Raw genomic sequence first — 56,215 nt, forward strand, 5'->3', positions numbered from 1 at the left:
GACGTCGGCGAGGCGCGCGGGCCACGACAGCCCGAGCGCGATCGGCACGAGCATGCGGGGCGGACCCGCCTGCGCGATCGTCGATCCGTCGCGGAACTCCACCATCGAGTGGATCATCTGCTGCGGGTGCACGACGACCTCGATCGCGTCATAGGCCACGTCGAACAGCAGATGCGCCTCGATGACCTCGAGGCCCTTGTTGACGAGGGTCGCGGAGTTCGTCGTGATGACGCGCCCCATGGAGAAGTTCGGGTGCTTCAGCGCATCCGCCGGAGTCACCGAGGCGAGCTCCGCGCGCGAGCGCCCGCGGAACGGACCGCCCGACGCCGTCACGACGAGACGCCGGACCTCTCCGCGCTCGCCCGATCGCAGCGCCTGCGCGATGGCGGAGTGCTCGGAGTCGACCGGCACGATCTGCCCGGGACGCGCGATCCCCTTGACGAGGTCACCGCCGACGATGAGCGACTCCTTGTTGGCGAGCGCGAGCGTGCGCCCCGCGTGGAGCGCGGCGAGCGTCGGGCCCAGCCCGACGGATCCGGTGATCCCGTTGAGGACGACATCGGCCTCGACGTCGCGCACGAGCTGCGCGGATTCCTCCGCGCCGAGCGCCGTGTGCACGACGCCGAACTCCGCGGCCTGCTCGGCGAGGAGCGCGGCATTCGAGCCCGTCGCGAGGCCGACGAGGTCGAACCGGTCGGGGTTGCGCCGGATGACGTCGAGCGCCTGCGTGCCGATGGACCCGCTGGACCCGAGGACGATGACGGAGCGCATGGCGTTACTGCGCCGCGGTTCCCTCAGGCGTGCGCATCGTGCCGAGGATGTCGACGACGAAGATCAGCGTCTCGTCCTGCAGCTCGTGCCCGTCGCTGGCCCCGTAGCCCTCCGAGGGCGGGATGACGGCGACGACCTGCGAGCCGACCTTCTGCCCGACGAGCGCCTTCGTGAAGCCCTCGATCACCCCAGACGTCGGGAACGACGTCGGCGCGCCACGCGACCAGCTCGAGTCGAACTCGGAGCCGTCGGAGGCCTTGACGCCGAGGTACTGCACGAAGACGGTGTCGCCGTCCTGCACCTCGTCGCCGTCGCCGACCATCGAGTCGGCGAGCTCGGTCGTCTCGGGCGTCTCGAAGCCGTCGGGCACGGTGACGGTGGGGGTGCCGTCGTCGGCCGTCTCGAGCGCGGGGAAGCCGTCGGGGAGATCCTGAGGTTCGCCCGTGGCCTGCGTCGGGACCGACTCGAAGAAGTCGAGGACATACACCTGCGATGGGTACGCCGTGCCGTCCTCGGCCGTCTGGCCCGGGAACGTGAACGCCACGCGCGTGCCGGGCGTCGCGCAGCCGAGCGCCTGACCGAAGATGTTGTCGGCCGTCACCGCGGCCGGGAGCGACGACGCCTCGTCGTACCCTTCGGACCCCATCTTCTCGCCGGACTCGCCGTCGTACACGGTCGCGCCGTAGCTGATGTAGTCGCCGGCCTCGAGCGGATCGCCCTCGCCCTCGACGATGACAGTGCGCTCGATCTCCGCCATCTCGAGCGGCGCCTCGAACGTCGCCTCGGCCTCCTCTCCGACCTCGCCCGTGACCTCGATCGACGAGACGGCATCGCCCTCGGGTGCTGCCGCGTCGCACAGGCTCGCGGGAGCCTCGGTCCCGTCCGCCTCGGGATCGCCGGACTGATCGGACGAGCAGCCCGCGAGTGCGAGCGCCGCGACAGCGGCAGTGGACAGGATCGCAAGAGAGCGACGACGCACGGAAGACCTCTATTCCTCGGACGGACCCGCCTATCCTCTCGCATCCGGGCTATGGATGGGCTGACCCGCGCTCATCCGCACGTCGCCACCGGATTCCCGCTCGGGCATGCGCGCGTTCTATCCTGGGATGATGACCGAATCGCCCGAGGCCGCCTCCTCCACACCCAGCTGGGCGTATACCTTCGGGCGCATCGCTCTGGGGCCCATCGCCCGCGCCGTCTATCGTCCGCGCGTCGAGGGCAAGGAGCTGATCCCCGCTGACGGGCCCGTCATCTTCGCGAGCAACCACCTCTCCTTCATCGACTCGATCGCGATCCCGATCGCCGCCGCCCCGCGCGCCGTCCACTTCCTCGCGAAGTCGGAGTACTTCACCGGCACGGGGATCAAGGGCTGGTTCTCGCGCACGTTCTTCACGGCCGTCGGAGCCATGCCCGTCGACCGCGGCGCCGGCCAGGCGGCCATGGAGGCGCTCGACCAGCAGAAGCGGATCCTCGAGTCAGGCGCCGCCGTCGCGCTCCACCCCGAGGGGACGCGCTCCCGCGACGGACGTCTCTACAAGGGCCGCACCGGCGTCGCCTACCTCGCTCTCGAGACGGGTGCTCCCGTCGTGCCGATCGGGCTCATCGGCACCGACAAGGTCATGCCCGTCGGGCAGAAGCTGCCGTCGCTCCGGCAGCGCGTCGACGTCAAGTTCGGCGCACCGCTCGATCTGTCGCACCACGGTCCGGCGAAGTCCGGCCGCGCGCGCCGCGCGGCGACGGACGAGATCATGTCGGCGATCCACGCGCTGTCCGGCCAGGAGCTCGCCGGAACCTACAACGAGCCGCCGGCGCAGGGCGCCGTCGAGAAGATCAAGCAGGTCCTCCCGCACGAGCGCAAGTAGGGGCGTCAGCCGGCGGCGATCTCGGGTTCGACCTCAACGGGGAAGTTCACGCTGTTCGCGATGAAGCACCACGCGTGCGCGTCGTGATGCGCGGCAGACGCCTCGTCGATCATCGACGCCTCCGCGACCGTCACACGCGGACGCAGGATGACCCGCTCGAAGCGTCCCGCGCTGCCCTCGAGCACCATCGAGCCCTCCGCGTCGTCGACGTACCCCGTCACGACGACACCGCGTGTCGTGCAGGCGTGCAGATACGAGAGCAGGTGACATTCGCTGAGCGCCGCGAGAAGCATGTCCTCGGGGTTCCATCGCGCGGGATCACCGCGGAAGGGGCGGTCGGCCGACGCGAGGATCTCGGGCTTCCCCTCGACGCGGATCGTCACATCGCGTCTGTAGTCGCGATAGCCGCTCGTGCCGGATCCGGTGTTTCCCGTCCACGTGGTGGACACGGCGTATCGGTGAGCGCTCATAGTGATGAGAGTACGTGTGCTTAGAGTGGATGAGTGCCTTCCTCCGCAGAGACCTTTCCCGCATCTGCCGCCGCCGAGCTCGCCGTCGTCGAGCGCGGTGGGTTCGTCGAATCCCGCCATGCCGGGTCGGCGATCGTGCTCGACTCCGATGGCTCCGTCGTCGCGTCGCACGGCGACCCGTCGGCGCTCATCCTGCCGAGGTCGTCCCTGAAGCCGCTCCAGGCGATCGCCTCGGTGACGGCGGGGGCCGCGCTCGACGGGGAGCGTCTCGCGATCGCGACCGCCAGCCACAACGGCACCGATCGACACGCCGCGGTCGTGCGCGGCATGCTCGCCGACATCGGCCTCAGCGAGGACGCGCTGCTCTGCCCGCCCTCGTGGCCGGGCGACGCCGACACCCGCCATGAGCTCGTGCGCGATCGGGCCGAGAAGGCCGCCGTGCGCCACAACTGCTCGGGGAAGCACGCCGCGATGCTGACGGCCTGCCGGGTGAACGGCTGGGACGTCGCCACCTACCTCGACCCCGCGCACCCCCTGCAGGTGCACATCCGCGAGGTGATCGAGCGCCTCACGGGCGTCAAGACCGCCGGGTCCGTGATCGATGGCTGCGGCGCCCCGGTGCACGTCATGTCGCTCGAGGCCCTCGCGCGCGGCGTCCACCGCATCGGCGCGTCGTCGGAGAGCTCGCCGTTCGCACTGCACCGCGTCGCGGGCGCCCTCGTGCGCGCGGTCCGTGAGAACCCGTGGGTCATCGAGGGTCCCGGCGGAGACGACACCCTCTCGATCGAGCGCTTCGGCGTCTTCTCGAAGAAGGGCGCTGAGGGCGTGCAGATCGTCATCGCCCCCGACGGCACGACCGTCGCACTCAAGATGCTCGATGGCTCGAACCGCGCCGGCTCGCTCGTCGCGCTCGCGCTGCTCGCGCGCGCGGGGTCCCTCTCGGTGGCGGAGGTCGGCCAGGCGCTCGCCGAGCGCCCCGGCCTGCGCGTCCTCGGCGGTGGATCGCCGGTCGGGATCATCCGCTCGACCGTCTGACGCACCCATACGATCGTCCCCCTATGCCCGGCGCGGGGCGCGTCGTTCGCCGACATGCTCACGGGAGCACCACCCGTACGGGCGCATCGCCCGCTGCGACGAGCCAGGCGCGCGCCGCGCGCGGTCGTGCGTATGGGGGAAGGTCGCGCTCGCCGACGAGCGTGCGCAGATCGCTCGCGCAGTCGGCGCCGACGACCATGTCCCCCGCTGACCGCACGCGCTGCAGCAGGGCGTACTGGCGCTGCCAGGCGTCCGCCTCCCCCGCGAGCACGAGCGGCGCCGCGGATCCGTCGGCCAGCGATTCCGGCGTGGACCCCGGGGGAACATCATCGATCAGAAGCACGTGCGCACGGTCCCCCCAGGCCGCTCGCAGGCCGCTCGCGCGGCGAGCGGCGGCGCGCAGCACCATCCCGGTCACGGGAGCGGTCGGGACCCAGCGCGACGGATCCGTCATCTCGTCGCGTGCGGGCACCCTTTCGGCATGCGCGAGCTGTACCTCCAGGCCGTCGACGACGGCTCGACCGGGTGACCGCTGCGCGTCGAACAGCGCACGGTCGGCACCCGCGGCAGTGTGATCGTGCACCGCGGGAAGAGCGAGGACGACCCGCCGCGGCAGCACATCGGCGATCTTCGAGACCACGCCCGTGAGGCGCGCGACGGTGAGCACGATCGTCGTGCCCGTGGAGCCGGCGTCGCGCACGATCGCCTCGAGCCGCTCCCCCGCCGCCTGCGCGTACTCGGTCGGGAACCGCGCCAGCAGCGCGTCGGCGTCGTCCACGACGAAGACGTCGGGCGGATCCGCGAGCGCCGCGTCGAGTGCATCCCACGCGCCCTCGCTGTCACGGGGGACAGCGATGACCCGGAGCCCTCGGCGGACGGAGCACTCGACGATCCACGCGGCGAGCGACGTCTTTCCCGAGCCCGCACCGCCGATGACGAACAGTCCGCGATCGGCACCCGGCCGCACCGAGACCACGTGCTGGCGCTGCTCCGCGGGGTCGTCGGCGAGGCCGAACACGAGCCCTCCGTCATCTTCCTGCTGCGCATCGGGGCGCCACTCCACGGGAAGCTCTGGCAGGAGCGGCCCCTGCGCGGGCTCGACTCCCGCATAGCGCTCGGCGATCGCCGCGACGTCCTGCGCACGCGTGAGCGAGAAGCGCGCGATGCTCGCCGCCTGGTCGGAGGCCCGTCGGACATATCCCACCCCGCGATGAGCCGCGTCGCCGGGGATCCGCGTGGCGGCGTCCGAGCCGATGATCTGCGTGCTCTCCCGGTCCTCTGCGACCCGAAGACTGACCCGCAGCGGACAGTTCGCGATGAGGGCGTCGCGCAGGACGCCTGCGGCGCGTTGGGTTCCCAGAACCAGATGCATTCCGAGCGCGCGCCCGCGCGCGGCCACGTCGGTGAACACAGCGTGCAGGTCGGGATGCTCCTGCAGCAGCGCCGCGAACTCGTCGACGACGATGACCAGGCGCGCGAGCCCGACCCTCGGGTCGGTGACATCTCTCGCGCCGGCGCCCGCGATCGCGCGCTCCCGACGCCGGATCTCGGCCCGGAGCCCCTCGACCGCGCGTCTGGCTCCGCCGCCGTCGAGGTCGGTCAGCACGCCGGAGACGTGCGGCAGGGCCCGCAGGTGCTCGAACGCCGTGCCGCCCTTGAAATCACCGAGCAGGAAGACGAGCTCGGAGGGTGATGTCGTCGCCGCGAGGGACGCGATCCAGGTGGTGAGGAACTCGCTCTTGCCCGCTCCGGTCGTGCCGACGACGACTGCGTGCGGACCATCCGCGACGAGATCCACCGTGACGATGGGCGGCTGCGCGTCGGATGCGTGAGGGCCGAGGCCGACGGCCGCCCGAAGCCCGGACGGGGCGACGTCAGCATCGTGCTCGTCACGGTCGCGCCGCGCGACGTGATCGAACGGGACAGGACCGTCCGGAAGGACGACGGCCGCGTGCGCATCACGCGCCGCCATCGTCTCGGCCACGGCCGCGGCCTGCGGCACCGAGATCGCCTCGAGCGCGAGGTCGACGTCGCCGCCATCGGCGACGAGGCGCCCGCGCAGCCCGGCGTCGACCTCGAGCAGCGCCGCGCATTCGTGCGGAACCGCCTCCCCCGGAACAGCCAGCGCGATGACCGCATCGATCTGCGCGGGGATCGGCTCTCCCGCGCGCACGACCGCCACCTGAGCGGCGTCGACGGCGACGTCGCTCGCCGCATGCGGAAGACCGTGCGCCCAGTCCTCGCCCAGCGGCTCCCCCACCAGCCGCACCGCAGACGGGGGATTCCGGACGCACAGCTGCAGCGCCAGCGCCCGCACGATCGCGCGCCCGGTGACGTCGTCGCCTCGCACGCAGATTCCGCCCTGCCACGGAACCGTGACAGGGGCGTTCTGCAGGACCGCGGCGTCGGTTCTCAGCTGCTCCGCCGAGGGCCCCTCGCCTCCGCTGACGACCACGACGCTCGGTGCCTCGCCCGTTCCGACCACCAGATCTCCGCGGCGTCGCCACGTCCACCCGTCGCGCCCCGCGGCACGGGCGACATCCGGCGCGGCCGCACACCGCAGGGAGCGCTCCTCGTCGTGTCGGCGGTCGACCTCTTCGCGCAGACGCACGCACGCCTGTTCGAGGTCGCGCTCCGCGCGTCGCCGGTCACGCCGGGCGCCGCGGGCGCCGTCGAGCAGCGACGCCACCGCCATGAACGGTCCGAGCGCCGCGAACCAGAGCATGAACATCGAGCCCGTGACCTGCCACATGACGACGGCGCCGATCACGGGGACGATCGAGGCCACCAGAGGGAAGGGCCGACGCGACGGCGGATCCGGCAGGTCGGGGAGCTCGAGCGGCTCGGCGAGGCGGCGCGTGGCGGGAGCGGCGGTGGTCTCGATGGGCGCAAACGACATGTTCGCCAGACAAGCGGATACGAGCCCGCGCCGCCCGCTGATCAGCGCGATTGTGGAGAGATCGCACTGTTTCGTCGCCTGTGGACACGCTGCCTCGCGGCGACGCGCCGAGACTCAGTCGTCGCGCGGGACGGTGTCACCCGCGGGCGCAGGCTCCAGCTCGGCCATGTCGACGACGATGATCGAGACGTTGTCGCGGCCGCCGTTGTCGAGCGCGGCCTTCATCATCGCGACGACCGCATCGGCGGGGTCGGCGTTCTCGTGCAGGAAGTGCAGGATCCCGTAGTCGGTGAGCTCTTTCGTCAGCCCATCCGAGCAGACGACGTAGCGGTCGCCCTGCTGCACGTCGATGCGCACGTAGTCGGGCGACACCGCCTCGGTCGGGCCGACGGCGCGCGTGATGACATTGCTGTACGGGTGCGTCTCGGCCTCCTCCTCGCTGAGGCGGCCCGCGGTGACGAGCTCCTGCACCAGCGAGTGGTCCGTCGTAACCTGCATCAGCTGGTCGCCGCGCTGCAGGTAGACGCGCGAATCGCCGATGTTCATCGCCACGACCGACGCGCCGTCATCCGTCGGGTCGAGATAGACGCCCGTGAGCGTGGTGCCCGTGCCCTCGTCGGTGGCGTCCGGGTGGTCGGCGATGTCCTGCACGGCGTAGGTGAGCGCCTCATCGATCGCCGCGGGCGTGACGACGCCCTGCTCGGCGACGTGCTCCAGGCGACTGACGACGCTCTGGCTCGCGATCTCGCCTCCGACGTGTCCGCCCATGCCGTCGGCCACGACGAACATCGGGAACACCGTCAGGAAGGAATCCTGGTTGTTGTCGCGCTTGTGGCCCGCATCGGTGCTCCCGGCCCAGCGCAGGGTGAGCGAGGCGCCGTCTGGCAGCGAGAGAGCCTGAGAATGCGTCTCAGGTCGCTGCGGCGCCGCGGGAGTTGTCTCTTCTGGCACAGGCTGCCTTTCCGGGCGATGCGCACCGCCGACTGCGCGGCGCGTGACGTCCAGTCTATGGGGAGAACGGCCGTGAGACGTCAGTGACCCCGCTCGACGAGTCGTCGCGCGGGGTCGCTGACGCCACGGGCCTCCTCGGAAGGAGGATCGCGTCAGGGCTGCTGCGGAGGCCGGGGAGGCGCGGGCGGGCCGTCCTGTGTGCCCGGCTGCTGCGGGGGCTGCTGCTGCGGCGACTGGGGAGGCGCCGGCGGCTGCGGTGCGGCGGGGGGCTGCTGACCGTAGGGCTGCTGTGGCGCAGCCGGCGGCTGCTGGCCGTAGGGCTGCTGCGGGTAGCCCGGCTGCTGACCGTAGGGCTGCTGCGGCTGACCCGGCTGCTGACCGTAGTTCGGCTGCGCGAAGCCGCCGACGACCTGGCTCGGGATGCCGTTCCACTGGGTCCGGTCGCCGAGGAAGCCGTTCCCGGCCCAGCCGGCCGGCTGCACCTGCGTGTTCCAGCGCGACTTGTCGAATGCCATGATTCCGAGCCAGACGATGGCCAGGAAGATGTAGAGCACGACCCATGCGCCCTGCTTCTGCAGCTTCAGACCGATGCGGTAGGCCGCGATGATGAACAGCACCGAGACGAAGAGGCTGCCGATCCATCCGATGAAGTTCACCACCGGGATCGCACCGGCGAACACGAAGAAGATCAGCCACGGATTGATGTCGCCGAGCTTCAGGAAGATCATGCTGTTGTAGAACGGGATCCACGCACGCCACTTGCCCTCGACGCCCGCCTTCTCGAAGAGCTTCATGTAGAAGACCGCCGTGAGGACGTAGCCGCCGATGAGCAGAATCGGGACGATGATCAGCAGGAAGCCGAAGAGCGCGGCGAAGACGCTCTCACCGTAGATGTCATACGAGCTGTAATCGTCGTACATGATGGTCCCCCATTGCTGTGTGATGATGGGCGACGATCGCGCCGCCTGGACTCAGCGTAGCGACCGACCGCGCGGCCCCGCACGCCATTCCGGCGAAGTGGGCAGTTCTCCCCACTCCGACCGCTCAGGTGCGTTCAATGAGGAGGATCTCACCGGGCGTCGCCGCGTCGCGCAGCGAGAAGCCCGCGCCGGAGGCCCAGGTGACGAGGTCGTCAAGACCAGAGATGTCCGGCGCATCCTGTGCGAGGGCGCGGGTGAAGAGACCCTTCGTCTTCTTGTTGAAGTGATTGAGCGCGCGAACTGCACCGTCGCCGCTCTCCGCCACGACGCGTACGTACGCCTGCGCAGGCCCTCCCGGCACGGGTCCGAGCGCGCGATAGGCCTCCGACCGCAGGTCGACGATCGGCCCATCGACACCATCGAGCGCGGCAGTCGTCGAGGACGACCAGTGCCGTTTGAGCGGGGGGAGCCCCGGAAGACGGTGCCCCGCGGAGAGACGGAATGCGGGAAGAGGATCCGTCGCGCCAACCGGGCCGAGAAGGGCCGTCTGGATGAGCGCATGCTCGCTGAGCCACGCCTGAGCACCCTCGTGGAGAGAGGCGGCGTCGAGGGCGTCGTAGAGCACGCCGGTGAATCGGTCGACGGCCCGCAGCGTGGGCGCCGTGCACACCGTGCGGTTGACCGTCACCTCGTCTCGCTGCCGGTCGCTGAGCTTCAGCACCCGGCTCATCTCATCGGCATCCGACGCCAGCTCGAGGAGACCCCGAAGGGCCTCCTGTCGCTGCTCACGCAGTGGCGGTAGGGCGAGCGCATCGAGGTCGAGGGGTGGCCCCTCTCCCCCGGAGCGCTTCGTCTCGGAGGGGGGAAGCAGGAGAAGCACGTCGAAGATCCTTCGTGAAGACAGACGAGACGGGGCGGGGATCCAAAGATCCCCGCCCCGTCGTCGGAGAAGCGTCAGGCCGCGAGCTTCGCGTGGCCCGCCACGATGTTGAGGTCGTCGCCGACCTCCATCGAGACGAAGCCGTCGCGCGCATCGGCGATCACCTTCGTGCCGTCGGCCTGCGTGATGCGGACCTGGCCGTCGGCGAGGATCGCGAGCGTCGGCTCGTGACCGGCCATGAAGCCGATCTCGCCCTCGACGGTCTTCGCGACGACGAGAGTGGCCTCACCCGACCAGATCTGCGCCTCGGCCGACACCAGGTTCACGTGCAGAGCCATGATCAGCCGTTCTCCTTCTGGATCTTCGCCCAGTTCGCCTCGACGTCGCCGATGCCGCCGACGTTGTAGAACGCCTGCTCGGCGACATGGTCGAACTCGCCCTTGACGATGGCGTCGAACGACTCGATGGTCTCCTTGAGCGGAACCGTCGACCCGTCGACACCCGTGAACTTCTTCGCCATGTAGGTGTTCTGCGAGAGGAACTGCTGGATGCGGCGCGCGCGGGAGACGACGATCTTGTCTTCCTCCGAGAGCTCGTCGACACCGAGGATCGCGATGATCTCCTGCAGCTCCTTGTTCTTCTGCAGGATCTGCTTCACGCTCGTCGCGACGCGGTAGTGGTCCGCGCCGAGGTAGCGCGGGTCCATGATGCGGCTCGTGGAGGTGAGCGGGTCGATCGCGGGGTACAGACCCTTCGACGCCATCTCACGCGACAGCTCGGTCGTCGCGTCGAGGTGGGCGAACGTCGTCGCCGGAGCGGGGTCGGTGTAGTCGTCCGCGGGGACGTAAATCGCCTGCATCGAGGTGATCGAGTGACCGCGCGTCGACGTGATGCGCTCCTGGAGCACACCCATCTCGTCCGCCAGGTTGGGCTGGTAGCCCACGGCCGACGGCATGCGGCCCAGAAGGGTCGACACCTCGGAACCGGCCTGCGTGAAGCGGAAGATGTTGTCGATGAAGAGGAGCACGTCCTGCTTCTGCACATCGCGGAAGTACTCGGCCATCGTCAGAGCCGAGAGCGCGACGCGAAGACGCGTCCCGGGCGGCTCGTCCATCTGGCCGAAGACCAGGGCGGTCTTGTCGAAGACGCCCGCCTCGTCCATCTCGTCGATGAGGTCGTTGCCTTCACGCGTGCGCTCGCCGACGCCGGCGAACACCGACACGCCGCCGTGGTCCTGCGCGACGCGCTGGATCATCTCCTGGATGAGGACGGTCTTGCCGACGCCCGCACCGCCGAACAGGCCGATCTTTCCACCCTGCACGTAGGGCGTGAGGAGGTCGATCGACTTGATGCCCGTCTCGAACATCGCCGTCTTCGACTCGAGCTGATCGAAGTTCGGCGCCTTGCGGTGGATGGGCCAGCGCTCGGTGACCTCGAACGTCTCGCCCTCCTCGAGGTTGAGGGGGGTGCCGGTGACGTCGAACACCTTGCCCTTGGTGATGTCGCCGACGGGGACCGAGATCGGCTCGCCCGTGTCGCGCACCTCCTGGCCGCGGACCATGCCGTCGGTGGGCTTGAGCGAGATGGCGCGAACCTTGTCGTCACCCAGGTGCTGAGCGACCTCGAGCGTGATCTCCGTGGACTGCTCGCCCATCGTGATCGTCGTCTTCAGCGCGTTGTAGATGCCAGGCAGCGAGTCGTGGGGGAACTCGATGTCGACAACGGGGCCCGTGACGCGGGCAACGCGCCCGACGACCGCGGTGGCTGTGTCAACCGTGGTGGTCATGAATTTCGTCTCTTTCCTGGGTTCCTAGGACGCCAGTGCGTCCGCGCCGCCGACGATCTCGGCGATCTGCTGCGTGATCTCGGCCTGACGCGCGTTGTTGCGCAGGCGGGTGTAGTCGGTGATGAGCTTGTCGGCGTTGTCGGAAGCCGACTTCATCGCCTTCTGCGTGGCCGCCTGCTTCGCAGCGGCGGACTGCAGGAGAGCGTTGAAGATGCGGCTCTGGATGTACACCGGCAGAAGCGCATCGAGAACCTCGGTGGCCTCCGGTTCGAACTCGTACAGCGGGAAGGTCTCGGCGACGACAGGGCCTGCGGCCTCATCGGCGTCGACGACCTCGAGTGGCAGCAGGCGAACCGACTCGGGCTCCTGCACCATCATGCTGACGAAGCGGTTGTAGACGACGTGGATCTCGTCGACCCCGCCCTCTGCCTCGTCGGTCTCATACGCCTGAACCAGCGCGTCGGCGATCTGAACCGCGGTGTCGAACGTCGGCACATCGGCCTCGCCGACCCACTCGTCAGCCGCTATCATCCGGCGGAACTGGAAGTAGCCGACGGCCTTGCGTCCGAAGAGGTAGAACGTGACGTCCTTGCCCTCCGAGCGCAGCAGCTCGGCGAGCTCCAGCGTCTCCTTGATGACCTGCGAGTTGAACGCGCCCGCGAGGCCGCGATCGCTCGTCATCACGAGGATCGCCGAGCGCGTGACCTTCTCGGGCTCGCGCGTGAGCGGGTGATCGATCGAGGTGTGCGTGGCGACAGCGGAGACCGCTCGCGTCACCGCGCGGGAGAAGGGCGACGACGCGCGAACGCGCGCCATCGCCTTCTGGATGCGCGAAGCCGCGATGAGCTCCATCGCCTTCGTGATCTTCTTGGTGGTCTGAGCAGAAGAGATCTTCTGCTTGTACTCCCTGAGTTGTGCGCCCATGATGCGACTCCCTTGCGGGCGTTACGCCTTGCGGCCCTTGACGATCTGCTCCTGGCCGACGTCGTCGTGGTCCGCTGCGCGGTGCTCCTCGTGACCCGGGTCCGTGAGGTGAGCGCCGTCACCCTGCTGGAACTCGAGCACGAACTTGTCAATCGCGGCCTCCATGTCGGCGACCACGTCGTCCTCGAGCTTGCCCGACTCGCGGAGCTTGGTGAGGACCTCGGTGTTGCGGCGCATGTACTCGAGCAGCTCGCGCTCGAAGCGCAGGACGTCCTCGACCTCGATCGTGTCGAGCTTGCCGTTCGTGCCGGCCCAGATCGAGACGACCTGGTCCTCGACGGGGTACGGCGAGTACTGCGGCTGCTTGAGGAGCTCCGTGAGACGCGCTCCGCGTGCGAGCTGACGACGCGACGCCTGGTCGAGGTCGGACGCGAACATCGCGAACGCCTCGAGCGAGCGGTACTGCGCGAGCTCGAGCTTGAGCGTTCCCGAGACCTTCTTGATGTTCTTCAGCTGCGCGTCACCGCCGACTCGCGAGACCGAGATTCCCACGTCGACCGCCGGACGCTGGTTCGCGTTGAAGAGGTCGGACTGCAGGAAGATCTGGCCGTCGGTGATCGAGATGACGTTCGTCGGGATGTAGGCCGACACGTCGTTGGCCTTCGTCTCGATGATCGGCAGACCCGTCATCGACCCCGCGCCGAGCTCGTCCGAGAGCTTCGCGCAGCGCTCGAGCAGACGCGAGTGCAGGTAGAAGACGTCACCGGGGTATGCCTCACGGCCCGGCGGACGACGAAGGAGAAGCGAGACGGCGCGGTAGGCCTCAGCCTGCTTCGACAGGTCGTCGAACACGATGAGGACGTGCTTGCCCTGGTACATCCAGTGCTGGCCGATGGCCGAGCCGGTGTACGGCGCGAGGTACTTGAAGCCGGCCGGGTCGGATGCGGGAGCGGCGACGATCGTCGTGTACTCCATCGCCCCGGCGTCCTCGAGGGCGCCCTTGACCGATGCGATCGTCGAGCCCTTCTGCCCCACGGCGACGTAGATGCAGCGGACCTGCTTGTCGGTGTCGCCCGACTCCCAGTTGTCCTTCTGGTTGATGATCGTGTCGATCGCGAGAGCCGTCTTGCCGGTCTGGCGGTCGCCGATGATCAGCTGGCGCTGTCCGCGACCGACAGGGATCATCGCGTCGATCGCCTTGATGCCGGTCTGCATCGGCTCGTGGACCGACTTGCGCTCCATGACGCCGGCGGCCTGCAGCTCGAGGGCGCGCTCGCCCTCGATGCCGGAGATCTCGCCGAGTCCGTCGATGGGCTGGCCGAGCGGGTCGACGACGCGGCCGAGGTAGCCTTCGCCGACCGGAACCGAGAGGACCTTGCCGGTGCGGGTGACCTTCTGCCCCTCCTCGACGCCCGTGAACTCGCCGAGCACGATCGTTCCGATCGAGTGCTCGTCGAGGTTCTGCGCGAGGCCGAGCGTGCCGTCCTCGAAGCGGATGAGCTCATTCGCCATGACGCCGGGCAGGCCCTCGACATGGGCGATGCCGTCGGCCGCGTCGATGACGCTGCCGACCTCGTTCGCGCCAGAACCGGTGGGCTCGTAGGCGGAGACGAAGTCCTTCAGCGCGTCACGGATGACGTCGGGGCTGATGGTGATGTCTGCCATTGTCTTCCTTCGTTGTGCGGGCCCGTCGGGCCCAATTGCTTCCCAGAGGGAAGCGTCAGCCTGCGAGCCTCGACCGGAGATCGGCGAGGCGGGTCGAGATGCTGCCGTCGATGACGTCGTCGGCGATCTGCACGCGGATTCCGCCCACGACGTCCGGGTCGACGACCTCGTTGATCGTGACGGGCGTGCCGTAGGAGCGGGTGAGCGACGCCGCGAGGCGGTCGCGCTGAGCGCCCGAGAGCGACACAGCCGTGTGAACCGTGGCGACCGCCTTGCCGCGCTCGGCGGCGACGACCTTCATCGCCATCTGCAGCGACGCACGGACGCGACGTTCGCGGGACTGCTGCACGAGCGAGCGGGCGATGAGAAGCGTGCCGTCGCTGACGGTGCCGCCGAGGACCTTCTCGATGAGAACGCCCTTCTTCGCGCCGTCACCGAGGCTTGCGCCGAGTGCGAGTTCGAGCTCGGGGTTCTGCGCGATGACGCGCGTCACCTGGAAGAGCTCTGCCTCCACGTCCGCGCTCTCGGCCGTGGCCGTCGCGCGGATGGCGATCTCCTCGATGCCGGCCACGAGGTCGGCCGCACGCGACCAGCGCTGTTCGGCGATCGTCGCGAGGATCTCCCGTGCTGCGGGCGAGAGCGGTCCGAAGACCGTGCCCACGAGGCTGGCGCGCGCCGCCGGCTCCGCAGCATGGTCGGCCAGCGCGCCGCTCAGCGCCGGGGAGTCGCCCGCCGCGCCCGCGGCTGCGAACAGCTCGCGCGCGGTGTCGAGGTCGACCGTGGCCGAGGCGAGCGCGGCGGCACTCGCCTCGAGCGCGTGAGTCGTCGCGCTTCCCATTACTGGGCCGCCTTCTCGGACGCCTCGAGGTCGGCCAGGAAGCGATCGACGACGCTCTGCGCCTTCGTGTCGTCGTTCATGGTCTCCCCGATGACGTTTCCGGCGAGATCGAGGGCGAGGGTGCCCACGTCGCTGCGGAGCGAGACCATCGCGGCCTGGCGCTCCGCCTCGATCTGCGTCTGAGCCGATGCCGTGACGCGGTCGGCCTCAGCCTGCGCGTTGGACTTCGCCTCGTCGACGATCTTCTTGCCGTCGACGCGAGCCGCCTCGCGGATCTCACCGGCTTCCTTGCGAGCGTCCGCGAGCTGCTGCGTGTACTCGGCGAGCGCGGCCTCGGCCTTGCGCTGCGCCTCGTCGGCCTTCTCGATGTTGCCCTCGATGGCCGCGGAGCGGGCATCGAGCATCGTGTTGAGGCGCGGCAGCGCGACCTTCCAGACCACCACGAGGATGACGATGAAGCACACCGCCGACCAGATGATGTCGTACCAAGCCGGGATCAGCGGGTTCGGCGATTCCTCCGCGGCGACCGTGACAAGAGCGTTCAGCATCCTGTCTCCTTACGTGTCAGCGGCGAGTGATCAGTATCCGAAGATGAAGCCGGTGGCGATGCCGATGAAGGCGAGCGCCTCGGTGAAGGCGATACCGATCCACATGAGGACCTGCAGGCGGCCGGCGAGCTCGGGCTGGCGGGCGACCGACTCGATCGTCTTGCCGACGACGATGCCCACACCGATGGCCGGGCCGATGGCGGCGAGACCGTAGCCGACCGTCGCGATCGAGCCGTTGACCTCAGCGAGAACCATAGAAGCGTCCACTGGATTTTTCCTTTCGTAGGGCGGCGCGCGTGGAGCGAACCGTCAGTGCTCTTCCGCAACCGCGAGCTGGATGTAGACCGCGGTCAGGATCGTGAAGACGTAGGCCTGGAGGAATGCCACCAGGACCTCGAACAGAGTGAAGGCGAAGCCGAACGCGAGCGTGCCCGCGCCGAGGGGGATCCATCCCCCGCCGATGCCGAAGAAGAAGAACTGCGTCGCCGAGAAGAACAGGACGAGCATGAGGTGCCCGACGATCATGTTCATCAGCAGTCGCAGCGTCAGCGTGACGGGGCGGATGATGAACGTCGACAGGAACTCGAGCGGCGTCACGATGATGTAGAGCACCGGCGGGACACCCGACGGGAACAGCGCGTTCTTGAAGAAGCCGGAGGGGCTCTTCTTGATGCCCGCATAGATGAACGTGACGTACGAGATGACCGCGAGCATCAGCGGAACCGCGATGACGCTCGTGCCGGCGATGTTGATGAACGGGATGATGCCCGTCAGGTTCATGAACAGAACCATGAAGAACATCGTCATGAGCAGCGGCACGAAGCGGTCGCCGTCCTTGCGGCCCAGGATGTCGTGCGCGATGCTCACGCGGACGAAGTCCATGCCCATCTCGACGACGCTCTGGAAGCGACCGGGCACGACCCGCATGTTGCGGGTGCCGACCAGCAGCAGGATGACGAGGACGGCCGTCGCGATGAACTGCGCGAGGTTGATCCGCGTGAAGTCGATCGGTCCGATCGAGAAGAGCGCCTCGGGGAAGAAATCGAGGATCGACGGCGGATGGAATTCGCCGTCGCTATTTTCGGCAGAGGCAATCAGCGTCACGGCGTGTGTCAACGTGTGGCTCCGGCTTCGTCGCTCCGGCACAGTGACCGGCGTGGGGCAAGGGAGTCGTCACCTGCCGTGCTCGACGTGTCAGCATCGGCATCCGAGGGGAATCGGCAGGAACTTCGTCAACCTTATCAAAGTCCGAGCGACTTCTACTACGCGTCGAACTCGCTGCGGCGACGACCCTCCTCGTCGACCTCGTCGACCTCCGACGGAAGCGTCGCGTCGGTGTACGGAACGCGGGTGCGCAGCATGACGATCGCGTCGATCGCGAGAGCCGCGAGCACGCTCGCGACGATCGCGAGGAAGAACACGACGGGCTCGATCCACGGCTGTCCGCGGAGGACCAGCATCGCCACGATGAAGAGCACGAGCTTGAGGATCCAGCCGCCCAGAACGATTCCGAAGAAGATCGGCACGTAGAGGTCGTCGCCGAACCATCGGTTGGCGATGAGGATGCTCGCGGCCGTCAGCAGCATGAACACGGCGCCGATCGCCGCACCCGCGAGGGCGCTCAGCGCGCCGTCCGTCCCCACGATGAGGAAGGCGATCCCTCCGCCGACGATCGCGATCGCGGCGATCGCGATCACGCTCCATACGATGGCGGTGCGCAACACGGGCGTGCTCGACAGAGCGGGAGAGGACATCGGGTCTCCTGAGTTCTCGCGCGGTCGCCGCGCGGGACGGTGCGGACGGTCGCCGCGGAGGCTCGCGCGCGACGTCACGAGGGTATCTCGCCGCCCCGTGGATCCGCCGGGTCGGCGCCCTCGTACGCGGAGTGACGGACCCGGATCCGAGAAACGATCCGGACGTCGACGACGAGCGAGGCGACGGCCGTGACGACGAGCACGCCGTAGACGACGCCCGTGACGATCCACGGGATGACGAAGATCGCGGTCAGCGCGCCGAGGAAGACGACGATCTTCAGAAGGATGACGATCATGAAGACGCCGAAGAAGATCGCCGCATAGCGAGAGGTCGCAGACCAACGGGCGGCGACGACGATCGCGACGATGGTCATCGCCGGGAACAGCAGGCCGACCACGGCCGCGATGACGGCGCTCCACAGCCCGTGCGGCCCCTCGACGACGAGGCCGATGAGGCTCGCTGTGATGAGAACGAACGCGAACGCCGTCGCACTCCAGACGAGGAGCCCCCGAAGGATCGGGCTGCGGGACAGCGACGCGCGGACCATCACGGCCCCGCAGCCGTGGGCGCTGCGTCGGCGTCGCGAGCGTGCGGCTTCTTCGACGGCACGAGCGTCACGACGAGGCACGCGGCGATGCCGATGATCCCGAAGGCGATGGCCAGCCAGTACTCGCCGAACCAGTGCCCGCCGAACCAGTTCGCGCCGGTGAAGAGGTACATCAGCAGCACCGTGAGCGACGCGATGGCCGTCCACGCGTAGAAGATGAGGGTCGCGTCGCGATCCGAATGCCCCATATCGAGCATGCGGTGGTGCAGGTGCTCGCGATCAGGAGAGAACGGCGACTTGCCCCTGTTCATGCGCCGGATCACGGCGAGCCCGAAGTCGAGCAGCGGCAGCATCACGACGATGATCGGCAGGAGGATGGGCAGGAGCGTCCCGAGGATCTGCGAGCGGCCCGTCATGCTCGGATCCAGCGCCGCGGGGGGCAGCTGCCCCGTGATGGCGATGCCGCTCGTCGCCATCAGGAGCCCGACGACCAGCGCGCCCGTGTCGCCCATGAACATCTTCGCGGGGTTCCAGTTGATGGGCAGGAACCCGAGGCAGGCGCCGACGATGACGGCCGCGATGAACGTGCCGAGGTTGGCGTACGTCGTCGCGCCCGAATCGCGGATCAGGATGTAGGAGTAGACGAAGAAGACGCCGTTCGCGATCAGGCACACGCCGGCGACGAGGCCGTCCAGGCCGTCGATGAAGTTGACGGCGTTCATGACGATGACGATCGAGAACATCGTCAGGACGATGCTCACCCAGCCCGACCACACGGTGATCCCGCCGATCGGCAGGGCGTAGATCTGCAGCCCTCCCCCGATCGCGATGACGCCGGCCGCGAGGAACTGCGCGCCGAGCTTGATCATCCAGTCGAGATCCCACAGGTCGTCGGCGACGCCGACGAGCGCGATCAGCAGCGTCGCCCCGAGGATCGACCAGACCACGCGCGGCTCGATCCAGAAGATGTCGAAGTAGTCCACCGCCCGCGATGCGAGGAACGCCGTGACGATGCCGAAGAACATGGCGATGCCGCCGAGCCTCGGCGTCGGCGTCGTGTGGACGTCGCGCTCGCGGACCTCGGGGTACAGCCGGTAGCGCAGAGCGACGCGCCAGATCACCCACGACAGAGCGAAGGTGACGACTGCCGTCAGGAGGATCGTGAGGAGGTAGAGCTTCACACGGCCTGGCCTTCGCCGGAGTCGGCGTCCGGCTCTGCCTCGAGCAGATCGCCGAGCACCTCGCGCAGGGCATCCCGGCTGATCGCCCCCTGGCGCAGGATGCGCACCGACGGCTCTCCGCGGCCGGACACGAGCGAGGTCGCGTCGACGATCGTCGAGGCGACTCCCGTCGAGACGGGTCCGTCATCGAGATAGAGGGCCACCTGCTCGCCGAGCATGCGGGTCGCAGCGGTGACGTCGACCGCCGCGGCGTCGCCGGTCGTGTTGGCGCTGGAGACCGCCAGCGGGCCCGTCTCGGCGAGGAGCTCGAGCGCGATCGCATTGTCGGGCTGCCGGACCGCGACGGTGCCGTGCGTCTCTCCGAGATCCCAGGTCAGCGACGGCTGTGCGGGAAGAACGATCGTGAGCCCGCCGGGCCAGAACGCCTCGACCAGCTTGGTGACGGCGTCCGGCACCGACTCGACGAGGGCGGCGAGGGCGTCGGCGGAGCCGACGAGGACGGGCGGCGGCTGCGTGCGCGAGCGGCCCTTCGCGTCAAGGAGCTTCTGCACGGCGGACGCGTTGAACGCATCGGCGGCGATGCCGTAGACCGTGTCGGTCGGCGTCACGATCACCTGCCCGCGGGCGATGGCCTGACGCGCCTGGCGCATCCCGGAGAGCATCTGCTCGCGATCGCGGCAGTCGAAGACAGGAGACATCACGGCCTCGATTCTACGGATCCCTCGTCGGAGATCCGTGCAGGCGGCTGGCGGGTCAGGGTCGGAGAGCGGTCGTCGCACGATCGCGCATCGTCAGGTCCGGATGGGTTGCGGCGGCCGTCCACCCGTCGGCGACGAGGAGCTCTCGGATGGCCGCACCCTGCCACTCGCCGTGCTCGATGACGAGTGTTCCGCCGGGACGCGCGAGCCGCCGTCCCACGCGGCTGATGACGCGCACGACATCGAGGCCGTCCGCGCCTCCGTACAGCGCCACGTGCGGATCGTGCGTCCGCACTTCCTCGTCGCGCGGAATCGCGTCATCGGGGACATACGGCGGATTCGTCGCGACGACCGCGACCCGGCCCTCGATGTCGTCGAAGGCGTCGGCGAGGTCGCCGTGCCGCAGATCGACCGCCGGCGCGATCCGCTCGACATTGCGCCTCGTCCAGGCGATGGCGTCGTCTGAGCGCTCGACCGCGTGCACGCGGGCGTGCGGCACCTCGGTGGCCATGGCGAGGGCGATCGCGCCGCTGCCGGTGCCCAGGTCGACGGCGTGGGGCGCGGGATCCGCCACCGCCCGGAGCGCATCGATCGCGAGCTGGGCGACCATCTCGGTCTCGGGGCGCGGAACGAAGACGCCGGGTCCCACCTCGAGCGTCAGATGGCGGAACGGCGCGGATCCCGTGATGTGCTGCAGCGGTTCGCGCGCCGCGCGACGCGCCACGACCGCGCGGAAGGCGCCGTGGTGCTCTGCCGACAGGGCATCGCCTCGGACGACGCACATCTGCACCTCGCCCCGTGAGGTCTCGGGCCCGAGCGTCCACGCGAGCAGCAGCTCGGCGTCGACGAGCGGATCCGCGACGCCGGCCTGAGCGAGCACATCGGCCGCCCCGCGCAGGGCGTCGCGGAACGGAACGCGGAAGGAATCGTCGGACACGGGATCCGACTCTAGGGCGTGTCGCCCGATGAAATCCTCCGTCACATCCCTGCCCCGGCCCCGTGGATCGCCCCTAGGCTGGCCGCAGGTCCGCCGAGCCCGTCGGCTGACGACCCGCAACTTCTGCGAAAGGGCCACCATGTCTGCGATCCACTCCGACATCACGAGCACGTTCGGCAAGACTCCGCTCGTCCAGCTGAACCGCGTCACCGAGGGCGCCGTGGCCGATGTCTACGGAAAGCTCGAGTACTTCAACCCGGGCTCGAGCGTGAAGGACCGACTCGGCGTCGCGATCGTGGACGCCGCGGAGGCCTCGGGCGAGCTGTCCGCGGGCGGAACGATCGTCGAGGGCACCTCGGGCAACACGGGCATCGCCCTCGCGCTCGTCGGCGCGGCGCGCGGCTACAAGGTCATCCTCACGATGCCCGCCTCGATGTCGAAGGAGCGCCGCGTCCTGCTCCGGGCGTTCGGCGCAGAACTCGTGCTGACGGAGCCCGCGAAGGGCATGAACGGCGCAGTCGAGGAGGCCAAGCGCATCGTCGACGAGACGCCGGGCGCCGTCCTCGCCCGCCAGTTCCAGAACGAGGCGAACGTCAAGATCCACCGCGAGACGACCGCCGCGGAGATCCTCGCCGACACCGATGGCCAGGTCGACATCTTCGTCGCCGGCGTCGGAACGGGCGGCACGATCTCGGGCGTCGGCCAGGTGCTCAAGGAGAAGGTCCCCGGCGCGCAGGTGGTCGCCGTCGAGCCGACCGACTCGCCCCTCCTCAGCGAGGGCACGGCGGGACCCCACAAGATCCAGGGGATCGGCGCGAACTTCGTGCCCGCGATCCTCGATCGGGATGTCATCGACGAGATCGTCCAGGCCCCCCTCGACAAGTCGGTCGAGGTCGCGCGCGACCTCGCGACCAAGGAGGGCATCCTCGCCGGCATCTCGTCAGGAGCCGCTGTCTGGGCAGCCGTCGAGATCGCGAAGCGCCCCGAGAATGCGGGCAAGAAGATCGTCGTCATCATCTGCGACACGGGCGAGCGATACATCTCGACCTTCCTCTGGGAGCACCTGCTCGACGACTGACCGACGCACCCCCTCACGGAGAGCACCTGATGCCCCTGAACATCCGCGAGGATCTCGAAGCCGCGCGCCGCCGTGACCCGGCGGCGCGCGGCTTCGTCGAGATCGCCATCCTCTACCCCGGCCTGCACGCCATCTGGGCGCACCGGATCAGCAACCGCCTCTGGCACCGCGGCTTCCGCTTCGTGGCGCGTGCCGGCTCTCAGGTGATGCGCTGGATCACCGGCATCGAGATCCACCCGGGGGCCACGATCGGGCGCCGCTTCTTCATCGATCACGGCATGGGCGTCGTGATCGGCGAGACGGCCGAGGTCGGAGACGACGTCATGCTGTACCACGGCGTCACCCTGGGCGGACGTTCGCTGAGCAAGGGCAAGCGCCACCCGACCCTCGAGGACGGCGTCGTCGTCGGTGCCGGCGCCAAGGTCCTCGGTCCCGTCACGATCGGGGCCCGCAGCGCCGTCGGGGCGAACGCGGTCGTGACTCGAGACGCGCCCGCCGACAGCGTGCTGCTCGGCGTCCCGGCGAAGGCGCGTGCGCGACAGGAGAGCGACGACCGCCGCGCGATCCTGCAGGCCCCCGACTACCAGATCTGATGTCCGCGCTGCACGATCTCTCGGCGGCGGAGCAGATCGCCGCGCTGCGCTCACGCGATCTCGCCCCCGCCGATCTCACCGAGCACTACCTCGGGCGGATCGCCGAGCAGAACGATCGCCTCGGCGCCTTCGTCGAGGTCACGGCCGGCGCCGCACGCGCTCGCGCGGCCGCGCTGACCGCCCCGGACGGCCCGCTGTGGGGCCTGCCGCTCGCCGACAAGGACCTCACCGCCCGGGCCGGGGTGCCGACCCGGTACGGATCGCGCGCGTTCGCCGACTTCGTCCCCGAGCATTCGGACCCCCTTGCTCTCGCGCTCGACGCGGCTGGCGCGATCAGCCTCGGCAAGACCAGCACTCCCGAGTTCGGCCTGACCGGATACACCGAGACCCAGATCGCCCCTCCCGCGCGCGACCCGTGGGATCCGGAACACGGCGCAGGAGGCTCGAGCGGCGGCGCCGCAGCGGCCGTCGCGGCCGGTCTGCTGCCGGCGGCCCCCGCATCCGACGGCGGTGGCTCCATCCGCATCCCGTCCGCGACCGTCGGCGTCGTGGGCCTGAAGCCGTCCCGCGGACGCCTCCCGATCGGATCCGGGCTCGACTCCCCCGGCGGTCTGTCGGTCACCGGCCCCATCGCGCGCTCGGCTCACGATGCCGCGCTCCTGCTCGACGCCCTCCTCGACGCCGTGCCCTATTCCTACGCGACCCGCGCCCCCGGGTCCGGTCCGTTCGCCGATGCCGCCGTCGCAGACGCGCCCTCGATGCTCGTCGGCGTGACGACCGTCTCGCCCTGGGACGACGCGATGGACATCGAGGTGCACGGCTCCGCGCACGACGCCGTCGCGCACGCGATCCGCATGCTCGACGCCGCGGGCCACGCCGTCGACGATGCGTCGTGGTCGCCCGCCCCCTACGCCGACATGTTCATGACGATGTGGCGTGCGTCGGCCGCGCGGATCCCCGTCCCCGACGACGGTCTCGACCGGGTCCAGCCGATCACCGCGTGGCTCGCGCGCGAAGGACGGGCCCTCCCGGCCGAGCGGGTGCTCGGCGCGTACTCGGCGGCGACGGCGTTCGAGCGCGCGACAATCGACGCGTTCTCGCCCTTCGACGCCGTGCTGACACCGGCGCTCGCCCTGCCGCCGCGGCCGATCGGGTGGCACGACTCCGACGATGCCGAACGCGCGTTCGCCCAGCAGTGCCAGTACGCGCCGTACAGCAGCTTCGTGAACGTCGCCGGCCTCCCGGCCCTCACCGTCCCCGTCACGACGGACCCGTCGGGCCATCCGGTGAGCGTCCAGCTGATCGGCCGCCCCGGCGGGGAGGCGCGGATCCTCGCCCTCGCGACGGTTCTGGAGCGCGCCCGCGGCCCGCTCCCCCACCCGCCCGGGTGGTGACGCGATGCGCGGGTGAGAGCCATCGCCTCTCACGCGTCCGGCGCAGCGGATCCGCCTGAGCGGATCACCCGCAGGCAGCGCCCTCCGTCCAGGTCGGCGCACTCGTCACCAGCGGCGTGTGGACGAGACGCGGTGCGACGTCGCCGATGGTCGCCGACGCGAACCGGAACTCGATCTCGCGCGTCTCTCCCGGATCCACGGTCACCTCTGAGGAGATGACCGCGCGCTCCGCGGCAGACGTGCGTGTGGACGGGACGGACTCGCCGTCGATCGTCGCGCTCTCCGGCACCGCTCCGGCGGGCGCCGAGACCGCGACCTGCAGCGCGATGTCCTCCGGATCCGCGCCGCCGAGACCCGGCGCCATGCGCGGCGGCAGAACGACGTCGTCGGGCACCGTGCTCGTCAGCGCGACATTGACGCGCACGATGCCACGGCCGTCCGCACGACACTCCGCGACGGCCGCCGTGAACGTCGCGTCCAGGGCGACATCGAGCTTGCTGCCAGCGGTGTTGTTGAGGGCGACGCCGTAGCCTTCGTCGCCCGCGAGCAGGGTCCGTGCGCGCATCCCGCCGAGCGCGGTCGATTCGATGAGCCGCTGATCCGACGGGTCGGCGCTCCAGATCGCGATGCGCCCCTCCTCCGCGAGGGGCGCCAGGACGGCCGCAAGCTGCGGCAGCTCGCCGATCTCCTTCGAGACGGCATCGAGCACATGCGCGGCGACGGCGCGGAAGAAGACCGTCTGCTCGGCGGCGTCGCGGGTGAGGTAGGGGTCGCGGAGCAGCGCCTCGGGCACGTTGTCCTGGTCGATGGTCACGCCCTCGACGTCGACGGGACCGATGACGCCCAGCAGCGCTGCCAGCACCCCCGTATCGATCGCGACGACCGCGTCGGGCGCCTCGCCGCCTCGTCGTTCCCACCACGCGGCGGCGAGCGCCCCCGAGAGGGCGAAGTCATCGGTCATCGTGATGTTCTGCACATGGCGCCCCGGTGCGTGGCCGTACAGCGCGAGAGCGTCCGACGGCAGCGAGACGAGCGATTCCCTCGCCGGCGCGAACTGGTCGCTGTCGGCGCTCTCGCGGATCTCGAACGCGCCGTCATCCGTCTCGAGCTCGAAGAACGTTCCGGTGAGCCCGCCCCCGGTGCGCAGTTCTGCGTTGTTCTGAAGCATCACCAGGATCCGCGTGCTCTCCTCGGCGCCCAGCAGCGACCCGACGACACCGGCGATCCTGTCGCTCTCCTCCACCACGGGAAGGATCGCGGTGAGCTCATCGCGCAGCCGCAGGATCCGATCTCCGACCGCGCCGTGGAGGCTGTCGACGTCGTGCGCATCGATCCGTTCAAGTGCCTGAGACGTCTCCTGGGCGACATCGGCCAGCGGACCTCGCAGCCGGGCGAGCGACGTCAGCGCACCCTCGTCGTCCGACGCGGACGCGGCCGCGTCGGCGAAGGGGACCACGGCGTCGGCGAACAGGTCGTCGAGCGCTGCGGCGCTCTCCCGCGCGGCCCCGAGCGACGCGCCGACCCCCGGGACCTGCTCGCCGAGCCGCCAGATCGGATCCGCCATCAGACCGGCGGCCTCCTCGGCCCCCGCGGCGATCTCGTCGATGTCGCTCCGCGCATCGGCCACGCGCGCGAGCGCGCCGCCGATGAGCGCCTGCTCATCGAGCCCGTGGATGGTCTGGACGAGGCGCTCGACCGCGGGCTCGGCCCGCTCGAGCGCCCGATGAGCCATCCACCCGCGCACTCCGATCCATACCGCCATCGCGACGACGCACGCGGCGAGGATCGTCACCCCCAGGACGGCGATGCGACGCGGACGCGAGCGCATGTGCACCCCTCCCCTCAGCTGCGACGACGACGAGCGACGAGGAGGACGCCAGCGAGGAGCGCCGCGGCGCCGACCACGAGCGGCGGCATGATGTCCGTCCCCGTCGCCGCGAGATCGTCGACCTGCGACTCTCCCGCAGCCGCGCCCGGCTCCGCGGCTGCGCCGGGCCGCTCGGCCGCCGGACGCGGGCCGGCGACGCACGTGGGCGTCGACGGCGGATACTCGACCGCGGCGACGAACTCGGGGTTGACGGCGATCGTCACCGACGCGCCGTTCCTCGTCCATCCGAGGTCGGCGTCGCCGACATCGAGCCACTCACCGTCGTCGAGCACCCAGCCCGGCCAGTCGCTGCCGCGACCCGCATCGTCGACGGACGCGCCGGGCCACAGAATCCGCCCCGAGAGTCTGCCCGTCTCATCGATCGTGCCGAGAGGGACGACGAGCCGTTCGCCGCCGCGCGCGAAGACGAGGTCCGCATCACGCGGGGCCGACTGACCCGCCTGATCCACCAGCGTCACGTCGAAGTCGATCCACGGGGCGTCGGAGACGCACGCCGCGCTCGCCGAGGCATTCAGTGCGGGCTCCGGCGTCGTCTCGGGTGTGTAGTCCCAGTCCTCGCCCGAGTCGGCCGGCAGCGGCGCGAGGATGATCGCCGCTGCCGCGAGTGCGGTGAAAGTGATGGACACGGTGCTCTCCCCCGTCGATGTGCGGGCCGCAGGACGCGGGCCCACACATCAGGAGCACATCGGACGCCGCCAGATACATTCGCCGAGAGCCGATTCGCCGCCGCGAGGCGACAGGCCGGGAATCGACCTACTCGGTGTCGCCGACGGCGGCGAGGCGCTCGGCCTCGTCGGCGTCGATGCAGCTCTGGATCACCGGGTCGAGGGCGCCGTCCATGACGCTGTCGAGATTGTAGGCCTTGAAGCCCGTGCGATGGTCGGCGATCCGGTTCTCCGGAAAGTTGTAGGTGCGGATCCGCTCCGACCGATCCATGCCGCGGATCTGGCTCTTGCGCGCGTCGGCGGCGAGAGCCGCGAGCTCCTCCTGCTGCCGCGCGAGGATGCGCGCCCGGAGCACGCGCATGGCCGCCTCGCGGTTCTGGAGCTGCGACTTCTCGTTCTGCATCGAGACGACGATGCCCGTCGGCAGGTGGGTGATCCGCACGGCCGAGTCGGTCGTATTGACCGACTGCCCTCCCGGACCCGAGGAGCGGTACACGTCGATCTTGAGATCGTTCTGACTGATCTCGACCTCGCCCGGCTCATCGACCTCGGGGAAGACGAGCACGCCCGTCGTCGACGTGTGGATGCGCCCCTGCGACTCGGTCGCCGGGACGCGCTGCACGCGATGGACGCCGCCCTCGTACTTGAGGTGCGCCCAGACGCCCTGCGCGGGATCGTTCGAGGATCCCTTGATCGCCAGCTGGACATTCTTGTAGCCACCGATGTCGGACGGATCCGCCTCGATCATCTCGGTCTTCCAGCCCTGCGCATTCGCGTACTGCGAGTACATGCGCAGGAGATCGCCCGCGAACAGGGCGCTCTCGGCGCCGCCCTCGCCCGCTTTGATCTCCATGATCACGTCGCGCCCGTCGTCCGGGTCGCGCGGGACGAGGAGGCGGCGCAGGCGCTCCTGCACCTCGGCGAGGTGCGTCTCGATCTCGGGGATCTCGTCGACAAACGCCTCGTCTTCCTTCGCGAGCTCACGGGCAGCCTCGAGGTCGTCACCGGCCTGGGACCACTCCTCGTAGGCGCGCACGATCTTCGAGAGCTCGGCGTAGCGCCGATTGACGCGCTTCGCGCGCGCGGCGTCGGCGTGCACCGCCGGGTCGGAGAGCTCCTCCTGAACCCGACGGTGCTCGTCGATCAGCGACTGAACGGACTCGAACACGGTCGGTCAGCGGGCGTCGTCGTGGCCCGCGCCACGGCCCCCAGCGGTCGGCATGCTCTTCTGCATCTGCACGAGGAACTCGACGTTCGACGACGTGTCCTTGAGCTTCTCGAGGATCACGGCAAGCGCGTGCTGCTGGTCCATTCCGGCCAGCGCGCGGCGCAGCTTCCACGTGATCTTGACCTCGTCGGGGCTCAGCAGCATCTCCTCGCGGCGCGTGGACGACGCGCTGACGTCGACAGCCGGGAAGATGCGCTTGTCGGCAAGCTGTCGCGACAGGCGCAGCTCCATGTTGCCGGTGCCCTTGAACTCCTCGAAGATGACGTCGTCCATCTTGGACCCGGTCTCGACGAGCGCGGTCGCGAGGATCGTGAGGGATCCGCCGTTCTCGATGTTGCGCGCGGCGCCGAAGAACTTCTTCGGCGGGTACAGCGCCGACGCGTCGACGCCGCCCGAGAGCACGCGGCCGGAGGTGGGAGCCGACACGTTGTAAGCGCGGCCGAGGCGCGTGATCGAGTCGAGGAGCACGACGACGTCGCGGCCCAGCTCGACCAGGCGCTTCGCGCGCTCGATCGCGAGCTCGGCGACCGTCGTGTGGTCCTCGGCCGGACGGTCGAACGTCGAGGCCACGACCTCGCCGTTCACCGAGCGCTGCATGTCGGTGACCTCCTCGGGGCGCTCGTCGACGAGCACGACCATGAGGTGAGCCTCGGGGTTGTTCTGCGCGATCGCGTTCGCGATCTGCTGCATCACGATCGTCTTGCCCGCCTTCGGGGGCGCGACGATGAGGCCGCGCTGGCCCTTGCCGATCGGCGAGACGAGGTCGATGATGCGCTGCGTCGTCTTGTCGGGCGCGGTCTCCAGACGCAGGCGCTCCTGCGGGTAGAGCGGCGTGAGGCTCGAGAACTCGACCCGGTTCGCGGCGTCATCTGCGGAGAGGCCGTTGACGGAGTCGACCTTGACGAGCGCGTTGTACTTCTGACGCCCATTCTGCTCACCCTCGCGCGGCTGCTTGATCGCGCCGACGACGGCGTCTCCCTTGCGCAGGTGGTACTTCTTCACCTGTCCGAGGGACACGTACACGTCCTGCTGTCCGGGGAGGTAGCCCGTGGTGCGGACGAACGCGTAGTTCTCGAGGACGTCGAGGATTCCCGCGATGGGGATCAGCACGTCGTCGTCGTTGATCTCGGGCTCGAACTCGTCCTGCCCGGGACGGCCGCGACCGCGCTTGCCCCGACCGCGGCCCTGCGCCTGCGCCTGGGCCGAGGGGCTCTGCTTCTGCTGCTCCTGGGGCTTCTGGCCGCCGTTCTTCTGGCCGTTCTGACCGCCGTCGCCCTTCTGCTGCTGCTCCTCGCCATCGGCGTCGCCGCCCTTCTTGCGGCGGTTGCGCGAGCGGCTGCGACGGCTGCGACCGGAGCCCTCCTGCTCGTCGGAGTCGTTCGAGCCGTCGGAGGCGTCGCCGCCGTTCGCGGACTCGGACCTCTTCGCGTCGCCCTCGGACTTCTTCGCGTCGCCCTCGGACTCGGCGGGCGCGGAGGTCTCGGCGGGAGCTGTCTTCTCCGTCGAGGGCGCGCTGTCGACAGGCTTCTCCGCCCGCGCGGCGTCGGTCGCGGGAGCCTCGGCGGGCGCCTCCTCGGCCTGCGCGGCGGGCTTCTTGCGCGCGCGGCTGCGCGCCGGCTTCTTCGCGGGCTCCGCGGCCTTCTCCGCCTCGGCGGACGCCTCCGCGGGCTTCTCCTCCTCCGCGGGCTTCTCCGTCTCGCCGGCGTCAGCCTGAGGGGTCTCCTCGGGGGCCGGCTCCTCGGTCTTCTTGGCGCGACTGCGGCGTGCGCGGGCCGGCTTCTCCGCCGGGGCCTCCTCGGCGGGAGCCTCGGCAGCCGGAGCCTCCGCGGCGGGAGCCTCGCTCTGCTCCGCCTTCGCGGCCTCCTCGGCGGCCTTGTCGGCCTCGATCTGCTTCTTCGTGCGACGCGGAGCGCGCTTCTTGGGGGCGGCCTTCGGCGCCTCCTCGGCGACCTCGGCGGGCGCGGCCTCAGCCGGCTTCTCCGCCGCGGCTGTCGCTTCCGCCTGCTGCGCCGCGGCCGCCGCAGTGCTGGCCGTCGTCGCGCGTCGCGGTGTGCGCTTGCGCGGTGCCTTCTTCGGCGCCGTCGCCTCATCGGCCGCGGCGATCGCCTGGTCGATGTCGTTCTGTGCGGCGGCGGTGTCGCCGACCGTGGTCTCAGTGGTGGGTTCCACGAGTGCTCCTTGCGTTGGGATGTGTCAGAGCCGATCCGCACGCGGGAACATGATGCTGATACGCGCCGGAGACGGCGCGACGATCGCCCGGTTACTCCCGTGAGCGTGACGCTCCTGCAGGAGAAGTCGGGGATCCGTGCGGGGCTTCGCAGAGATGCGACGGAGGTTCAGAGTTCGTGCGAAATGGCACCCTCCGCTGTGTCCCTCACTGTACCACTGAGCCGATCAGCTCAGCGCCGACGCGGTGATGAACGCGCGCAGCGCGTCGGCATCGTCGGGCATCTCGGTGACATGCTGCGGTGCGTCGAGCATGTCGCGCACCTCCGGCGGGTACTGGAGCTCGATTCCGAGAGCCTCACGGATCGTCTCGGCGAACTTCTCGGGCTTCGCCGTCTCGAGGACGAGCATCGGGACGCCCGCCTCGAGGTGCTCGCGCGCGACCTTGACGCCGTCTGCGGTGTGCGGGTCGATGAGGTCGCCGCTGGCGGCGTGCACCGACCGGATCGTCTCGAGGCGATCCGCATGCGTCGACGTGCCGCTCGCGAAGCCGAACTCCTCGGAGAGGCGCGGCTGGTCGGGCACGGCGTCGAAGAAGCCCTGGGCGTCGAGCTCTGCCCACGCCGAGACCACGCGGGAGGCGTCGCGCTCGAACAGCTCGAAGATGAAGCGCTCGAGATTCGACGCCTTCGAGATGTCCATCGACGGACTCGACGTGGCGAGCGTCTCCGCGGCGACGCGCGGACGGTAGACGCCCGTGCGGAAGAACTCGTCGAGCACGTTGTTCTCGTTCGTCGCAAGCACGAGGCGACGGATCGGCAGCCCCATCTGCTTCGCGTAGAAGCCCGAGAGGATGTTGCCGAAGTTCCCGGAGGGGACCGTGACGCTCAGCTCAGCGGATCCGGTCTCGTCGGTCGCGCGCAGCCACGCCCAGAAGTAGTAGACGACCTGTGCCGTGATGCGCGCGAGGTTGATCGAGTTGACCGCGCCGAGACGGTGAGCGTGCTTGAACTCGAGGTCGCCCGCGAGGCGCTTGACGAGGTTCTGGCAGTCGTCGAAGACACCGTCGATCGCGATGTTGTGGATGTTCTCGTCGTCGAGCGAGAACATCTGCGCGCGCTGGAACGCGCTCATGCGCCCGAGCGGCGAGAGCATGAAGACCGAGATGCGGTCCTTGCCGCGCAGCGCGTGCTCGGCGGCCGAGCCCGTGTCGCCCGAGGTGGCGCCGAGCACGTTCAGCACGTCTCCGGTGCGCTCGAGCGCGTACTCGAGGACCTGTCCGAGGAACTGCATGGCCATGTCCTTGAACGCAAGCGTCGGGCCCTCGGAGAGCCCGACGAGCGTGATGCCGTCGCCGATCGGGCGCAGCGGCACGACGTCCGCGGGGAACGCCGCGTAGGCGTCGGCCGTCATCCGGGCGAGATCGTCGCGCGGGATGTCGGTCGCGAACAGGCCGAGCACCTCCGCCGCGAGCTCGGGGTACGTCAGGTCGCGCCAGCCCTCGAGCGTCGCCGCATCGACCTCGGGCATCGTCCGCGGCACGGCCAGCCCGCCGTCGCGCGCGAGCCCTTCGATCAGAGCCTCGCAGTACGACAGCGGCTCGCCGCCGCCGCGCGTGGAGATGTACTGCATCGGGGTCCTCACATCACGATCCGTCACCGGGGATCTCCATTCTCGCGTCGACCGATTCTCTCGCCGTTCCGCCCAGGAAGTCGACGGCGAGCATGAGCGGGTGCCAGGATCCGTCGGTCGCCTCCGCCGCCACGTCGACCGCCTCGAGGCGGCGACCGGGTCCGTCGGCGAGCACGAGGATGCTCGGGCCCGCGCCGGACACGACCGCGGCGAAGCCGCGCGCGCGCAGCGCGCCGACGAGTGCGAAGGTCTCGGGCATCGCCTGCGCGCGGCGCTCCTGGTGCAGCCTGTCGTCCGTCGCGGACATGAGCAGGTCGGGACTCTGCGTCAGCGCCGCGATGAGCAGCGCCGATCGCGACACGTTGAAGACCGCGTCCTCACGAGACACCTCGGGGTCGAGGACGCTGCGCGCACGCGACGTCGACATCGTGTGGTCGGGCACGAACACGACGGGAGCGACGCCGCGGTGGACGAGCAGCTTCTTGTGCTGCGGCACGCCGTTCTCGGTCCACGCGATCGTCAGACCGCCGAACAGCGCGGGCGCCACGTTGTCGGGGTGCCCCTCGAGCTCCGTCGCGAGACGCAGCAGGTCGGTGTCGGTCAGCTCGGCCTCTCCCTGGAGCAGGCCCTTCGCCGCGAGCACGCCGGCCGCCACGGCCGCACCCGACGAGCCGAGGCCCTTGCCGTGGGGGATCCCGTTGCGCGCGACGATGCGCAGGCCGGGCGCCCGATGCCCGACCGCCTCGAAGCAGTAGCGGATCGTCCGCGCGATCAGGTGCGACTCATCGCGCGGGATCTCCTCGGATCCGGATCCGGTCACCTCGATCTCGAGTGCGCCGTCGGCGAGCGCGGTGACCTCGAGCTCGTCGTACACGCTGAGGGCGAGCCCCAGGGTGTCGAAGCCGGGTCCGAGGTTCGCGCTGGTGGCGGGGACGCGCACATGCACCGTGCGCTCCCCCGCGCCGACCATCGTCAGTCTCCCTCGACGCGCAGCACACTGACCACGCGCTCGACGACGTCTGCCGCCGCCAGCGTCTCGACCGTGTCGCTGAGCGCCTGCTCGCGCGCACTGTGCGTGCCGATCACGAGGCGGGCGCGGCTCGTGCCGCTCGCATCCTCGGAGACCGTCTGCTCGACCGTCGCGACCGAGACGCCGCCGTCACTCAGGAGGCCCGCGACGGCGGCGAGGACGCCCTGCTCGTCCGTGACGTCGAGCGTGATCTGGTACCTCGTGGTGATGCGTCCGATCGGCGCGATCGGCGCATCGCCCCTGGCCGACTCGCCCACGCCGACGCCGCCCGCGATGTGACGGCGCGCGGCCGACACGACATCGCCGAGCACGGCGGAGGCCGTCTCGACGCCGCCCGCGCCGGCGCCGTAGAACATGAGCGGTCCCGCGGCCTCGGCCTCGACGTAGACGGCGTTGTTGCCGCCGTGCACGCTGGCCAGCGGGTGCTCGCGGTCGACGAGCGCCGGGTACACGCGCACGGAGATCGCCTCCTCCTCGTCGCCCTCGGCCGCCAGGCGCTCGCACGTCGCGAGCAGCTTGATGACGAAGCCGGCCTTGCGGGCGTTGTCGATCGCGGCGGCATCGATCGACGTGATGCCCTCGCAGTGCACCTGGTCGAGCGGGACGTTCGTGTGAAACGCGAGGCTCGCGAGGATCGCGGCCTTCTGCGCGGCATCGTGACCGGCGACGTCCGCCGTCGGATCCGCCTCGGCGAAGCCGAGCGCCTGCGCGTCGGCGAGCACCGCGTCGAAGTCGGCGCCCTCCTTGTCCATGCGGTCGAGGATGTAGTTCGTCGTGCCGTTGACGATGCCGAAGATCCGGCGTACGCGGTCACCCGCCAGCGAGTCCTTGAGGGGGCGCACGATCGGGATCGCGGCCGCAACCGCCGCCTCGTACGACACGGTCGCGCCGACCTGGTCGGCGACCTCGAAGATCTCCGCACCGTGCGTCGCGAGGAGCGCCTTGTTGCCCGTGACGACGTCGGCGCCCGAGCGCAGCGCGTCGAGGATGTGCGTGCGGGCGGGCTCCATGCCGCCCATCAGCTCGATCACGATGTCGCTGCCGACGATGAGCTCGTGCGCGTCGGTCGTGAGCAGCTCGCGCGGCAGCGGAGCGTCGCGCGGGGCGTCGACGTCGCGGACGGCGATGCCCGCCAGCTCGAGCCGGGCTCCCGCGCGCTCCTCGAGCTCGTCGGCGCGCTCGAGGAGCAGGTTCGCGACCTGCGATCCGACCGAGCCGGCGCCGAGAAGGGCGACGCGCAGAGTGCGGTGATCGATCATTTCTCTCCCTTGTTGAGTGCAGGGGACGGCAGCCCGGCGTCGCGGGCGAGCAGATCGTCGATCGTCTCGCCGCGCACGATGACGCGCGCCTCTCCCTCGCGCACCGCCACGACGGGCGGACGCGGGACATGGTTGTAGTTGCTCGACATGGCCGCCGAGTAGGCGCCCGTCGAGGCGACGGCCAGCAGATCTCCCGGCGTGATGTCACCGGGGAGGTACTCGTGGTCGACGACGATGTCGCCAGACTCGCAGTGCATGCCGACGACCCGCACGAGCGCAGGCGCGTCGTCGCCCGTGCGCGACGCGAGACGCGCCGAGTACTGGGCGCCGTACAGCGCGGGGCGGACGTTGTCGCTCATGCCGCCGTCGACCGCGACGTAGAGACGCTCCGCGACCCCCTCGGTCGTCTCGACGCGCACGGGCTTCGTCGTGCCGACCTCGTAGAGCGTCACTCCCGCCGGTCCCATGATCGAGCGCCCGGGCTCGAACGCCAGGGTCGGCAGCTCGATGCCGCGCGCCTGGCACTCATCGGCGACCGCGTCGACGATGCCGTCGGCGAGCTGCTCGATCGGCGCCGGGTCGTCGGCGCGCGTGTACGCGATGCCGAACCCGCCGCCCAGGTTGAGGAGGGGAACGGATCCGCCCTCGAGCAGCCGCTCATGCAGCTCGAGCACGCGCGATGCCGACTCCCGAAAGCCGGAGATGCCGAAGATCTGCGACCCGATGTGGCAGTGCAGGCCGGAGAACTCGACGAACGAGAGCTCTCGGATCCGCGCCACGGCCTGTTCCGCATCGTCGAGAGCGAAGCCGAACTTCTGATCCTCGTGCGCCGTCGCGAGGAAATCGTGCGTGTCGGCGTGCACGCCGCTCCGCACGCGCACGAGCACCTTCTGAGTCACACCGCGGCGCTCGGTGATGGCGCCGAGCCGCTCGATCTCGATGGACGAGTCGACGATGATCGTGCCGACACCCGCTTCCACCGCCCGCTCGAGCTCGCTGACGCGCTTGTTGTTGCCGTGGTAGCCGATGCGCTCGGCCGGGACACCCGCGGCGAGAGCCGTCTCGAGCTCGCCTCGCGAGCAGACGTCGACGCCGAGCCCCGCCTCGATCATCCACCGCGCGACCTCGGCGCACAGGAAGGCCTTGCCCGCGTAGTAGACGCGTGCGACGCCCCCGTGACGGGCCGTGGCCGCGACGAAAGCGCGGTGGGTGCGCGCGGCCTGATCGCGCGCGTGCTGCTCGTCGATGACGAGGACGGGGGTGCCGAGCTGTTCGACGAGATCCGTCGCGCGGGATCCGCCGAGAACGAGGACGCCGTCGGGATCCCTCGTCGCCGATGCGGGCCACACGAGATCGGCGAGGTCGTTCGCGTCGTCGGGGCGGATGAGCCACTCGGGAGCGAGCGGATGCGCGGAGGCGGGCACAGAGACCATCGGGCGTCGGGGGACCTTACGAGATCAGGGAGAGGCGATGCCACAGAGTCTAGGCGATCCGCTCGATCGGCCCGAGTCGAGGGGACTCTGGGCTTCTTACCCTCTTCTCACGTTGGCCACATGGGCGCCTCACGCCGGCTCCATAGCGTCGATCCCGCCGACGGAGAACCGCTCCCGCGGCGCAGTTCCGAGACAGAAACCGAGGAGTCATCATGAAGATCCGCACCGCGATCGCCGGCGCCGCAGTCGCCGCTCTTGCCCTGTCCCTCGTGCCGACGGCGGCCTTCGCCGACGACGTCACGCGCAACGGGAGCTACACCGTCCGAGCCGGGCAGACCATCGACGGAGACCTCACCGTGAAGAACGGCACGCTCGTCATCCGCGGCACGGTCAAAGGCAACGTGCAGCAGGTCGGCGGCGGCTCCGTCTTCGTCGAAGGGCGTGGCGTCGTCGAGGGCAACGTCACCGAGCGCGGGACGGGTGGCGCCGCCGTGCGGAACGGCGGACTCGTCAAGGGCAACGTCCACGAGTACGACGACGGCCTCATCCGCGTCCAGTCGCGCGGGTCCGTCGACGGCAACGTCATCGAGAAGAGCCGCGGCAACGTGTACATCGGCAGCAGCGTCGACGGCAACGTCACGGAGGACGACGGCGGCCACCTCTTCCTGTACTCCGGAGCCCGTGTCGACGGCAACGCGTACGAGAAGGACGGCGGCAACCTCTACAAGTACAAGGGATCCCGCGTCGAGGGCGACGTCGTGGAGAACGGCAGCGGCAAGCGCATCAATCGCTGACCCCGCCAGTCCGCGATGACGAGACCTCCTGCCGACCGGCACGGGGTCTCGTCGCGTCCACAGGGTGCGTGAGACTACATGCGCTCGGGCGCGCTCACTCCGAGGAGGCCGAGGCCGTTGCGCAGCACCTGCCCCGTGGCGTCGTTCAGCCAGAGGCGCGTGCCGTGCACGGGCTCGACGGGGGCGTCGCCCTTCGGCGTCACGCGACAGCTGTCGTACCAGCGGTGGTAGAGCCCCGCGAGCTCTTCGAGGTAGCGGGCGACGCGATGCGGCTCGCGCACCTCGGCCGCGAAGCCGACGATGCGCGGGAACTCCTGCAGGGCGCCGAGCAGGGCCGCCTCGGTCTCGTGGCTCAGCAGCTCAGGTTGGAACGCCTCGCGCGTCACGCCCGCGTCGACCGCGTTGCGCGCGACGTTGACGGTGCGCGCGTGAGCGTACTGCACGTAGAAGACGGGATTGTCGTTCGTGCGCTTTCTGAGGAGGTCGGGGTCCAGCGACAGCGGCGAATCGGCCGGGTAGCGCTCGAGCGAGTAGCGCAGCGCATCGGTGCCGAGCCAGTCGCGCAGGTCGTCGAGCTCGATGATGTTCCCGGCACGCTTCGACAGGCGAGCGCCGTTGATCGAGACGAGCTGGCCGATGAGGATCTCGATGTCCTTCTCGGGATCGTCGCCGGACGCGCCGGCGAGGGCCTTGAGGCGGTGCACGTACCCGTGGTGGTCGGCGCCCAGCAGGTAGATCTTGTGCTGATACCCGCGGTCGCCCTTGTTGAGGTAGTACGCGGCGTCAGCGGCGAAGTACGTGTAGACCCCGTTGCCGCGGCGGATCACGCGATCCTTGTCGTCGCCGAAGTCGGTCGTCTGCACCCAGACGGCGTCCTCGGAATCGTAGACGTGCCCCTGCTCCCGCAGGCGGTCGACGGCCTGGTCGATGAGGCTCGGGGAGCCCTCGTGCAGCTGGCTCTCCGAGAACCACACGTCGAAGTGCACGTTGAACTTCGCGAGCGATTCCTGGATCTCGGCGAGCTGGAGGGCGTAGGCCGCATCGCGCACGGCGTCGAGCCGCTCGCTCTCCGGGCGCTCGAGGAGGGCCGGGTGCTCCGTCTGCACGCGCTCCGCGAGCTCGTCGATGTAGGCGCCCTTGTAGCCGTCTTCCGGCGCCGCGTCTCCCGTCATCGCCGCGAGCACGCTGCGGCCGAAGCGCTCCATCTGGGCGCCGGCGTCGTTGATGTAGTACTCGCGGGCCACGTTCGCGCCCGATGCCTCGAGGAGGCGTCCGATGGCGTCGCCGAGCGCGGCCCAGCGCGTGTGGCCGATGTGCAGGGGACCGGTGGGGTTGCCGCTCACGAACTCGAGGTTGATCGAGTTGCCCGCCTGCGAGTCGTTCCGCCCGTACTCGGCACCCGCCTCGACGATCGTCTGCGCGAGCTGGCCGGCCGCGGCGGCGTCGAGGCGCACGTTGATGAAGCCGGGGCCCGCGATCTCGACCGACGCGACGCCACCCACCTCGGCGAGGCCGTCCGCGATCTCCTGCGCCAGCTCGCGCGGGTTGGCGCCGAGCCTCTTCGCGAACTTCATCGCCGTGTTCGTCGACCAGTCGCCGTGGTCGCGGTTCTTCGGGCGCTCGACGGTGATGTCGGTCGCCGAGATCTCGATCGGCTCGCCCGGGCGTCGTCGCTCGGCGATCGGCGTCAGGACGGCGAGCAGAGCGGAGGCGAGAGCATCGGGATTCATAGGCCTCTGATTCTATGGCGTGTCGCCGTGAGCTCCTGAACGGATCGTGCGCGGAACGTGATGAGTGACTCAGCGACGCCCCTTTAAGCTGGTGCCATGCCCCGTCGGATCCGTCGCGCCCTCGCCTGCCTCGGCATCGTGGTGCTCGGATCCGGTGCACTCGGCGCCTGCGCGACCGAGTCGCACGGCATCGACGTCTCCGGCGACTGGCCCATCGTCGCCGCGCCGCACGGGACCGCGTCCGCCGGTCCCTCGATGCTGATCCTCGGCGACTCGTGGACCAACGGCATGGTCGCCTCGACCCCCGAGCACGGCTACGCGAATCGGGCCGGAGCGATGCTCGACTGGGAGACGACGGTCGACGGCGAGAACGGCAGCGGGTATCTGAAGGCGGGCGCGCGCGGCGGCACGTTCGGCACGCGCGCACTGCAGCTCGATCCCGAGCTCGCACCCGACGTGATCGTGATCCAGGGGTCCATCAACGATCGTGGCGAAGACCTGACGCGCCTGACGCCGGTCGCGCGAAGCGTCTGGCGCGCCGTCGAGGCCAAGTACCCCGACGCGCAGCTCATCGTGCTGGGCCCGGCACCGAGCATCCTCCCCGTCTCGCAGCGGACCGAGCGCATCGACACCCTCCTCGGCGTGGCTGCGGCGGCCGAGGGCGTCGACTACATCTCCCCCATCGAGGAGGGCTGGATCACCCGCGCGAACTACGACGACATCATCGACTCGTCGACGCGCGGCGCCCATCACCCGAGCGATGACGGCCACGCCTACCTCGCCGAGATGCTCGTCGACGACCTCGGCGCGCTCGTGCCCGGAGGCGGCACGGAGGCATCCGGCGGCATGGCCGACGGAGAATAGCGCGCGATGTCCGCGCGGGTTCCGCTCGGCCTGGCCGTGATCGTCGGCACGGGCCTCGCCGCCGTCTCGTGCGCGTCCGCCGGCCCGCAGACCGCTTCGGCGCATCGACCCGCCGTCGCCGCCTCGTCAGACGCCGTCGTCGTCACGCTCCCCCGTGATCCGACGATGCTCGTGTTCGGCGACTCGTGGACATGGGGGCGCGCCGCGACCGAACGCGATCTCGGCTACGCCCACCGCATCGGCGAGACGCTCGGCTGGCCCACGACCGTCGACGGCGAGCGCGCGAGCGGCTACCTGCGCGCCGGCCTCGAGGCCGGGACGTACGCGTCGCGGATCCGCGCCCTGCCCCGCGAACCCGCTCCCGATCTCGTCGTCCTCCAGGGCTCCATCAACGACCGCGCGCACGACCTCTCGCGATTCCGCGATGCCGTCGACGAGGCGTGGGACGCCCTCGACGCCGTGTACCCCGATGCGCGCCTCGTCGTCGTCGGCCCGGCGCCGCAGGTGCTCCCGGTCGAGCCCGGCACCCAGCGCATCGACGAGCTGCTGCGCGCCGCGGCGGCCTCGCGCGCCGTTCCGTACATCTCGCCGATCGACGCCGAGTGGATCACGACCGCGAACTACGATGCCTTCATCGACACGTCGACGGCCGGAAACGACCACCCGAGCGACGCCGGCCACGCGTACCTCGCCGAACGCCTCGTGGAGGCGCTCGGCGAGGTCGCGGTCCTCGACGACCCCGTCGTCGCCCTCGAGGAGACGCCGGCCCCCGCGCCCGACGAGGGCTGACGCGGCTCAGGCGAGCTCGAGTCGGATCGCGTCGTACGCGGCCTCGTTCCAGAGGTGCTCCGCGCCCTCGTTGATCTGCAGCGTGATCACGTTCCCCTGCGGCTTCAGCAGCGCACCGTCGAACGCGAACTCGCGCCGGAAGCTCCGCCCGCCGCAGCCTGAGCGGTAGGTCGCTCCCCGTGCGTCGTCCGGCTCGAACGTCCACACGAACGGCTCGCCGTTGACGCGGATCGTGAGGTTGCTCTGCTCCGGCGGAATCGGCAGGGCGGACCCCATCGCCCACGCCGCGAGCCACACGGAGAGCGTCGCCTGCGCGCCCGGCGCCGGCGCGCGATCGAGGTCGAACAGGATCCGCCACGGCGTCTCCTGCCGCGAGACGTGCAGGCGATAGACGGTCGGATCCCCGCCCGCCGCCGACGTCACATGGATCTCGATCGCCGAATGCTGAGCGTCGAGCGGAACGATCAGCCCCTCCTCCGGCACCGTCGCGCCGCCGATCGAGACCACCGCGCCCGCGCGGCCCGCGGCCCGCACGACGACGCTCTCCCGGTCGTGTGGGACATCGGCGGCGAAGTCGGAGCGGAACGCGCTGAACCCGGGCACGACTTCCGCGTCGTCCACGCTGAGGCTCGCGAGCACGGGGACGGCTGCTTCGACGTCGACGATCTCGACCGCGTTGATCCGCCCGTCTCCGCCCATGGCGAGGTCGAGCCGACCCGAGTCGACCGTCACGCGCTCGGTGTGGACGGCGTACTCGCCGCTCCCGGCAGAGAGCTCGACGACGGGGGAGCCCTGGAACGAGACCTGCGACGCGTTCGACGCGATCGCGTCACCCGAGACGACCGTCACGTCGTACTCGCCGTTCGGCACGTCCACGGAGAACGTGTACGGCCCTCCCACGGTGAAGTCCCGCTGGAGGTCGCCGTCCGCATCGCGATCGCGGTACGAGACGGACCGGTCGAGGCCGAACCCGCCGCCCGCACTGTAGAGCGTATTCTGCGCGACGCGCTGATATCCGTCGGCCACCGGGCTTCCCGTGCTCCCGAAGTCGAACAGCCACACGCCGTCGGCGTCCTCCGGGACGACCGTGCCCTCGGGCGCCGCGACCTCGTACGCACGCTGGTAGTGGACGTAGTTCCAGTCCTCGTCCGTGCTCTCGCCCACTGTGTAGGTCACGCCGTCCGGGAACGCGTCGCGGAAGGTGTGGAAGAGGCCGTACTGGCGGAAATCGCGCCCGTGACGGAACTCCATCGACGTCCGCGTGGGTGAGCCGATCTGGAAGACGGTCTCGCCGTGGGTCTCGGGCTCCCAGAGCATCCGGCCGAGCTCGATGTCCTGCCCCGCCCTCACCTCGACGTCGTCGATGACGTACTCGCCCCATACGCCGTCTCCGTAGATGGTGAGGCGGTAGGTCCCGGCTCGCACGCCCTCGATCGAGAACCGTCCGCCCTTCCCGATGTCCGCCCAGTAGTTGTAGCCGAGCGCCGTGTCCTGCATCGGCGTGCGGTTGTCGGAGAGGACGACGACGGCGCCGTCGAGCTGCGCGACGCCGGGAATCGCCGCCTTCCCCCGCACCCGCGAGCGCTCCTCCGCCGGCGCCCAGCCCTCGATCGCGAGGCGGTCGTAGAAGTCGGCGTGCGTGCCGGTGCGCGCCTGCTTCTCGGCGTCGCGTCGCAGTGCGCGCGGATCGTCGCCCTTGTTGAGATACACGAAGTAGGGCCCGTACGTCTTCTGCCACTGCTCGCCGGCGGCGACGCGCACGGGACGGACGCCGTAGTGGGTGGCGTGCGGCTCGACGAGGAGAACGGGGCCGCCGCTGCGCTGATGCAGGACGAGATCCTGTCGCACGGGGCCGCCGGAGAACGCCTCGAGGTTCGGCAGCGCCGCCCACATGCCGTATCCGCTGCCGTAGAGGCCGTGAAGCGAATGGTCCTTCATGTACGCCGACCAGTCGTACTTCGTGTAGTACCGGCGCGGGTAGGCGCTTCCGGTCCCCTCGAGATCGGTCGTCGCGTCCATGACCGTCCGGCCGCGGGAGAGGTCTCCGGGGGTCGGCATCTGCGCCGCCTGCTCGCGCCACGGCGTGGCCCCCTCGTCGTCGGGCACGTACGCGTGAGTGAAGGTGTCGCCGGCGATGTAGAACACGTACCGGTGCTGGTCGATGCGGAACCCGTGGAACTCCGCGGGGTGGTCGTAGCTGTAGGCGAGGTGGATCCCCGCCTCCCCGGCGCGGAGGATGTGGTGCCGCACGAGGTAGCACGGCATCCCGCTCGAGGGGGCGTGCCGGAACGCGACGTCGACGAAGTCCTGCTCGGCGCGGACGACGAGGCCGTTCTCCGCCGGCGGCAGCGGGAGCCCGCCCCCTTCGCGTGCGGCGTTCATGTCATAGTTCCCTCGCCCGACCATCTCGACGCCGTCGTAGACGAGCGATGACATCCGACCATTCGATCGATCAATGACCATGCGGACGATGCCGTTGTCGACGATGACCTGCGTGTCGGTCTCCTCGACGGCCGGTGCGCCGTCGACGGATGCAATGGCGGGACTGGAGGAGAAGGACGTGGCCACGAGGGCCACAGCGGAGATACCGGCGAGCTGCCCGAAGGTGCGCCGCGTCATTGCGGGTGTGGGAGTCATGCGTCGGAAATTATCACGATTCAATCGGACAGTGGAAGGCAATCATCCGATCTTTATGATCTCCGCGCCCCGACATGTCGAACCGGCGTCGCCCGGAGCGAGACCGCGTCGCCCGGGATCCCGCCGGTGCGAGCGTGAGCGCACGCGTCAGACGCCGCGCTCGGGGAGGAGCGCGTCGAGGCGACGCCACTCGGCCCAGCCGATCCCGCCGACCGGCGAGTTCGCCGCAGCGTACGTCGAGTGATCCGCGCTACGGGCGCCCGGTCATCGGCCGGGCGCGGATGCGCTGGTCTTCTGCGGATGCGGCGCCCAGCGCCGCGTCGATGAGGTCCTGCGCCGGCGCATCGCCGCTCAGCCACTCCGGCGCGAAGCCGGCCGGGATCAGCAGCGGCATGCGCTCATGGACGCCCGCGTGCCTCTCGAGCCCCGGACGCATGATGATCGAGTAGCACGTGAACTCGGCGCCGTCGCTCGTGCGGCCCGGCCGGGTGACGGCGGCCATTCCGAGCAGACCGTCGTCTTCGGCGGCGAAGCTGTGCCACGTGCGGCTCGGCTTCTGCATCTCGAACCACCGCGTCGCGGGGACGATCGCGCGGCTGCGCAGCGCAGCGGGGCGATCGCGCAGGCGCTCGGAGCGCGAGTTGATCGAGGGGAACTTCGCCGGCTCGCCGTCGACGAGATACCCCCACCACGCGAGCTCCAGCGTCGGCGCCCCGCCGCTCGACACGATGAGCGGATTCAGATTCCGCTTGTTCTTCCCCGTCGGGCGCAGCGTCTCGTCGGCGTTCTCCTCCGCCCAGCCGCGCAGCTTCTGCAGCAGATCGGCGTCGACCGCATCGACGTAGTCGCGCTCTGTGAACCGCGGATCCAGCCCGTAACTCGCGCACATACCGCCAGCGTAGAGCTCCTCGGGCGCCGACATCGACATCCCAGACACGAGAAGATCCCGGGCTCAGCGGCCCGGGATCTTCTCGTGTGTCGCGACGAATCGCGCTGGTGCCCCCGGAGGGAATCGAACCCCCGACCTTCGGTACCGGAAACCGGCGCTCTATCCCCTGAGCTACGGAGGCGGACCGGTCCACAATACCAGGCGGTGAGGGGTGGTCCCGGCGTGACGCGGCCGATACTCTTCCGCCATCGACCTGCGACGAGGAGGAACGATGACGCGCACCGTCGTCCACAACTTCGGGGTATCCCTCGACGGGTTCGGCACCGGCGTCGGTCTGAGCCGTGACGCGCCATTCGGGCACGCGGGGACGCGGCTCCTGTCGTGGCTCATCGAGACGCCGACCTTCCGCGACATGACAGGGCACGAGGGCCATGCGCATGGCAGCTCGTCGCATCTCGACGACGTGTTCGCACGCCGGCACGAGATCGGAGTCGGCGCCGAGATCATGGGAGCGCACAAGTTCGGTCCGCCCGGCTGGCACGAGGATCCCGACTGGACCGGCTGGTGGGGCGAGGATCCGCCCTTCCACACCCCCGTGTTCGTGCTGACGCACCACCCGCGCGCGTCGCTCGAACTCGCGGGCGGAAACGTCTTCCACTTCGTCGACGCATCGCCGCAGCACGCGCTCGAGCTCGCGGCGGAGGCGGCTGGCGGTCAGGACGTGCGCATCGGCGGCGGGCCGAGCATTCTGCGCGACTTTCTCGCGGCCGACCTCGTCGACGACATGCACGTCGCGGTCGTCCCGATCCTGCTCGGCCGCGGAGTGCGCCTGTGGGACGGGCTCGAGGGGATCGAGGAGCGCTTCGACATCGAGCAGACGCGGTCGGCGAGCGGCGTCGTGCACACGACCTTCACTCGCCGCCCGCGCTGAGCGGCGTGGTGACCCGAGATCGTCCGGGCTCCGCGGCTACACGAGGAAGATCGCGTCGAGGACCCCGGGGTTGTGCGCGTGCACGAGCACGAGGAAGACGACCGCGTCGAACAGCAGGTGCACGGTCACGACGTACGCGAGCGAGCGGGTCTTCAGGAAGATGACGGCCTGCAGCAGCGCGAACGGGATCGTGAGGGCCGGCCCCCATTCGCGGTAGCCGAGCTCCCACAGGAACGAGACGAACACGATCGCCTGCAGGCCGTTCGCGGTGATGTCGGCGACGTGACGGCGCAGCAGCGCGAACACGGTGCAGATGAAGAACAGCTCGTCCCAGATGCCGACCGCGCCGACGCCGACGAACAGTCGTGCGATGAGATTCCCGTCGTCGACGACGGGCCAGTTGCGGTACACCCCGCTGGTCACGAAGTAGAACGGCAGGATCAGCCAGCCGAGGCCGACGACTCCTGCCAGCCACGCCCACTGCCACCGCGTCCACCGACCGCCCCCGCGCCAGGGAAAGCGGATCGCGTGGTCGCGGAACCAGAAGCGCGACACGACGTACGGCACGGCCACCGCCCCGCCGAGCGCGAGCGTGAACGCGACCATGGACAGGTCGTCGAGCTTCGCCGCGAGCGGGATCGAGCTGGCGCAGACGAGGCCCAGCGCGATGAGGCCGAGATCGCGCGTGAGGTGCGGCCCCTCCCCCCGTCTGCCGGCGGCGACGAGCCCGCGCCGTGCCAGCAGCCAGGATCCGCCGACGCCCACGACGAGCAGCGCGTATCCGAGCGGACGGATCTGCAGGCCGAACAGGCAGAACGCCGCGAGGCACACGACGAGCGCGGGAGCGACGGCGACCGGGAGCAGGGGCCGATCAGGCGCCTCGTACGTGGCGGGCATGCCTCTCACGATATGCCCCGCACGCGAGCGCACATGATCCCGGCAGGTGTACACGACATGTCATGTACGGGCGCAGGGATCATGTGCGCTCGCGCGGATGGGTCAGGCGCGGCGGCGGAACGCGGCGACCGCGACCCCCAGCGCAGCCAGCGCGAGCGTCGCGGCTCCGGCCCCCACGGCGATGGCCAGCGGATCCGCGCCCTCGTCCGCCTGCGCGGGTGCGGGATCCGTAAGCGTCAGGACCGGGGCGGGCGAGTCGAGCTCGTGCGGATCCTGGCCGTCCTCGGCGATCTCGCTCCAGGACACGGATCCCTCGGCGCAGACCTGCTCGACGGGGAATGCAAGCGTCTGCTCTGCATCGTCGGCGATGCCGACGAGCATCTCGGCCTCGCCGCGCAGGTCGGCCGGGATCGCCTCGTCCGCTGTGAACGTCACGGTCGAGACGCGGCCCGATTCATCGTCGCGCGCCAGGTCGATCGTCCATCCGGACGTCGCCACGGGGTGCACTCCCGTCAGACCGTCGGGCATCGTCACCTCGAGCGCCGTCGTGGGCGAGTCGTCGCAGCCGTGGTTGAAGCCGAATGTCAGGGTCGTCTCGGCGCCGGGCACGGCCTCGTCCGCCTCGATTCCGACGTGCGCCTGCGCGGCCGTCGGTGCCAGGATGAGGCCGGCGGCGATCGCCGTGCCGGTGAGCGCGAGGGCGCCCTTCTTCGTGCGAGTTGTCATCGTGTATTCCTTCGAAAGCATGCGTGAGCAGCGGTCGCAGAAGGCGCGACCGTGCGGGGATGTGATCAGAAGGAGACGACGGGTGGCCCGCGCACGCGGATTCCTGCGACCACGCGCTCCGCGGCGCGGAGTCGCGGGCGCGTGAGCGCGATGAGACGCGGAGCGTCGGGGAGGTGCGGTCGCGAGACGAGGGCGAGGGCGGCGGCGCGGATCCATGACGCACCGCGACGGATCACGCGCTCGCCGTACGCGAGGATCCCGATCGTGGCGAGCGCGGCGCACACGTGCGCGGCGAGCATCCCGGAACCCTCGGAACTCGACGGCGCGGTGCCCGCGAGCGCGGCGAGATCGAGGCCGTGATGATGGTGGTGCCCGCCACCCGCGGGAGACGATCCGGCGACCGGTCCGCCGAGTGCGTCGAACGCGGCGTGGAAGGCGACCTGGGCGACCACCGTCGTCAGGACGATGCGCGTCAGGCGCGGCCCGCGACCCATGAGCAGCGCAGCGGGGCCGACCAGCAGCGCCGCCATGCCGATGACGAGCATCGGCGCAGGCGCGGCACCGCCGCCGAGCGTGTGCGAGATCGCGGCGACGAGCGTCGTCACAGCGGACGCGAGCGCACCGTGCGCCGCGAACCGCTGCCTGCTCGTCATCGCCCCGTGCTCAGCGCGCGACGCGGCGGTAGGTGAGGTCGCGGATGTCGCGGCCCTTCTCGATACCCTTGCGCTCGAACGCCGTCATCGCGCGTCCGTCGAAGCGCTCGGCCCACTCGGCGTCGAAGGCGCGCGCGAACTCGGGAGCCGCGTCCATGACCTCGCGCATCTGGAGGGCGTAGTCCTCCCAATCCGTCGCGAGGCGCAGCACGCCGCCGTCGCGCAGCGCGCGGCCGGCCGTGGCGCCGAAGCCGTCCTTGATCATGCGGCGCTTGTGGTGGCGCTTCTTGTGCCACGGATCCGAGAAGAAGATCCAGATCTCGTCGGCGGAGCCCTCCGGCAGGAGCGTCTCGAGCACCTCCGGCGCGTTCGCCTCGATCACCCGGAGGTTCTTCGCGCCCTCCCGGTCGGCGTCGAGCATCGTGCGGGCGAGCCCGCCGACGTACACCTCGACGGCGAGGAAGTCGGTGTCGGGGCGCGCGGTGGCGGCGCTCACGATCGCGTGGCCCTGCCCGGATCCGATCTCGACGATGAACGGCGCTGTCCGGCCGTATTCCTGTTCGGGGATGAATCGTGCATCGGGGTGCACGGACGTCGAGGCCGAGTCGCGCGGTGCGTCGAACCGGTAGAACGGCGAGAGCTCCTCCCACGCGCGCTCCTGCGCGTCGGACATCCGCCCGCCGCGACGGACGAACGAGACGGGAGAGGTGCGGTGGGTGCCGGGTTCAGCCATGGGCACCAGATTACGGGGCGCGGCTCAGCGATCCCCGACGGTGACGAAGTCGATGAGCTCTTCGACGCGGCCCAGGAGCGTCGGCTCGAGATCGCGGAACGTCGTGACGCGCGAGAGGATGCGCTGCCACGCGAGCCCGATGTCCTCCTTCGTCTCGGCGGGCCAGCCGAGACCGCGGCAGATCCCGGTCTTCCAGTCCTGCCCCCGCGGCACGACAGGCCACTGCGTGATGCCGAGGGCGGCGGGCTTGACGCACTGCCAGACATCGACGAACGGGTGGCCGACGATCTTCATGTGCGCCCCGTGCGGCCCCCGGAGGATCTGCTGAGCGATCCGCTGCTCCTTGGATCCGTCGACGAGGTGATCGACGAGGACGCCGTAGCGGCGCTGGGCCGTCGGGGGCTCTTCGCGCAGGAGGTCGTCGAGCAGGTCCAGCCCCGCGAGGAACTCGACGGTGACTCCCTCGGCGCGCAGATCGGCTCCCCACACCTTCTCGACCAGCTCCGCGTCGTGCTTGCCCTCGACGAGGATCCGGCTCGGCAGCGCCACACGGGCCCGGTCGTCCGCCGAGGTGAACGAACCGGAGGCGGTGCGCGTGCGACCCCGCGGCTTCGCGACGGCCTTCTCGAGGATCACCGGCTCACCCTCGATGAGGAATCCGGCGCCCAGCGGGAAGGTGCGCCTGCGCCCCTTCCAGTCCTCGAGCTCGACGTTCCCTGCCTCGACGCGTGTGATCGCTCCGCACCAGCCGTCGCCCGCGACCTCGACCACGAGATCGAGCTCGGCGGGAACCGGCTTCGAGACCTTCTTGCCCTTGTCTCGCCATCCCGAGGCGAGCACATCGGATCCATACCTGTCGTCGTGCATCCGTGACAGCTTACGAAGGCTCGGGTGATCCGCGGGTGATTCCGCGCCGCGACGGCGGGAATCGCCCTTCCGATGTCAGATGTCATCCATAGGATCGTGTGCAGCGGGTTCCACCGCCCGCGCAAGGGAGAACGCATGCGCCTGGTTCGCACTCGACTGCTCGGCGCGCTCGGCATCGCTGCCGCGCTGCTGTTCGCGCCGACCACGGCGTCCGCGACGTCCCCCGTCACGCTCGGGGCCGGGTACGTCCACGACGAGGCCGACGTGCTGAGCCCGGCAGAAGAAGACGCCGCGCAGCAGCGCCTCGAGCAGCTGCGGAACGACAGCGACGCCGAGATGTGGGTCGTGTACGTCGACGAGTTCACGGATCCGTCCGACTCCGCCGAGTGGGCGAACGAGACGGCCGATGACAACGGGCTGGGTGCCGATCAGTACCTGCTCGCGATCTCGACCGACGGCCGCCAGCTGTTCCTGTCCCCGCCGTTCGACGGCGGGCTCGGAGAGGCCAAGCTCGTCGCGATCGAGGAAGCGGCCGGAGCGGCCCTGCAGAGCGACGACTGGGCCGGCGCCGTCGACGCCGCGGCCGACGAGTTCACCGAGCAGGCGAAGCCCGACTTCACGTTCCTGTTCGTCCTCATCGGCCTCGCGATTCTCGTCGTCGTGGTGCTGGTCGTCCTGCGGCTCGCCGCACGTGCGAAGAAGAGGCGCGCCGAGGAAGAGGCGCGCGCGGAGCTCGCCGCCGAGGTCTCCGACGTCGACAAGCGGGCGTCCGCGCTCATGGTGCAGATGGACGACGATCTGCGCACGGCAGAGCAGGAGCTCGGCTTCGCCGTCGCGCAGTTCGGAGACGAGGCGGTCGGCGACTACGCCGCCGCGTTGTCGGACGCGCGCACGGCGCTCGATCGCTCGTTCGCGATCCAGCAGCAGCTCGAAGACGACGCCCCCGAGGCGCTCGAGCGCCAGCGCGAGATGCTCGGCGAGATCGTGTCGCTCCTCGAGCGGGCCGACCAGGACCTCGATGACAAGGCCGAGGGGTTCGAGAAGCTGCGCGAGCTCGACGAGAACGCCCCGCAGGTCCTCGAGCAGCTCGCGGCGAAGCGCGCGTCCGCCGCCGACGCCCCCGAGCGCATCGCGGCCGAGATCGCGCGCCTGCGCGAGACGTACGCATCGCCCGCGCTCGACGACGTCGACGGCAACGACGAGCAGGCCGCCACGCGCCTGGCGTTCGTCGACACCGCCCTCGACGAGGCGCGCGCACACCTCGACGCAGGCGACTCCGGCGAGGCGGCCCTCGACCTCCGGGATGCCGAGCGTGCACTGGGGCAGGTCGACGAGCTCGTCGGCGCCGTCACCGTGCTCTCCGGATCATTCGCCGAATCCGAGGCGTGGGCGAGCGAGATGATCGCCGAGCTCGAGAGCGACATCCGCCGCGCGCAGACGATGCCCGACCCCGACGGCCGCATCGCGCAGGCCGTCGCCGCGACGACGGGCCTCATCGACAACGCGCGCACGAACCTGCAGAGCTCGGCGCGCACGCCGCTCGTCATCTCGGAGGCGCTCGACCAGGCGAACGACCGCATCGACGGCGTGCTCGCGAGCGCCCGGGCCGCCGAAGAAGCGCGGGTCCGCCAGCAGCAGAAGCTCGACCACGCGATCCGTCAGGCGCAGTCGCACCTCAGCACTGCGGAGAGCTACATCAGCACCCGCCGCGGCGGCGTCGGCGCGTCCGCCCGCACGCAGGCCGCGCAGGCGCGCACAGCTCTCGACAAGGCCATCGCCGTCCAGACGACCGATGCCGATCGCGCGATCACCCAGGCGCAGCAGGCCGCACGCCTCGCGCAGAACGCCGCGCAGTCGGCGCGCAGCGACGTCCAGCGCTATGAGCGCTCCGGCTACGGCGGGTACAGCGGCGGCTACGGCCGGCGGCGCACGTCGGGAATCGGCGATGACATCGTCGGCGGCGTGATCGGCGGTCTCATCGGCGGTGCGCTGTCCGGTGGCTCCCGACGCGGGTCCGGCTGGGGCTCCTCGTCTCGTCGAGGCGGCCTCAGTGGTCTCGGCGGCTTCGGCGGCGCGTCGCGCTCGGGCGGCGGACGCCGAGGTGGCCGTTCCCGTTCGAGCGGCGGACGCCGCGGAGGAGGACGCCGATTCTGATGCGCACCATATGAATCCGCGACAGACTGTTCCCACCCGACCTCTCTCGATCCATCTCGAAAGGCACGAAACATGAGCAAGCAGTCGATCTTCGGTCGCATCTCGACTCTGATCCGCGCGAACGTCAACTCCCTCATCGACGAGGCCGAGGATCCCCAGAAGATGCTCGACCAGCTGGTCCGCGACTACACGAACAACATCGCCGACGCCGAGGCCGCGATCGCCGAGACGATCGGACAGCTGCGCCTTCTCGAGCGCGACACCGAGGAGGATCGCCGGGCGGCCGTCGAGTGGGGCAACAAGGCCATCGCGGCGAGCCGCAAGGGCGACGAGCTGCGCACGTCGGGCGACACGGCGGGTGCCGACAAGTTCGACAACCTCGCCAAGGTCGCGATCCAGCGCCAGGTGCAGACCGAGAACGAGGTCAAGGCCGTCGAGCCGCAGATCCAGCAGCAGCAGGTCGTGGTCGACAAGCTCAAGGACGGCCTCAACGGCATGAAGCAGAAGCTCGATCAGCTGAAGAGCAAGCGCAACGAGCTCGTCTCACGCGCCAAGATCGCCGAGGCCCAGAACAAGGTGCACGACGCGGTCAAGTCGGTCGACGTCATGGACCCGACGAGCGAGCTCGGACGCTTCGAGGAGAAGGTGCGTCGCCAGGAGTCGCTCGCCACGGGCAAGGCCGAGCTGTCGGCATCGAGCCTCGACGCCCAGTTCGAGTCGCTCGAGGACGTCGGCGAGCTCACCGAGGTCGAGGCGCGCCTCGCCGCCCTCAAGTCGGGTGGCAACGGCGGCGCCATCACCGCCGGCTGACCCTCGCAGCACGCGAGAGGCGCGGATCCTGACATCGGGGCCGCGCCTCTTGCGCGTTCCGCCGGCCGAGGAGCGCCCGGCTCGCGCTCTTCGGATCCCTTACGTTTCCCACATGAAAGGGGGACAATCGGCCCATGACACGGTTCGTGGTTGTTCCGCAATGGCAGGGCTCGCCCTCCACACGCGCGATGGCCCTCGTCGACGGCGCCGACGCGATCGCCGGCGACCTGCCGAGCGCCGCCTGCCTGCGCGTCGAGGTCCCCTCTGAAGCGGGCGAGAGCCTCGACACGGGCGTGCGACGCGCCAGCACGCTGCGCCGCCTGAGGAGCCGCGTCGACGAGGCGCTCGCCGAGATCGACGACGAGCGCGTGCTCGTCGTCGGCGGCGACTGCGGCGTCGCGCTGCCCGCGATCTCACACGTCGCGGGCGATGACCTCGCCGTCGTGTGGTTCGACGCGCACGGTGACCTCCACTCCCCCGCCTCGTCGCCCTCGGGCGCGTTCGCGGGGATGGCGCTGCGCGGAATCCTCGGCGAATGCGCCACGGGGCTCGCGCTCCCGCGCGGGGCCGTCACGGCGGACCGCGTCGTCCTGGCGGGCGTGCGGGCGCTCGACGACGAAGAGCACGCGTTCGCCACCCGCGAGGGGATCCGCCATCTCGGCCGCGAGACGACGGGCGCGCAGATCGCCCAGGCCGTCGTCGACACGGGCGCGAAGCGGGTCTACATCCACGTCGATCTCGACGTGCTCGACCCCGCGCACATGACGGGCGTCGCGGATGCGCAGCCGTTCGGGCTCGAGGCCGCCGCCCTCATCGACGCGATCGCCGCCATCCGCTCCGTGCTCCCCCTGGCGGGCTCCACACTCACCGGGTTCGCGCCGCAGTCGCCGCAGGCGGCCGTCGAGGATCTCGGCACGATCCTCCGCGTCGTGGGAGCACTCGCGAAGGAGTGACCCGGGCCGAGCGGGTCAGACGTAGGCGCTGAGAGCCTCGCGCACCGTGATGGCGTCGCGAGAGAAGCCGAGCGATCCCGTGAGGTGCTCGACGATGTCGGCCGTCGCGACGTAGCCGCCGAGCAGCGTGATGTTCGTCTCGTGGGAGTCGTCGTCGCAGAGCATCTCGTCGGCGTAGGCGATCGCCGCCCGCGTCATCGCGGTGCCGACACGGCAGAGCTGCCCCGTTCCAGGAGCGCCGCGCCGCGCCGCGCGATCGAGCCACGTCACGCTCATGCGAGCGGGGGCGGAGATCGGCGCGATCTGCGAGGCGTCGGGGACCTCGATGAAGACGCGACCCGAGGCGCACATCGGCAGTGTGGCGAGCAGCATCTCGAGGTCGGCGAGCGAGTGCTCGTCGGCCGTGATCAGGTGCTGGGCGCGCGCATGACGACGCGAACGACACCGCGTGTCGTCGTGTGTGGATGCGAGTGCGTGGGCCGACATGGTGCCCCCAGTGTACCCCGCAAAGGGAAGGCTTGCCTAACTGGCCTTCGGGGGGACCGGATACCTGCCGGCGATGGTCAGGCGGTTGAAGGCGTTGATCGAGATCGCGAGCCAGCTGACGCCGACGTACTCCTGCTCCGACAGCACGCTGCCGACGCGGTGGTACACATCGTCCGAGATGCCCTCGCGATGGATGAACGTGTGCGCTTCCGCGAGCTCGAGTGCCGCACGCTCGCGATCCGCGAAGACGCCGGATTCGCGCCAGACCGGGATCTGAGAGATCTCGTCCACCGTGATCCCCGCCGCCTCGGCCTTCTCGAGGTGCACGCGCACGCAGTAGGAGCAGCCGTTCAGCTGCGAGCAGTGGAGCATCACGAGCTCCTTGAGGCGATCGTCGACGCCGTACTCGGCGGCGATGCGCCCGACCTCCTTCGAGAACTCTTCGAGGGAGCGATACGCCCCCATCGCCGACTTCGACAGGTGCACACGGGTCTCGCTCATGGCTGCACACTACCGACGACGGTGTCGACACGCGTCAAAAATCACTATGCACTATGATAATGATCATAGAGTTGCAGAACGCGCATATATTTCACACTGCGTTGTGCAGATTTTCTGGAGATTTCTCCTGGGGCGCCCGGAGCCTCCACAATGGTCTCGCTCCGAGACCTCTCGGCGCGCACCTTCCCCGAGGATCCATCGTGACACCCACGCACGCCGACTTCGACGAGTTCGCGTTCCTGCCCGAGCAGGCCCGCGAGCAGGGCGCGGGCGCACCCGCCGTGCGCCGCGTGACGCTTCCCCTGCACGATGGCCGGTCGCTGTCCGGACTCCTCTTCGGCGAGGGCGCTCCGCGCGTCGTCTTCGTCCACGGCGCGGGGCTCAACGCCCACACCTGGGGTCGCACCGTCATCGCCCTCGGACAGCCCGTCCTCGCACTCGATCTGCCAGGGCATGGCGACTCCTCCTGGCGCGACGACGCCGCGTACGTCCCTCACGCGATGGCGCCGGACCTCATCGCCGCGATCGAGGAGTGGACGGCGACCCCCGTCACCCTCGTCGGCCATTCGCTCGGCGGCTTCGCGGCGATCGCCGTGGCGGATCAGCGACCCGATCTCGTCGCGCATCTCGCCCTCGTCGACATCGTGCCCGGCGCAGGCGGCGCCGGCGTGCGCGGCCTCGGCGCGTTCTACGAGCGCCTCGAGTTCGCCACGGTCAACGACGTGGTCGACCACGCGATGGGCTTCGGGCTCGGCGGCGAGCGCGAGCAGGCGCTCCGCGGGGTCCTCCTCAATACGCGCACGCGCGCGGACGGCGTCGTCGAGTGGAAGCACCACATGGCCCGCCTCTTCTCGCCATCGGCGCCCGACGCGGCGCTGCGCGAGATCGATCACGACGGGGGCTGGGCGGCTCTCGCCCGCGTCTCCTCCTCCGTCTCCCTCGTCGCGGGATCTCGCGGGTACCTCTCAGACGGCGACCTCGCACGCTTCCGCGACGTGCGCCCCCACGCCCAGGTCCTGACGCTCGACGGCTCGCACAACGTGCAGGAGTCGGCCTATCTCGACCTCGCGCATCACGTGCGAGACCACCTCCCGAGCGCCTGAGCCGCGCAGCCGAAAGGATCCCCGGATGACTTCCCCCTTCTCGCGCTCCCGGCGCCCCGCCGGTGCGGCGGTCGTCGCGATCGGCGCGCTCGCGCTCGCGTCCTGCTCCGGCGGCGACGACGAGGCTCCCACCGGAGGGGTGGCCCCCGATGCCACGCTGAACGTCGGGATCGTGCTCGAGCCGACGAACCTCGACATCCGCCGCACGGCGGGCGCCGCGCTCGAGCAGGTGCTGATCGACAACATCTACCAGGGCCTCGTCACGCGCGGCGCGGAGGGCGAGGAGATCGCCCCCGCGCTCGCCGACGACTGGACGATCTCCGATGACGGGCTCGTGTACTCGTTCGCCCTCGAAGAGGGCGTGACGTTCCACGACGGATCCGACCTCACCGCCGACGACGTCGTCGCGTCGTTCGAGGGGACGCGCTCCGACGAATCGCTGACGGGATCCGCGGATCTCCAGGTGATCGACCGCGTCGAGGCGCCCGACGCGCAGACCGTCGAGATCACGCTGACGGAGCCGAACCAGAACTTCCTGTTCACGCTCACGGGACCCGCGGGCCTCGTCTTCGACTCCGAGGACGAGACCGACATGCAGACGGCCGCGAACGGCACCGGGCCGTTCACGCTCGAGGAGTGGCGACAGGGCGACAGCCTCACGTTCGCGCGCAACGACGCCTATTGGGGAGAGGCCGCGGGCGTCGCCGAGGTCGTGTTCCGCTACATCCCCGAGGCCACGGCGCTCGTGGGCGCGGGCCTCGACGGATCCCTCGACGCCATCACGGCCGTGGAGCCGGAGCTGTCCCCGCAGCTCGAGGGTGCGTTCGAGCTGCACACGGGCGAGACGACCGACAAGTTCATCCTCGCGTTCAACGACGAGGTCGAGCCCCTCGACGACGTCCGCGTGCGGGAGGCGCTGCGCCTTGCGATCGACCACGACGCGATCGTCGAGACGGTCGGCGCGGGCGTGACGCAGTTCGGGCCCATCCCGACGCTCGACCCCGGCTACGAGGATCTCTCCGACACGATCTCGTACGACCCCGAGCGCGCACGCGAGCTGCTCGAAGAGGCGGGCGCGACCGATCTCTCGCTCGAGCTCACGATCCCGACGCACTACGGCACGACCGTCTCGACGCTGCTCGTCTCGGCGTTCGACGACGTCGGCGTCGACCTCGAGGTGAGCCCCGTCGAGTTCCCGACCTGGCTGCAGGACGTCTACACGAACGGCGACTACGAGCTGAGCTACGTCAATCACGTCGAACCGCGCGACTTCTCGACGTGGACGGATCCCGACTACTACTACGCGATGGGCGACGCCGACGCGCTGGCCGAGGTGCAGAGCCTCTACACCGACGCGATGCGCGAGACCGACCCGGACGCGTCGGCCGAGATCCTCGCCGAGGCGGCGTCGGTCGTCGCGAGCCAGCATCCCGCCGACTGGCTCTACACACGCGAGGACGTCGTCGCCGTCGCCCCGGGTGTCGAGGGCTTCCCGCAGACCGCGACGAGCACCCGCCTCCCCGTGTCGGGCGTGACCGTCTCGTACTGATCCGACCCGACCGTGCTCCGATACGCCCTCACGCGGATCCTCCTGCTCGTCCTGGGACTGCTCGTCGCGAGCGTCCTCATCTTCGCGACCCTGCGGATCCTTCCCGGCGATGTCGCGCAGATGATCGCGGGCACCGAGGGCACACCGCAGCAGGTGGCGGCGATCCGCGCGGAGCTCGGCCTCGATCGCCCGGCCGCGCTGCAGTACCTCGACTGGATCGGCGGCGTCGCGACGGGTGACTTCGGCCGGTCGCTGCTCACCGGCGCCCCCGTGCTCGACGAGCTCGTCGCGAAGGCGCGCGTGACGGCTCCGCTCGGTGTGATGTCGCTGGCGATCGCGCTCGCGTTCGCCCTGCCGTGCGGCGTGCTGAGCGCCGTGCGCCGCGGACGCTCCTCCGGCACGGCGCTGAGCGTGACGGCCCAGCTGCTCGCGGCCGTCCCCGTCGTGTGGGCGGGCATGATGCTCGTCGTCGTCTTCGCGATCTGGCTCGGCTGGCTCCCGGCGCAGGGCTTCCCGCGCGGCGGGTGGCGCGATCCGGGACTCGCTCTCGAGTCCCTCCTCCTCCCCGCCCTCACGATCGGCGTCGTCGAGGGCGCCATGCTCATGCGCTTCGTGCGCAGCGCGACGCTGCAGGCGACGGGCGAGGACTTCGTGCGCACGGCCGCCGCGAAGGGGCTGACGCGCACGCAGGCGCTCATCCGACACGGGCTGCCGAGCGTCGGGCTCTCCGTGATCACGGTGCTCGGGATCCAGATCGCGGGCATCCTGGTGAGCGCCGTCGTCATCGAGCAGGTGTTCACCCTGCCGGGTCTCGGACGCATGCTGGTGGCGGATGTCGGCGCGCGCGACCTCGTCAAGGTACAGGGCACGCTCCTCGTCCTGACGGGCTTCGTGCTCGTGATCGGGTTCCTCGTCGACCTCGCGCACCACGCGATCGACCCGCGACAGAGGGAGCGCGCATGAGATGGCTCGGGAGGCTCTGGCGGATCCCCGTGGGGCGCGCCGCCGCGGTCGTCGTCGTGATGATCGGCGTCGTGGCGCTCGTCTCGCTCGTCTGGACGCCGTTCGATCCGCGTCACGCCGACGCGTACGCGCGATGGCTGACTCCGAGCTGGC

At 70.1% G+C, this 56,215-nt stretch carries 54 protein-coding genes and 1 tRNA gene (2 of these 55 cut by a window edge); 16 read left to right on the forward strand and 39 right to left on the reverse strand.

What is annotated here, in order from left to right; all coding sequences use genetic code 11:
• Together dxr and KOL93_RS16385 are read right to left on the reverse strand one after the other, a co-directional pair.
• Positions 1-771, reverse strand: partial view of a 1-deoxy-D-xylulose-5-phosphate reductoisomerase gene (gene dxr / locus KOL93_RS12495; RefSeq protein WP_221585726.1) — the 5' portion only. Its footprint begins 315 nt before the window's first position; only the first 771 of its 1,086 coding nucleotides appear in the window; the start codon lies at positions 769-771; the stop codon falls past the left edge of the window.
• Positions 772-775: 4 nt separating this feature from the next.
• Positions 776-1,750 (reverse strand): FKBP-type peptidyl-prolyl cis-trans isomerase, encoded by a 975-nt coding sequence (locus tag KOL93_RS16385; RefSeq protein WP_221585727.1) that lies wholly within the window; start codon positions 1,748-1,750, stop codon positions 776-778.
• 130 nt (positions 1,751-1,880) lie between these two features.
• Here KOL93_RS16385 and KOL93_RS12505 point away from each other — a divergent pair, with 130 nt between their 5' ends.
• Positions 1,881-2,633 carry a lysophospholipid acyltransferase family protein gene (locus tag KOL93_RS12505; RefSeq protein ID WP_374107117.1) on the forward strand — a complete coding sequence of 251 codons (753 nt, stop codon included), beginning with the start codon at positions 1,881-1,883 and terminating at the stop codon, positions 2,631-2,633.
• 5 nt (positions 2,634-2,638) lie between these two features.
• On the opposite strand, the gene KOL93_RS12510 is transcribed toward KOL93_RS12505, so the two are convergent.
• Entirely contained in the window at positions 2,639-3,103 is a 465-nt protein-coding gene (locus KOL93_RS12510; protein ID WP_221585729.1) for an OsmC family protein, read from the reverse strand.
• A gap of 33 nt (positions 3,104-3,136) precedes the next feature.
• Between KOL93_RS12510 and KOL93_RS12515 the strand changes: the two genes are divergently transcribed.
• Positions 3,137-4,138, forward strand: coding sequence for an asparaginase (locus KOL93_RS12515; RefSeq protein ID WP_221585730.1), 1,002 nt, complete (start codon positions 3,137-3,139; stop codon positions 4,136-4,138).
• Positions 4,139-4,196: 58 nt separating this feature from the next.
• Here KOL93_RS12515 and KOL93_RS12520 read toward each other — a convergent pair whose 3' ends face one another.
• From KOL93_RS12520 to prmC, 17 genes are all read right to left on the reverse strand, one after another.
• Positions 4,197-7,037 carry an FtsK/SpoIIIE domain-containing protein gene (locus KOL93_RS12520; RefSeq protein WP_221585731.1) on the reverse strand — a complete coding sequence of 947 codons (2,841 nt, stop codon included), beginning with the start codon at positions 7,035-7,037 and terminating at the stop codon, positions 4,197-4,199.
• A 114-nt stretch (positions 7,038-7,151) separates the two neighbouring features.
• A complete protein-coding gene (locus KOL93_RS16240) occupies positions 7,152-7,988 on the reverse strand; it encodes a PP2C family protein-serine/threonine phosphatase (RefSeq protein WP_308291629.1) in 837 nt (278 codons plus the stop codon).
• A 152-nt stretch (positions 7,989-8,140) separates the two neighbouring features.
• Positions 8,141-8,908, reverse strand: coding sequence for a DUF5684 domain-containing protein (locus KOL93_RS16245; protein WP_260406560.1), 768 nt, complete (start codon positions 8,906-8,908; stop codon positions 8,141-8,143).
• Positions 8,909-9,032: 124 nt separating this feature from the next.
• Positions 9,033-9,788, reverse strand: a complete 756-nt coding sequence (locus KOL93_RS12530) for a YaaA family protein (protein ID WP_221585733.1) — start codon at positions 9,786-9,788, stop codon at positions 9,033-9,035.
• A 74-nt stretch (positions 9,789-9,862) separates the two neighbouring features.
• Positions 9,863-10,126, reverse strand: coding sequence for a F0F1 ATP synthase subunit epsilon (locus KOL93_RS12535; RefSeq protein WP_221585734.1), 264 nt, complete (start codon positions 10,124-10,126; stop codon positions 9,863-9,865).
• A 2-nt stretch (positions 10,127-10,128) separates the two neighbouring features.
• Positions 10,129-11,574, reverse strand: a complete 1,446-nt coding sequence (atpD, locus tag KOL93_RS12540; protein ID WP_221585735.1) for a F0F1 ATP synthase subunit beta — start codon at positions 11,572-11,574, stop codon at positions 10,129-10,131.
• Between the two features lie 24 nt (positions 11,575-11,598).
• Entirely contained in the window at positions 11,599-12,498 is a 900-nt protein-coding gene (locus tag KOL93_RS12545; RefSeq protein ID WP_221585736.1) for a F0F1 ATP synthase subunit gamma, read from the reverse strand.
• Between the two features lie 21 nt (positions 12,499-12,519).
• Positions 12,520-14,163: a F0F1 ATP synthase subunit alpha gene (gene atpA / locus KOL93_RS12550; protein WP_221585737.1), complete on the reverse strand. Its 1,644-nt coding sequence runs from the start codon at positions 14,161-14,163 to the stop codon at positions 12,520-12,522.
• 55 nt (positions 14,164-14,218) lie between these two features.
• A complete protein-coding gene (locus tag KOL93_RS12555; protein WP_221585738.1) occupies positions 14,219-15,001 on the reverse strand; it encodes a F0F1 ATP synthase subunit delta in 783 nt (260 codons plus the stop codon).
• Positions 15,001-15,549: a F0F1 ATP synthase subunit B gene (locus tag KOL93_RS12560; protein ID WP_221585739.1), complete on the reverse strand. Its 549-nt coding sequence runs from the start codon at positions 15,547-15,549 to the stop codon at positions 15,001-15,003. The genes KOL93_RS12555 and KOL93_RS12560 overlap by 1 nt, the downstream gene beginning before the upstream one ends.
• A 30-nt stretch (positions 15,550-15,579) precedes the next feature.
• Positions 15,580-15,804, reverse strand: coding sequence for an ATP synthase F0 subunit C (gene atpE, locus KOL93_RS12565; protein ID WP_197517385.1), 225 nt, complete (start codon positions 15,802-15,804; stop codon positions 15,580-15,582).
• Between the two features lie 54 nt (positions 15,805-15,858).
• Positions 15,859-16,653 (reverse strand): F0F1 ATP synthase subunit A, encoded by a 795-nt coding sequence (gene atpB / locus KOL93_RS12570; protein WP_221585740.1) that lies wholly within the window; start codon positions 16,651-16,653, stop codon positions 15,859-15,861.
• 158 nt (positions 16,654-16,811) lie between these two features.
• Positions 16,812-17,303 (reverse strand): hypothetical protein, encoded by a 492-nt coding sequence (locus KOL93_RS12575; RefSeq protein WP_221585741.1) that lies wholly within the window; start codon positions 17,301-17,303, stop codon positions 16,812-16,814.
• A gap of 74 nt (positions 17,304-17,377) precedes the next feature.
• Positions 17,378-17,851, reverse strand: coding sequence for a hypothetical protein (locus tag KOL93_RS12580; protein WP_221585742.1), 474 nt, complete (start codon positions 17,849-17,851; stop codon positions 17,378-17,380).
• Complete coding sequence (locus KOL93_RS12585) at positions 17,851-19,032, reverse strand: MraY family glycosyltransferase (RefSeq protein WP_221585743.1); 1,182 nt, start codon at positions 19,030-19,032, stop codon at positions 17,851-17,853. Before KOL93_RS12585 ends, KOL93_RS12580 begins: the two co-directional genes overlap by 1 nt.
• Entirely contained in the window at positions 19,029-19,730 is a 702-nt protein-coding gene (locus KOL93_RS12590; RefSeq protein ID WP_221585993.1) for an L-threonylcarbamoyladenylate synthase, read from the reverse strand. The genes KOL93_RS12585 and KOL93_RS12590 overlap by 4 nt, the downstream gene beginning before the upstream one ends.
• A 55-nt stretch (positions 19,731-19,785) precedes the next feature.
• Positions 19,786-20,667 carry a peptide chain release factor N(5)-glutamine methyltransferase gene (gene prmC / locus KOL93_RS12595; RefSeq protein WP_308291630.1) on the reverse strand — a complete coding sequence of 294 codons (882 nt, stop codon included), beginning with the start codon at positions 20,665-20,667 and terminating at the stop codon, positions 19,786-19,788.
• A 139-nt stretch (positions 20,668-20,806) separates the two neighbouring features.
• Between prmC and cysK the strand changes: the two genes are divergently transcribed.
• Genes cysK through KOL93_RS12610 form a run of 3 tightly spaced genes read left to right on the forward strand, consistent with a single transcriptional unit; the run spans position 20,807 to position 23,732 of the window.
• Positions 20,807-21,745, forward strand: a complete 939-nt coding sequence (gene cysK, locus KOL93_RS12600; RefSeq protein ID WP_221585745.1) for a cysteine synthase A — start codon at positions 20,807-20,809, stop codon at positions 21,743-21,745.
• 29 nt (positions 21,746-21,774) lie between these two features.
• Positions 21,775-22,338: a serine O-acetyltransferase EpsC gene (gene epsC / locus KOL93_RS12605; RefSeq protein ID WP_221585746.1), complete on the forward strand. Its 564-nt coding sequence runs from the start codon at positions 21,775-21,777 to the stop codon at positions 22,336-22,338.
• Positions 22,338-23,732, forward strand: a complete 1,395-nt coding sequence (locus KOL93_RS12610) for an amidase (RefSeq protein WP_221585747.1) — start codon at positions 22,338-22,340, stop codon at positions 23,730-23,732. The genes epsC and KOL93_RS12610 overlap by 1 nt, the downstream gene beginning before the upstream one ends.
• Positions 23,733-23,796: 64 nt before the next feature.
• Here KOL93_RS12610 and KOL93_RS12615 read toward each other — a convergent pair whose 3' ends face one another.
• From KOL93_RS12615 to lysA, 8 genes are all read right to left on the reverse strand, one after another.
• The gene (locus KOL93_RS12615; protein ID WP_221585748.1) at positions 23,797-25,560 is read right to left on the reverse strand and encodes a DUF4012 domain-containing protein; all 1,764 of its coding nucleotides are present in this window, start codon (positions 25,558-25,560) and stop codon (positions 23,797-23,799) included.
• Between the two features lie 14 nt (positions 25,561-25,574).
• Positions 25,575-26,246 carry an LPXTG cell wall anchor domain-containing protein gene (locus KOL93_RS16390; RefSeq protein WP_221585749.1) on the reverse strand — a complete coding sequence of 224 codons (672 nt, stop codon included), beginning with the start codon at positions 26,244-26,246 and terminating at the stop codon, positions 25,575-25,577.
• A 127-nt stretch (positions 26,247-26,373) separates the two neighbouring features.
• On the reverse strand, positions 26,374-27,453 hold the full coding sequence (prfA, locus tag KOL93_RS12625; protein ID WP_221585750.1) for a peptide chain release factor 1: 1,080 nt from the start codon (positions 27,451-27,453) through the stop codon (positions 26,374-26,376).
• A gap of 6 nt (positions 27,454-27,459) precedes the next feature.
• Positions 27,460-29,682, reverse strand: coding sequence for a transcription termination factor Rho (gene rho, locus KOL93_RS12630; RefSeq protein ID WP_308291631.1), 2,223 nt, complete (start codon positions 29,680-29,682; stop codon positions 27,460-27,462).
• 225 nt (positions 29,683-29,907) lie between these two features.
• Positions 29,908-31,311, reverse strand: a complete 1,404-nt coding sequence (gene thrC / locus KOL93_RS12635) for a threonine synthase (RefSeq protein WP_221585751.1) — start codon at positions 31,309-31,311, stop codon at positions 29,908-29,910.
• A gap of 13 nt (positions 31,312-31,324) precedes the next feature.
• Positions 31,325-32,281, reverse strand: coding sequence for a homoserine kinase (thrB, locus tag KOL93_RS12640; protein WP_221585752.1), 957 nt, complete (start codon positions 32,279-32,281; stop codon positions 31,325-31,327).
• Between the two features lie 2 nt (positions 32,282-32,283).
• Positions 32,284-33,600 (reverse strand): homoserine dehydrogenase, encoded by a 1,317-nt coding sequence (locus tag KOL93_RS12645; protein ID WP_221585753.1) that lies wholly within the window; start codon positions 33,598-33,600, stop codon positions 32,284-32,286.
• The gene (lysA, locus tag KOL93_RS12650) at positions 33,597-35,033 is read right to left on the reverse strand and encodes a diaminopimelate decarboxylase (RefSeq protein ID WP_221585754.1); all 1,437 of its coding nucleotides are present in this window, start codon (positions 35,031-35,033) and stop codon (positions 33,597-33,599) included. Before lysA ends, KOL93_RS12645 begins: the two co-directional genes overlap by 4 nt.
• Positions 35,034-35,245: 212 nt before the next feature.
• On the opposite strand from lysA, the gene KOL93_RS12655 reads away from it, so the two are divergent.
• On the forward strand, positions 35,246-35,827 hold the full coding sequence (locus KOL93_RS12655; RefSeq protein ID WP_221585755.1) for a bactofilin family protein: 582 nt from the start codon (positions 35,246-35,248) through the stop codon (positions 35,825-35,827).
• Between the two features lie 74 nt (positions 35,828-35,901).
• On the opposite strand, the gene KOL93_RS12660 is transcribed toward KOL93_RS12655, so the two are convergent.
• Complete coding sequence (locus tag KOL93_RS12660) at positions 35,902-37,557, reverse strand: arginine--tRNA ligase (protein ID WP_221585756.1); 1,656 nt, start codon at positions 37,555-37,557, stop codon at positions 35,902-35,904.
• 96 nt (positions 37,558-37,653) lie between these two features.
• Here KOL93_RS12660 and KOL93_RS12665 point away from each other — a divergent pair, with 96 nt between their 5' ends.
• Together KOL93_RS12665 and KOL93_RS12670 are read left to right on the forward strand one after the other, a co-directional pair.
• A complete protein-coding gene (locus KOL93_RS12665; RefSeq protein ID WP_221585757.1) occupies positions 37,654-38,421 on the forward strand; it encodes an SGNH/GDSL hydrolase family protein in 768 nt (255 codons plus the stop codon).
• 6 nt (positions 38,422-38,427) lie between these two features.
• Positions 38,428-39,210 (forward strand): SGNH/GDSL hydrolase family protein, encoded by a 783-nt coding sequence (locus KOL93_RS12670; protein WP_260406561.1) that lies wholly within the window; start codon positions 38,428-38,430, stop codon positions 39,208-39,210.
• Positions 39,211-39,216: 6 nt separating this feature from the next.
• Here KOL93_RS12670 and KOL93_RS12675 read toward each other — a convergent pair whose 3' ends face one another.
• From KOL93_RS12675 to KOL93_RS12685, 3 genes are all read right to left on the reverse strand, one after another.
• On the reverse strand, positions 39,217-41,847 hold the full coding sequence (locus KOL93_RS12675) for a polysaccharide lyase family protein (protein ID WP_221585758.1): 2,631 nt from the start codon (positions 41,845-41,847) through the stop codon (positions 39,217-39,219).
• 250 nt (positions 41,848-42,097) lie between these two features.
• Positions 42,098-42,736 (reverse strand): SOS response-associated peptidase family protein, encoded by a 639-nt coding sequence (locus KOL93_RS12680; RefSeq protein WP_221585759.1) that lies wholly within the window; start codon positions 42,734-42,736, stop codon positions 42,098-42,100.
• Positions 42,737-42,841: 105 nt separating this feature from the next.
• A tRNA-Arg gene (locus tag KOL93_RS12685) sits at positions 42,842-42,917 on the reverse strand.
• Between the two features lie 90 nt (positions 42,918-43,007).
• Between KOL93_RS12685 and KOL93_RS12690 the strand changes: the two genes are divergently transcribed.
• A complete protein-coding gene (locus KOL93_RS12690) occupies positions 43,008-43,667 on the forward strand; it encodes a dihydrofolate reductase family protein (protein ID WP_221585760.1) in 660 nt (219 codons plus the stop codon).
• A 36-nt stretch (positions 43,668-43,703) separates the two neighbouring features.
• On the opposite strand, the gene KOL93_RS12695 is transcribed toward KOL93_RS12690, so the two are convergent.
• The 5 genes from KOL93_RS12695 to KOL93_RS12715 form a co-directional block, all read right to left on the reverse strand.
• Positions 43,704-44,564 (reverse strand): CPBP family intramembrane glutamic endopeptidase, encoded by an 861-nt coding sequence (locus tag KOL93_RS12695; RefSeq protein ID WP_221585761.1) that lies wholly within the window; start codon positions 44,562-44,564, stop codon positions 43,704-43,706.
• 102 nt (positions 44,565-44,666) lie between these two features.
• Positions 44,667-45,290 carry a YcnI family copper-binding membrane protein gene (locus tag KOL93_RS12700; RefSeq protein ID WP_221585762.1) on the reverse strand — a complete coding sequence of 208 codons (624 nt, stop codon included), beginning with the start codon at positions 45,288-45,290 and terminating at the stop codon, positions 44,667-44,669.
• A 65-nt stretch (positions 45,291-45,355) separates the two neighbouring features.
• On the reverse strand, positions 45,356-45,943 hold the full coding sequence (locus tag KOL93_RS12705) for a hypothetical protein (RefSeq protein WP_221585763.1): 588 nt from the start codon (positions 45,941-45,943) through the stop codon (positions 45,356-45,358).
• Between the two features lie 10 nt (positions 45,944-45,953).
• Entirely contained in the window at positions 45,954-46,676 is a 723-nt protein-coding gene (gene trmB / locus KOL93_RS12710; RefSeq protein ID WP_221585764.1) for a tRNA (guanosine(46)-N7)-methyltransferase TrmB, read from the reverse strand.
• A 24-nt stretch (positions 46,677-46,700) separates the two neighbouring features.
• A complete protein-coding gene (locus tag KOL93_RS12715) occupies positions 46,701-47,543 on the reverse strand; it encodes a DUF3097 family protein (RefSeq protein WP_221585765.1) in 843 nt (280 codons plus the stop codon).
• 135 nt (positions 47,544-47,678) lie between these two features.
• On the opposite strand from KOL93_RS12715, the gene KOL93_RS12720 reads away from it, so the two are divergent.
• From KOL93_RS12720 to KOL93_RS12730, 3 genes are all read left to right on the forward strand, one after another.
• On the forward strand, positions 47,679-49,697 hold the full coding sequence (locus KOL93_RS12720; protein ID WP_221585766.1) for a TPM domain-containing protein: 2,019 nt from the start codon (positions 47,679-47,681) through the stop codon (positions 49,695-49,697).
• A gap of 72 nt (positions 49,698-49,769) precedes the next feature.
• Positions 49,770-50,507, forward strand: coding sequence for a PspA/IM30 family protein (locus KOL93_RS12725; protein WP_221585767.1), 738 nt, complete (start codon positions 49,770-49,772; stop codon positions 50,505-50,507).
• 134 nt (positions 50,508-50,641) lie between these two features.
• Positions 50,642-51,460 carry an arginase family protein gene (locus KOL93_RS12730; RefSeq protein WP_221585768.1) on the forward strand — a complete coding sequence of 273 codons (819 nt, stop codon included), beginning with the start codon at positions 50,642-50,644 and terminating at the stop codon, positions 51,458-51,460.
• A gap of 15 nt (positions 51,461-51,475) precedes the next feature.
• On the opposite strand, the gene KOL93_RS12735 is transcribed toward KOL93_RS12730, so the two are convergent.
• Together KOL93_RS12735 and KOL93_RS12740 are read right to left on the reverse strand one after the other, a co-directional pair.
• Positions 51,476-51,946 carry an SIP domain-containing protein gene (locus tag KOL93_RS12735; RefSeq protein WP_221585769.1) on the reverse strand — a complete coding sequence of 157 codons (471 nt, stop codon included), beginning with the start codon at positions 51,944-51,946 and terminating at the stop codon, positions 51,476-51,478.
• Positions 51,947-51,982: 36 nt separating this feature from the next.
• Positions 51,983-52,447, reverse strand: a complete 465-nt coding sequence (locus KOL93_RS12740; RefSeq protein WP_221585770.1) for a carboxymuconolactone decarboxylase family protein — start codon at positions 52,445-52,447, stop codon at positions 51,983-51,985.
• 200 nt (positions 52,448-52,647) lie between these two features.
• Here KOL93_RS12740 and KOL93_RS12745 point away from each other — a divergent pair, with 200 nt between their 5' ends.
• The 4 genes in view from KOL93_RS12745 to KOL93_RS12760 are tightly spaced (at most 25 nt apart) and all read left to right on the forward strand, a layout consistent with a single transcriptional unit that may run on beyond the window.
• A complete protein-coding gene (locus KOL93_RS12745; protein ID WP_308291632.1) occupies positions 52,648-53,550 on the forward strand; it encodes an alpha/beta fold hydrolase in 903 nt (300 codons plus the stop codon).
• A 25-nt stretch (positions 53,551-53,575) separates the two neighbouring features.
• A complete protein-coding gene (locus tag KOL93_RS12750; RefSeq protein ID WP_221585772.1) occupies positions 53,576-55,099 on the forward strand; it encodes an ABC transporter substrate-binding protein in 1,524 nt (507 codons plus the stop codon).
• A gap of 12 nt (positions 55,100-55,111) precedes the next feature.
• Positions 55,112-56,062 (forward strand): ABC transporter permease, encoded by a 951-nt coding sequence (locus tag KOL93_RS12755; RefSeq protein ID WP_221585773.1) that lies wholly within the window; start codon positions 55,112-55,114, stop codon positions 56,060-56,062.
• Positions 56,059-56,215, forward strand: partial view of an ABC transporter permease gene (locus tag KOL93_RS12760; RefSeq protein WP_221585774.1) — the start only. 713 nt of this gene lie beyond the right edge of the window; only the first 157 of its 870 coding nucleotides appear in the window; it begins with the start codon at positions 56,059-56,061; its stop codon lies off the right edge, out of view. Before KOL93_RS12755 ends, KOL93_RS12760 begins: the two co-directional genes overlap by 4 nt.

Source organism: Microbacterium salitolerans (genome assembly GCF_019720895.1).
Lineage (GTDB): Bacteria > Actinomycetota > Actinomycetes > Actinomycetales > Microbacteriaceae > Microbacterium.

Excerpts from the sequence above, each read along its gene's own strand:
- KOL93_RS12505 (WP_374107117.1), top strand. The coding sequence starts at position 1,881 with ATGACCGAATCGCCCGAGGCCGCCTCCTCCACACCCAGCTGGGCGTAT.
- KOL93_RS12510 (WP_221585729.1), bottom strand. The coding sequence starts at position 3,103 with ATGAGCGCTCACCGATACGCCGTGTCCACCACGTGGACGGGAAACACC.
- KOL93_RS12520 (WP_221585731.1), bottom strand. The coding sequence starts at position 7,037 with ATGTCGTTTGCGCCCATCGAGACCACCGCCGCTCCCGCCACGCGCCGC.
- KOL93_RS16245 (WP_260406560.1), bottom strand. The coding sequence starts at position 8,908 with ATGTACGACGATTACAGCTCGTATGACATCTACGGTGAGAGCGTCTTC.
- KOL93_RS12535 (WP_221585734.1), bottom strand. The coding sequence starts at position 10,126 with ATGGCTCTGCACGTGAACCTGGTGTCGGCCGAGGCGCAGATCTGGTCG.
- atpD (WP_221585735.1), bottom strand. The coding sequence starts at position 11,574 with ATGACCACCACGGTTGACACAGCCACCGCGGTCGTCGGGCGCGTTGCC.
- KOL93_RS12545 (WP_221585736.1), bottom strand. The coding sequence starts at position 12,498 with ATGGGCGCACAACTCAGGGAGTACAAGCAGAAGATCTCTTCTGCTCAG.
- atpA (WP_221585737.1), bottom strand. The coding sequence starts at position 14,163 with ATGGCAGACATCACCATCAGCCCCGACGTCATCCGTGACGCGCTGAAG.
- KOL93_RS12555 (WP_221585738.1), bottom strand. The coding sequence starts at position 15,001 with ATGGGAAGCGCGACGACTCACGCGCTCGAGGCGAGTGCCGCCGCGCTC.
- KOL93_RS12560 (WP_221585739.1), bottom strand. The coding sequence starts at position 15,549 with ATGCTGAACGCTCTTGTCACGGTCGCCGCGGAGGAATCGCCGAACCCG.
- atpE (WP_197517385.1), bottom strand. The coding sequence starts at position 15,804 with ATGGTTCTCGCTGAGGTCAACGGCTCGATCGCGACGGTCGGCTACGGT.
- KOL93_RS12575 (WP_221585741.1), bottom strand. The coding sequence starts at position 17,303 with ATGTCCTCTCCCGCTCTGTCGAGCACGCCCGTGTTGCGCACCGCCATC.
- KOL93_RS12580 (WP_221585742.1), bottom strand. The coding sequence starts at position 17,851 with ATGGTCCGCGCGTCGCTGTCCCGCAGCCCGATCCTTCGGGGGCTCCTC.
- KOL93_RS12590 (WP_221585993.1), bottom strand. The coding sequence starts at position 19,730 with ATGTCTCCTGTCTTCGACTGCCGCGATCGCGAGCAGATGCTCTCCGGG.
- cysK (WP_221585745.1), top strand. The coding sequence starts at position 20,807 with ATGTCTGCGATCCACTCCGACATCACGAGCACGTTCGGCAAGACTCCG.
- epsC (WP_221585746.1), top strand. The coding sequence starts at position 21,775 with ATGCCCCTGAACATCCGCGAGGATCTCGAAGCCGCGCGCCGCCGTGAC.
- KOL93_RS12610 (WP_221585747.1), top strand. The coding sequence starts at position 22,338 with ATGTCCGCGCTGCACGATCTCTCGGCGGCGGAGCAGATCGCCGCGCTG.
- KOL93_RS12615 (WP_221585748.1), bottom strand. The coding sequence starts at position 25,560 with ATGCGCTCGCGTCCGCGTCGCATCGCCGTCCTGGGGGTGACGATCCTC.
- thrC (WP_221585751.1), bottom strand. The coding sequence starts at position 31,311 with ATGCAGTACATCTCCACGCGCGGCGGCGGCGAGCCGCTGTCGTACTGC.
- thrB (WP_221585752.1), bottom strand. The coding sequence starts at position 32,281 with ATGGTCGGCGCGGGGGAGCGCACGGTGCATGTGCGCGTCCCCGCCACC.
- KOL93_RS12645 (WP_221585753.1), bottom strand. The coding sequence starts at position 33,600 with ATGATCGATCACCGCACTCTGCGCGTCGCCCTTCTCGGCGCCGGCTCG.
- lysA (WP_221585754.1), bottom strand. The coding sequence starts at position 35,033 with ATGGTCTCTGTGCCCGCCTCCGCGCATCCGCTCGCTCCCGAGTGGCTC.
- KOL93_RS12655 (WP_221585755.1), top strand. The coding sequence starts at position 35,246 with ATGAAGATCCGCACCGCGATCGCCGGCGCCGCAGTCGCCGCTCTTGCC.
- KOL93_RS12660 (WP_221585756.1), bottom strand. The coding sequence starts at position 37,557 with ATGAATCCCGATGCTCTCGCCTCCGCTCTGCTCGCCGTCCTGACGCCG.
- KOL93_RS12665 (WP_221585757.1), top strand. The coding sequence starts at position 37,654 with ATGCCCCGTCGGATCCGTCGCGCCCTCGCCTGCCTCGGCATCGTGGTG.
- KOL93_RS12670 (WP_260406561.1), top strand. The coding sequence starts at position 38,428 with ATGTCCGCGCGGGTTCCGCTCGGCCTGGCCGTGATCGTCGGCACGGGC.
- KOL93_RS12675 (WP_221585758.1), bottom strand. The coding sequence starts at position 41,847 with ATGACTCCCACACCCGCAATGACGCGGCGCACCTTCGGGCAGCTCGCC.
- KOL93_RS12680 (WP_221585759.1), bottom strand. The coding sequence starts at position 42,736 with ATGTGCGCGAGTTACGGGCTGGATCCGCGGTTCACAGAGCGCGACTAC.
- KOL93_RS12690 (WP_221585760.1), top strand. The coding sequence starts at position 43,008 with ATGACGCGCACCGTCGTCCACAACTTCGGGGTATCCCTCGACGGGTTC.
- KOL93_RS12695 (WP_221585761.1), bottom strand. The coding sequence starts at position 44,564 with ATGCCCGCCACGTACGAGGCGCCTGATCGGCCCCTGCTCCCGGTCGCC.
- KOL93_RS12700 (WP_221585762.1), bottom strand. The coding sequence starts at position 45,290 with ATGACAACTCGCACGAAGAAGGGCGCCCTCGCGCTCACCGGCACGGCG.
- KOL93_RS12705 (WP_221585763.1), bottom strand. The coding sequence starts at position 45,943 with ATGACGAGCAGGCAGCGGTTCGCGGCGCACGGTGCGCTCGCGTCCGCT.
- trmB (WP_221585764.1), bottom strand. The coding sequence starts at position 46,676 with ATGGCTGAACCCGGCACCCACCGCACCTCTCCCGTCTCGTTCGTCCGT.
- KOL93_RS12715 (WP_221585765.1), bottom strand. The coding sequence starts at position 47,543 with ATGCACGACGACAGGTATGGATCCGATGTGCTCGCCTCGGGATGGCGA.
- KOL93_RS12720 (WP_221585766.1), top strand. The coding sequence starts at position 47,679 with ATGCGCCTGGTTCGCACTCGACTGCTCGGCGCGCTCGGCATCGCTGCC.
- KOL93_RS12725 (WP_221585767.1), top strand. The coding sequence starts at position 49,770 with ATGAGCAAGCAGTCGATCTTCGGTCGCATCTCGACTCTGATCCGCGCG.
- KOL93_RS12730 (WP_221585768.1), top strand. The coding sequence starts at position 50,642 with ATGACACGGTTCGTGGTTGTTCCGCAATGGCAGGGCTCGCCCTCCACA.
- KOL93_RS12735 (WP_221585769.1), bottom strand. The coding sequence starts at position 51,946 with ATGTCGGCCCACGCACTCGCATCCACACACGACGACACGCGGTGTCGT.
- KOL93_RS12740 (WP_221585770.1), bottom strand. The coding sequence starts at position 52,447 with ATGAGCGAGACCCGTGTGCACCTGTCGAAGTCGGCGATGGGGGCGTAT.
- KOL93_RS12750 (WP_221585772.1), top strand. The coding sequence starts at position 53,576 with ATGACTTCCCCCTTCTCGCGCTCCCGGCGCCCCGCCGGTGCGGCGGTC.